The organism is Pseudovibrio sp. POLY-S9 (genome assembly GCF_001431305.1).
Taxonomy (GTDB): Bacteria; Pseudomonadota; Alphaproteobacteria; order Rhizobiales; family Stappiaceae; genus Pseudovibrio.
Map to the genome: position 1 here is coordinate 42837 of NZ_LCWX01000200.1, position 43235 is coordinate 86071.

Below are 43235 nucleotides of genomic sequence, written 5' to 3' on the forward strand. Positions count from 1 at the left end.
AGTTGCTTCGTCAGCAGTTGAAGCGGTTCGCGACGTTCAGGCTGTTGTTACCATGCTGCCAGCAGGGAAGCATGTTCGTGCCGTGTATACGGGCGAAGATGGAATTCTTGCGCATGCACCAAAGGGCACGCTGTTTATCGATAGCTCGACTATTGATGTGGACAGCAGTCGCGATGTTGCAAAAGCAGCAAGCGAAGCTGGCATGGGCATGGTCGATGCTCCGGTTTCCGGAGGTATTGTGGGTGCTGCGAACGGCACATTGACCTTTATGGTTGGTGGGCCTGATTCTGCATTTGAACGGGCTAAGCCGCTCCTGGATATTATGGGAGCCTCGATTGTTCATGCCGGTGATGCTGGCGCTGGGCAGGCAGCAAAGATCTGTAACAACATGTTGCTTGGTATTTCGATGATCGGTACCTGCGAGGCGTTTGTTTTGGCTGAAAAGTTGGGTCTGGACCCACAGAAGCTTTACGACATCTCCTCCAAGTCCTCCGGTCAGTGTTGGTCTTTGACCTCCTACTGCCCGATTCCCGGACCGGTTCCGACGTCGCCAGCCAACAATGAATATAAGCCCGGCTTTGCAGCGCCAATGATGCTGAAAGACTTGCTACTGGCGGAAGAGGCAGCAGATTCGAGCGGAGCCAACACACCAATGGGTGAAAAGGCAGCTCGGCTCTATGAGGAATACTGTAACAATGGCGGGGAAAACGTCGACTTCTCCGGCATCATCCACTTGCTTCGGAAGTCAGGGTAAACAGAGGGTTAACGGAAAGGTCTACACGCTTGCTAGTGATTAAGAAATAATTCATCGTGTCTCTTAAGCGGTTCTTAGAAGCGGTCGCGTAAATTTGCTTCAAGTGCTGATAAAAATACGAACGCACGAAAAATATGGACATGAGGCGCAACCAGATGATCAATACAAACAGGGCCGTTGAGGTCTTGGCGCAAGAAGAAGAAACGGTAGGGCTGAAGCCTGCATACCTCGAGGCACTGACGCTCATCGAGCGTCTGCATCGTCGTCTTCTTGACGTCATTAAAGATGAGTTTGACCGGATGGGTCGTTCCGATGTGAACAGCGTTCAGGCGCTGCTTCTTTTCAACATTGGCGACGCCGAGCTGACTGCAGGCGAGCTTCGTACTCGCGGTTATTATCTTGGTTCCAACGTTTCTTATAATCTGAAGAAACTCGTTGAAACCGGATACATCAATCACGAACGTTCCCAGATGGATCGCCGCTCTGTGCGGGTGAGCCTGACGGAAAAAGGGCGCGAGATTGCTCAGATTGTTGATGACCTTTACAGTCGTCATATTCTTTCTGTTGAGCAGGTTGGTGAGCTCTCAACCGAGAACTTTGAAGAGCTGAACCGGTCCCTGCGTCGTCTGGAACGCTTCTGGACAGATCAAATCCTCTATCGTCTTTAATTTTCGGCGATATCAGGGCTTTCAAAAAACACCGCTTCCATGCACCGGGGGCGGTGTTTTTGCGTGTTACGAGGGCCGGTTTGCGGCAAAGCTTGTATGGGAACGCTGCGGGTGGCGGGCCAGCTCCAGATAAGGCATCTGTGAGTAAGTTGGGCTGATTGTTGCTTTCTTGCACTAGGTGCAAACCAACGCTCGCTGCGTAACCACCTTTTTCCCACTTGGAGTAATTAGCCATTAAACGGTCACATTGAGTGGGGAATACACGCTCTCACTTTTCGGGCTGAAAAAGTGCTGTTGGCATTGTAAATTTAGAAGCTGTCAACTCTGATTTGTTCAGGGGATCGATCACTTTCTTTAATTCACCAACAGATGTTCCTCCCCGATTTTTGGCTGAAGTCTTGCGAGTTTGCTAAGATAATGCCATGTAGATTTGCCATGTTAAGTCTCTGTTTACCAAGTTACATGGAATCTTACAGAATGACTGATTGCTAGGAGAAACTATTCGTGTTGGCACCTCTTTTAAACCGCAGCAAGTTTGCTCTGGCTCTCGTTGTGAGTACGGGCCTTTCTGCAGGTATGATGTCTGCACAGGCACAGGTGAAGGTTCCAGACCTGCTTTCCTATAATGGCAGCATTCAGCAAGCTGTCAGTCAGCCGGCACCGGTTGCTCCTACACAGCCTATCGTTGGTCAGGGCACGGAATGGGAAGACACCTTTGATGAGGGGGTTTCTTCTTTGGAGCAGATTGATTTTGTGGCTCCGATTATCTCCAAGCAGACCAGCCAGTACATGATTGATGCGATTCTCGATTATGAACGTATCGCTCTCAATGGCGGTTGGCCTGAGGTCTCCACCAAGAAAGTTTTGCGCATTGGTATGCGCGCACCAGCAATTGCAGCTTTGCGACAGCGCCTGATTGTTTCAGGCGACATGGCGCAGCATGCGGGTGTCTCTGAGGTTTTTGACAGCTACGTTGATTCAGCTGTTCGCCGCTTTCAGTTGCGCCATGGCCTGACACCAGATGGTGTTGTGGGTCGGGCAACCGTGATTGCGATGAATGTGCCTGTTGAGGTGCGTTTGCAGCAGTTGCGGACCAATCTGGAGCGCGTTTCTGCCTTGGCTGAGAATGTGACAGATACCTATGTAAACGTGAACATTCCGGCAGCTCGCATTGAGGTTGTTGAGAATGGCCGTGTTCGCTCCCGCCACACCGCTGTTGTTGGCAAGCAGGATCGCCAGTCTCCGATCCTCAGCTCTGCGATTTATGAAGTGAACTTCAACCCGTACTGGACTGTTCCTGTCAGCATTATCCGGAAAGATCTTATTCCGAAGATGCAGAAGGATCCACAGTATCTGGCGAAGAACAACATCCATATCTATGACTGGTATGGCAAAGAAAAGCAGTGGCAGGAGATTGACTGGAATACGGATGAAGCGACCCAGTATCGCTTTACGCAGGACCCGGGTGAGGGCAACTCCATGGGTAGTATCCGGATCAACTTCAACAACACCCATCAAGTGTACCTGCACGATACGCCAGAGCAGTCTTTGTTCGGTGAGGGCTATCGCTTCCATTCCTCCGGCTGTGTGCGTGTGCAGAACGTGCGTGAGCTGGTGACATGGTTGCTTGGGTCGACAACACCAGACTGGACCCGCAGCCGCGTGGATGCAGCCATCAATTCAGGTGAGCGTACGGATGTGAAGATGAAGAGCCGTATTCCGCTCCATATGTCCTACGTGACTGCGTGGGCTCTAAGCGACGGCATGGTTCACTTCCGGGATGACATCTACGACAAGGATGGGCTTTACGCCGCGAGTGCTGATCCGATGGCGCAGGCCTCTGCTCAGTAAGGTTTTGCAAGAGTTTCAAGTTTGAAGGGCCGTCTCTGCCAGATGCAGAGCGGCCCTTTTCTTTTGGGGATGTGGGGGCGGGTATGCCTGTGCTGCGCTGTTTTACCTGCTAAAACGGCAGGCAACTTACGAATCTGAGAGAAGCAAGGCGAGGGGCCATATGTCTAAGCTGGGGCAGGTCTATTTTGAGACACGTGTGGTTGGGAATGCTGTTCGCATGACAGCAATTTGTGCTCAGAGCGGTGTTGAGGTGTTTGTTGTGGGGCCTCGTAATGCGAGCGAGTCGCATCTGAAACAGCTGGCACTTCGTAAGCTGGAACGCAAATTACAACCTCAAGATGCGTAATTCATAAATTTTGGGTGATGGCAGCAATAGTATTGCGCAATTCCTATGAACAACGCTTGGTTCGTTACCCCCTATATGTTAATGGGCTAGGACCCGAAGCTACAACTTGTCGGGATGGGAATGCGAAACGATATTGGGACGTTTCGTCAGTTTGTTGCTCCAACCTTGTCATGAGGTCCACCTATGTCCGTATCGGATAATCCAATTACGACGCCGCTCTACCCAGAGTTTTTTACAGGTAGCCTGGCTTCTGGTGACCCAGAGCTTCTCGAGGCAATCAATAAAGAACTTACTCGTCAGCAGAACGAGATTGAGCTTATCGCTTCGGAAAATATTGTATCTCGCGCTGTGCTTGAGGCGCAGGGTTCCGTCCTGACCAACAAATACGCCGAGGGTTATCCTGGTCGCCGTTACTACGGTGGTTGTGAATACGTCGATATCGTTGAGCGTCTTGCAATCGACCGCGTAAAAGAGCTGTTCGGCTGTGATTTTGCTAACGTGCAGGCGAATTCCGGCTCTCAGGCCAACCAGTCCGTTTTGCTTGCATTGGCGAAACCAGGCGACACTCTGCTCGGCATGAGCCTTGATGCAGGTGGTCACCTGACACACGGCGCTCGCCCGAACTTGTCCGGCAAGTGGTTCAACGCTGTTCAGTACGGCCTGAACACTGAAACTGGCCACATCAACATGGATGAGGTGCGTGAGCTTGCTAAAGAACACCAGCCAAAGATCATCATTGCTGGCGGTTCTGCTTACTCCCGTGAGATCGATTTTGCTGCGTTCCGCGCAATCGCTGACGAAGTAGGCGCTTACCTTTGGGTCGACATGGCGCACTTTGCAGGTCTTGTTGCTGGTGGTCAGCATCCAAGCCCGTTCCCGCATGCGCATGTTGCAACATCCACCACCCATAAGACCCTGCGCGGTCCTCGTGGTGGTCTGGTTGTGACCAACGACGCTGACATTGCGAAAAAGATCAACTCCGCGATCTTCCCAGGTCTGCAGGGTGGTCCTTTGATGCATGTGATCGCTGGTAAGGCTGTTGCCTTCGGTGAAGCGCTGCGTCCTGAGTTCAAGACCTACGCGAAAGACGTTGTCGAAAACGCACAGGTTCTGGCTGCGACACTGGTTGAAGGTGGTCTGGATATCGTTTCTGGCGGTACCGACACACACCTTATGCTGGTTGACCTGCGTCCAATGGAACTGACTGGCAAAAACGCAGAGATTTCTCTGGGCCGTGCGAACATCACCTGTAACAAGAACGGTGTTCCGCTTGATCCTCAGAAACCGACCATCACCTCCGGTATCCGCCTTGGTACACCTGCTGGGACTTCCCGTGGGTTTGGTAAGGAAGAATTCCGTGAAATCGGTAAGCTGATTACCGAGGTTCTGGAAGGTCTGCGCAAAGCAAATTCCGTTGACGACAACGAAGCTGTGGAAGCACGGGTCAAAGAGAAGGTACTGGCCCTTACTGCCCGGTTCCCAATCTACAAAAACTAATTTAAACGAGAAGAACCGCCGGACACCCTTCGGCGGTTCTTTAGTGTTTAAGTAAGGAGGCAGGCGAGATGCGTTGTCCATATTGCGGGGGTGATGACACCCAGGTGAAGGATTCGCGCCCGACCGAGGATAATACAGCTATCCGTCGGCGCAGGGTCTGCCAGACTTGTGGTGGTCGTTTTACCACCTTTGAGCGTGTTCAGCTGCGCGAGCTGACCGTTATCAAGCGTAACGGGCGCCGAGTTCCTTTTGATCGCGAAAAACTGATGCGCTCTGTTCTGATCGCAACCCGCAAGCGTCCTGTTGAGCCTGAGCGTATAGAGCGTATGGTGAGCGGGCTTGTCCGGCAGTTGGAAAGCTCCGGTGAAAGTGATGTTGTGGCGGAAGATATTGGTCATTTGGTCATGGAAGGGCTGAAAACCCTTGACGATGTGGCTTATGTGCGGTTCGCTTCTGTTTATAAGAATTTCCGCGAGGCCAAAGACTTCGAGGCTCTGCTGGATGAGCTTTCCGATGCGGATGTTGATCCGCTGATGATGCCGCCACGGACTTAATCTCTGGCTTTTTGCAGTGTTGTGTTGCGTAATTTCTCCGAGGATCGGGCTTTTCTTTTAGGGAATACGCTGTAGTGCTGGCAGGGGGATGGCTTTGTCTGGTTACAAAGCATTAGATGCAAAGGAACGAGTTGAGCACGAGCGCTTTATGGCGGCGGCGATCAGCTATGGCATTCGTGCAAAGGGCCGGACGTGGCCCAATCCTCCTGTTGGAGCAATCCTGACAAAAGATTTTGGTGATGGGCCTGTGATTGTGGGGCAGGGTGCAACTCTGCCTCCCGGTGGCTCTCACGCTGAAGTGCTGGCCATCAAAGATGCCGGTGAACATGCCCAAGGTTCGACAGCTTACGTGACCCTTGAGCCTTGTGCGCATTATGGCCGGACTGGCCCATGTGCGCGGGCGCTTGTGGCGGCTGGTGTGGCGCGCGTTGTTTATGGCACCGCTGATCCCAACCCTGCTGTGGCTGGTCGCGGTAAAAAGATCCTTGAAGAGGGCGGTGTTGACGTCCTAATCGGTATTTTAGAGAAGGACTGCCGACAGGCCGTTCGCGGGCATATCTCCCGTATCCTTAATGAGCGTCCTTTTGTTCAGCTCAAGATGGCTGTGTCGAAAGATGGTTATATCGGCAAGCGTGGTGCCGGACAGGTGACGATCTCCAGTCCGTTGTCGCGGCAGCTGGTGCATGCGATGCGGGCGCAGATGGATGCCATTGTTGTGGGCATCGGCACGGTTTTGGAAGACGATCCTGAGCTTTCCGTCCGCTTGCCGGGCATGGCGCACTGCTCACCGCAGCCGGTGGTGTTTGACAGTCAGGCCCGCATTCCGCTTTCCTCCAAACTGGTGCAAAACGCAGAGATCAATTCCCTGTGGGTCGTGATTGGTGAACATGGGCCAGATCATCGCGTCAGTGCGCTTGAGCGGGAAGGTGTGACAGTTATCGTCAATGACTGCCTCAGAAATGGCAAGGTATGTCTTGATAAGGCTCTGGATGCGCTTTACATGCATGGTCTCTCCCAGATTATGGTTGAGGGCGGCGCAGAGCTTGCGCACGGCCTGCTTCAGCAAGATCTGGTGGATGAGCTTTTGATTTTCCAGGGAGCCAGCCTGATTGGTTCCGATGGAATTCAGCCTTTCGGATTTGAAGGGCTGGAGAGTTTGCGAGACGGTTATAACAAGCAGATGCTGCGTCCTGTGGGCGAAGATCTGTTGTGGCGGTATACGCCAAAAGAGAGGTTCTAGGTGTTTACGGGCATCGTTAGTGACGTTGGAACAATCCTTGAGCTGGAGCAGATTGCTGCAGGTCAGCGGACGAAAATTGGTACTGTTTACGATCCTGACGGGATCGATATTGGTGCTTCCATAGCCTGTTCCGGCGTTTGCCACACTGTTGTCGCGAAAGGTCGTGATGGCGAGCAGAACTGGTTTACCGTTGAATCGGCTGCCGAAACGCTGGCACTGACAACTGTTGCCGACTGGAAAGTGGGCAAGCGGGTCAATCTGGAGCGTTCCCTTTCCATGGGCGCTGAGCTGGGTGGTCACCTGGTTCTGGGCCATGTGGATGGCAAGGCAACCATCGTTGAGCGGACCGAACACCCTGAAAGCGTTTATCTGAAATTTGAGTGTGCACCTGAGTTTGCACGGTCCATCCCGAAGAAGGGATCCGTGGGGTTGGATGGCACCTCTTTGACGGTGAACGAGGCTGAAGGAAATACGTTTTCTGTCTTCCTTATTCCACACACTCTGGAGGTGACCACATGGTCCGACAGAGCGCAGGGGGATGAGGTAAACTTGGAAGTTGACATGATGGCACGGTACGTTGCGCGTCTTGCTGAGTTTCCAAGCCTTGCAGAAATTGCAAAATAGCCTTATAGCCAAAATCTTCCGCAGGAAATAACTGGACATTTCGCTTGGGGCGTGGTTCCTGAGCGCACATACGTGGGTACTGTCCGTACCCGTGGCCTTAACCCATCTTTGCTGATTTCTCAGCGAAAAGATGAGGTTGGCATTAGGAGAAATTAAATGAGCGCCGTTCCGCACATTCTTGTTATTGAAGCACGGTTTTACGAAGATCTGGCTGATGCCCTTTATGAAGGTGCTTCAGATGTGCTGGACCGTGAAGGAGCGAAAATCTCTCGACTGGCTGTGCCAGGTGTGCTCGAAATTCCTGCTGCGCTTTCCATGGCGTTAACCGCAATGGAAAATGGCGACGCAGATTATGACGGTTTTGTATTGCTCGGTGTTGTAATTCGCGGTGAAACAACCCATTACGACATCGTTTCTAACGAGTCGGCTCGTGCGATCATGGATCTTTCTGTGGATGCAAACGTTGCAGTTGGTAACGGCATCCAGACAGTTGAGAATGATGATCAGGCATGGGCGCGCGCAAGCGTTTCTAAAAAGAACAAGGGCGGCGGTGCTGCTGAAGCTTGTCTTGCTATGATTGACGTGCGCGACCGGTTCGGTGTGTAAGGTTTAGGATGACAACGGAAAACAACAAGAAAAACGCCGAAGTGAAACCCGCGAATAAGCGCGGGGTTGCTCGATTGGCTGCTGTTCAGGCTGTGTATCAGATGGAAATCACTGGTGCGCGTTTGAATGATGTGCTGAATGAGTATGAAGCTTACCGGCTTGGTCAGGAAGTGGATGGCGACCAGTACCGTGATGCGGATCCGGCATGGTTCCGTGATCTGGTGCAGGCAGTGTTTGAGGATCAGCTGCGTATTGATCCTCGCATTCACACAGCGCTTTCTGAAGATTGGCCACTAAAGCGTATCGACACCACTTTGCGTGCGATCCTTCGTGTTGGCTGTGCTGAGTTTTTGCGTAAAAAAGACGTTCCGGCCCGCGTTATCATCAATGAATACATTGATGTGACGAAGTCCTTCTATGATGGAGATGAGGCACGTCTGGTCAACGGTATTATGAACCGTCTGGCTCGCGAGCTGCGTCAGTCTGAATTCGAAGACTAAAAAATGAGCGAGAGAGCTGCCAGTTCCAGACCGGGAGAGTTCTCGCTTATTGAGCGCTATTTTGCGCCGCTCGCCACCAGCGCGGGTGCTGTGCATCTGCAAGATGATGCTGCTGTATTTGCCCCTGACACCGGATGTGATTTGGTTGTAACCAAAGACATGCTGATGGCAGGGGTTCATTTTTTTGAAAACGACCCTCCCTTTGAAATCGCGCAAAAAGCGCTTGGTGTGAACCTTTCGGATCTGGCGGCAAAAGGGGCTGAGCCTAAGGGGTATCTGCTGGGTCTTGGTCTTTCCAAAGACATCAGTGAAGAGTGGGTTGCCGAGTTTTGCCGCGGTTTGAAACTGGTTCAGGATCAGTTCCAGATTGACCTTCTTGGCGGGGATACGATTTCCTGCCCGCAAGGCCCGCTGCTTTCCATCACCGCGTTTGGTCAGGTTCCAACGGGGCAGGTGGTTCGGCGCAATGAGGCTGTTGCTGGTGCATTGCTCTATGTGACTGGCACCATTGGTGATGCTGCACTTGGCTTGCAGCTGCGGTTGGATGAAGAACTCGCAGATAAGCTTGAGCTCTCTGCTGAGCAGCATGATTTCCTCTTAAACCGTTATTTGCTGCCTCAGCCTCGTGTTGGTGCTGCTCAAGCGCTTCGTGATTATGCTGTTGCGGCGATGGATGTGTCTGACGGCTTGGTGGCTGATCTAGGCCACATGTGCCGGACGTCGCAAGTACAGGCATCTGTGAAGCTGGAAAGTGTTCCACTATCTGACGCTGCTTCTGCAATGATTGCGAAAGATGCTGCCTTCCTTGAAACAGTGATTACGGGAGGGGATGATTATGAGATTCTTGCTGCCGTGATGCCTGAGAATACAGGGGCTTTTGAGAAGGCTCTTCGGGAAACCGGTTTGTGCTGTGCTCAGATTGGTGTGCTGGGTGCTGCTGATGTTTCCAAGAAAGAGATTGCTTTGAGCCTGAATGGCAAGACCTATGCGCTTCACCGGGCTGACGGGTTCAAGCATTTTTGATTAGTGGTCTCGACCTGAGCCTTATTTTTGCTAAGGTACTCAGATGGAGTCGGCTATCTATTTTATAACATTCGTTATTTCATTGCTTTACTTGGTTGTTAAGTTGCGGAAAGTTCCCGCTGCAACGACGTTAAAACGCCAAAGACGGACCAGAAGTCGTTTGATTTCCTACCACATAGGAAAATCACTGCTTTTGTGGTGGGGCCTGATGTTCGTTGCAGGGATTGCAAGACGCATTGTGTTGGGTTTGCCGTTATAATCGACAATAGCTGCCTTGCATGACGTATTCTCATCGAGTTGTGCGTATATCTCCCGAAGTTACAGATGATCTGGTGAGCTCTGTGGTTGCTCATTACGTGGAATTGATTAGGCTGTCGGTTCCTTCCTGATTTCTTTGAAAGTTTACATTATGGCAAATACTCTGGCGGCTCCGTTGATTGATGACGGATTGGCAAAGCGCAATGCGCTGCTTTTGGCGCTTGCCCAGTCGTTTGCTGGTGGTGTTCCCCCTATCATTTTTGCAACCACATCTATTCTCGCCTCTGTTTTGTTGGTTGATGACAAGTCTCTGGCAACACTGCCTGTTACTGCTTTTGTGCTTGGAACCGCCATCGGGACGTTGCCTGCTGGCATGATCATGCGCAGTTTTGGACGTCGGGCCGGGCTTGTTGGTGCGCTGCTGTTTGGTGTGCTGTTTGCCTTGGTTGCTGCCTACGCTGCCTACCTTGGAAGTTTTACGCTGCTTTGTGCTTCTACACTCGGCAGTGGTTTTGTTATGGCTTTTACCCAACAGGCGCGTTTTGCTGCTGCTGATACCGCCAGCCCTGCCTTCAAGCCCAAAGCAATTTCATGGGTTTTGACCGGTGGTATTCTTGCCGGTGTGGTTGGTCCGCAGACCGTAATTCTGACACAGGGCATGTTTGAGCCCTTCCTTTTTGTCGGAACCTACCTTGCACAAGCGGTCTTGATGCTTATCGGTTTGTTTTTTGTGGCGTTTTTGGAAATACCTTTGCCACCGAAGATGGAAAAGCATGAACGCGGACGGCCTCTTTTAGAGATTCTGAAGCAACAAAAGTTCTTTGTGGCTGTTGGTTGTGGAATGATCAGTTACGCGATCATGAATCTGATCATGACCTCTGCACCGCTCGCCATGGTTGCTTGCGGGTTGACGAACTCAGATGCGGCTCTTGGCATCCAGTGGCACGTGATTGCCATGTTTGCACCTAGTTTTATTACGGGTAGTTTGATCAGCCGATTCGGTCACGGGGCTGTAATTGGCACCGGATTCTTGCTTTATGCGGTGTGCGCGCTGGTTGGCCTTACGGGACTAGAGCGTTGGATTTTCTGGAGTTCCCTGATTTTACTTGGTCTTGGCTGGAACTTATCTTTCGTCGGAGCGTCTGCGTTGCTGACACAAACTTACCGACCAGAAGAACAAAACAGAGTCCAGTCCATAAACGACTTCTTCGTCTTTGGTTTAGTCGCAACTGCCTCGTTTTCCTCAGGGAAATTGTTAAACGTGTTTGGTTGGGAAACTGTCATCCTAATGGTGTTCCCGTTCGTTATCTTATGTCTATTTCTTGTTGTCTCACTGATGTTTACTGAAAAACGGGAAGTTAAAGTTTGAATAATTCCAAGTAGTTTCTCTCCTTTCAACATACGTGTTTCCTTCCACTACCACGCAAAAGCAACTTGACGGATAGTGACAGGTATATACCGTCACTGTGTTCGTTAAATTACACAATTGCAGTGCGGATTTTGCTACGAACACACACATAAGTAGCAGGGTACCCTTAGGGGAGGAAATATGACTGAACTTATCGTTACCATTGCGTGCGGTTTGCTCTCTGTCGTTTACGGCATCTGGGCAATTCGCAGCGTGATGGCTGCTGACACCGGGTCTGCGAAAATGCAGGAAATCGCTGGTGCCATTCAAGAGGGTGCGCAAGCATACCTCACTCGTCAGTACACCAGTGTTGCAATTGTTGGCGTGGTTATCTTCGCCATCGTCGCTTACTTGCTGTCTATCACCGTAGCTATTGGATTTGTTATCGGTGCCGTTCTTTCCGGCGCCGCAGGATTTATTGGAATGCTCGTCTCCGTACGGGCAAACGTTCGCACTGCACAAGCTGCAAGCCAGAGCCTTGGGGCAGGGCTCTCAATTGCATTCCGTTCCGGCGCCATTACCGGGATGTTCGTTGCTGGTCTCGCTCTTTTAGGCGTTGCCGTTTACTACTTGATCCTCACCGGACCTATGGGCATTGATCCAACATCACGCACTGTGATTGATGCGCTTGTGGCTCTTGGGTTTGGTGCGTCTCTGATTTCCATCTTCGCCCGTCTTGGCGGTGGCATCTTTACAAAAGGTGCGGATGTTGGTGGTGACCTTGTTGGTAAGGTTGAGGCTGGCATTCCTGAGGATGATCCACGTAACCCGGCAACAATCGCAGATAACGTTGGCGACAACGTTGGTGATTGTGCAGGTATGGCTGCTGACTTGTTTGAGACCTACGCTGTGACGCTTGTTGCGACGATGGTTCTTGCAGCGATCTACTTTGCCGGTACGGCTGATTTGCAGTCTGCAATGCTGTATCCGATGCTGATCTGTGGTGTTTGCTCTGTGGCATCCATCATCGGTACGTTCTTCGTGCGCCTTGGTGCGTCCAACTCCATTATGGGTGCGCTCTATAAGGGTTTCATCGCCACTGCAATTGTTTCGCTGATCATCCTGTATCCGCTGACCTACTGGGTCTTCGGCGGTATGGATACAGTGTTGACGCAGAGCAATGGCGTTAGCTTTACGCCGCTGGATCTGTTCTTCTGCGGTGTTTCCGGTCTTGTGGTGACAGGTCTGATCATCTGGATCACTGAATATTACACCGGTACAAACTTCCGTCCTGTGCAGGCGATTGCCCGAGCATCTGAAACGGGTCACGGTACCAACGTTATTCAGGGTCTTGCGGTCTCCATGGAATCCACTGCGCTTCCTGCATTGGTGATCATTGCCGGTATTATCGTGACTTTCCAGCTGGCTGGTCTGTTCGGTATTGCCATTGCAGTGACAACCATGCTGGCGCTGGCTGGTATGGTTGTGGCGTTGGATGCGTTTGGTCCAGTCACGGACAACGCTGGTGGTATTGCTGAAATGGCAGACCTGCCTGCGGAAGTGCGCGACACGACTGATGCGCTGGATGCTGTTGGTAACACCACAAAGGCAGTGACCAAAGGCTACGCGATTGGGTCTGCTGGCCTGGGTGCGCTGGTGCTGTTTACGGCTTACACGGAGGATCTGAAGTTCTTCGTGGCGAACTCTGAGCAGTTTCCTTACTTCAAGGGAATGACTGAGGCGTCCATCGATTTCTCACTGTCTAACCCATATGTGGTTGTCGGCCTGTTCTTTGGTGGTCTGCTCCCATTCCTGTTTGGCGGTATGGCCATGACAGCGGTTGGCCGCGCAGCGGGTGCTGTGGTTGAAGAAGTTAGGCGTCAGTTTAAAGAGCAGCCAGGCATCATGAAGGGTGAAGTTCGCCCTGATTATGGCCGTGCTGTTGATATGCTGACCAAGGCTGCAATCAAGGAAATGATCATTCCGAGCATGCTGCCTGTGCTGTCTCCAATCGTCATTTACTTCCTGATTGAAGCAATTGCTGGCAAAGCAAATGCCTTCGCATCCCTGGGCGCTATGCTGCTTGGTGTGATTGTGACAGGTCTGTTTGTTGCGCTTTCCATGACCGCTGGTGGCGGTGCGTGGGACAACGCCAAGAAGTACATTGAAGACGGTCATTACGGTGGTAAGGGCTCTGAAGCTCATAAAGCTGCGGTTACAGGTGATACTGTTGGTGATCCTTACAAGGATACTGCTGGTCCAGCTGTGAACCCAATGATCAAGATCACAAACATTGTGGCTCTTCTGCTTCTGGCAGTGCTGGCGCACTAGTTGCTCTGATCTTATTTGAAACTAAAAAGCCCGGTCTGGGAGATGGCCGGGCTTTTTGCTGTTCTGATGTCGGGGGCTTAAGCGGAGGTCAGAATTTCACTGAGAACTCGGTGCCAAAGACCCAGGCGTCCGGGATGTCGTCGTTTCCGGCGGGATTGACCACGTATTGAAAGTCCAGTGAGAGATAGGACCAGTCGGCGAACTGGTAGCGATGGGTGGCTTCGAATACGAGCTCATAGGACTGGCCGGGCAGGTGGTCACTGAAATAACCAAGAATGAAGGCTCCGGCAGTAACATCATTGTCTCTGTTGGGGATCAGGCCTTGGTAGAACAAGCCGCCGCTGATGCCGAGAGGTTGGGTGTTGATGGCTTGTTGTGGCGCGATTGTAACAAGGCCCCAAAGACTCAGACCTTGCAGGTCCTTTTCCTGATAGATCATCTGCCGTGCGATGGCATAGGCACCCCAGTTGCCTTCACGGGTTTGCGTGGTGGTTGTGCCCAGAACATCTACTCTGTCAGTGTTGTAGAAGGCGCCCAGCTGATAGTGGCCGGGGAGATACTTGCTTGTGTCATCTTTCCCCGGATTAACGCCGACTTGCCCGACCAGCAGCACGCTGCCTTTGGGCGCAAAGCGGAAGTTGAAGCCGTTTTCGGCGTTGTTCAGATCATCCACGGACGCGTCATAGACGCCGAGGCTGACGTATTGATTGCCGGGGAAGGTATAGTTGCCTGCCAGACCCCATATGTTGAAGGGGTAGGTGGTGAAAGTGGGTTGGTTGATGAGCAGCTGACCAGGGGTGCTGTTGAGGGCTCCGTTGAGGTAGTACGCGAAGGTATCGTCTCTTGCGAAGATGTCGCCTACAGCGAGGCGACCGGCGGAGAGGTACAGCTGATCATTGAGCAGGTTTTGCTCCAGACTGAAGTTGGCGATGGCGAGGATGTCGCTTGAGAAAATCTGGGTGACGCCAAAGTCGTTGCCAATGACCTCCTGTGACAGGCCCTGTCCCAGGCCTTGATACATGATGTAGTGCAGGCTGCTGCCTTTGATGCCGAAGATCTTCTCAAAGTCCAGCATGGCCATGCCTTCCAGCCGCGCGCCATAAGTTGCGCTCTGGTTCAGGCCGCCAACGGGGTTTGCGGCAACGTCCTGGGTGTAGAGCACACCTAGATCAAGACCCTCGTCAGAAAGGTTGGTGCGAATACCGCCCCAATCGCGGGTTTCGTTGTGCCATTGCGCCCAGGCTAATGGCCAGTTGCCCACTTGCGCGCGAAGTTCCGTGCTGGCTGTCAGCGCTATGCCGACAACCGCTAGAAACTGTAGAACTGGCGATATGCGTTTTTTTATCGCAGGTACCTTAAGCGCTCGCAAAAGCTGGTTCCCCTAGACTGACTCAGGCAAACAGAGAAACTCAGGATTATGCAGCGTGCACTCTTGTTTACGCCGCATGCTCCAACACTTTGATGGAACCCATCCTTTTGCGAAAAACGCCCGCACTCAATCAAGAATTTGCCCGCATCAATCTGGTATGCAGCAGTGCTGCATGTCCTACTCAGATTCACTTACAGGATTACTATAGTCTGTTGTTCTTGCGGCGGCTCCTATCTGAAACCTGCTAAGTAATTTTGAGGTGCCTGATCAGGCTGCTGGCTCCGGCAACAGTGCCTCATAGCGTTCTCTTGTATGCGCGGGGAAAGGGCAGGATTTTCGAGCATCGCGATCCATATGGACGCCGACGGCCTGCATGGTGGCAACGGGTGTGTCCGTGATTGAGTCAAACATAGTGTGTTTGAAGAGGATGATCTTGTCGCGCATTTCTTTAATTTCAGAGCGCACAACGAGCAAGTCACCTGCGGAGACCTCCGCCAGATACTTGTATGTGATCTCCAGTGCAGCCATGCCGTTGTTGCTCTCGCGGATATAGGCTGGGGTGATGCCAATGTGGGCGAGCATGTGCCAGGTGGCTTCATCAAATTTGGAGGTGTACCAGGCCACATTCATATGGCCCATGTGATCTTCCTGCTGCGGGTAAACAATCCCGCGATATGTCTCAAACATCTTTGTTTCCAATACAATCGCAATCCTGACCAGCCTATTGGGAAGAGTGCTGCAGGTCATTACGACTGTCGGATATCTTCAGGTGAGCATGAAAAAACCGGTGCTCCTTATAGAACACCGGCTTTTCTCTTATTGCTGTCTATGTGCTGCTTAGTAATTGCGCCAAAGGATGACGGCGGCAGCAAGCAGGAACTGGTCTTTCAGCACGAAGATGCCTGTACGGTTGAGGAGAGGGAAGAATGAAACCGCATCCCAGCCCGGTACAGAGAACATGAAGGTGAGGGTGCCGAGTGCTGTAGCGGCGATGCCGAGGACACCCAGACCGCCAAGGAAGCGGTTGAATGGCAGGCAGAGCAGCAGTAGCAGGAAGACCCACTCTACGATACCGATGAAGTTGGAAGCGCCCTGAACATCCCAGACCTGATAGGTCCAGCTGAAGAGGATGTTGGACTGCATCAGGCGGACAATGCCTTGTGCCTCAAACTCATAAAACTTCATGGCGCCGATCCAGCCCATGACCAGTGCGATACCAGCGAAGCTTGCGAACACGGCCAGCTTTTTGAGAGAGCCTGCGGTCTGCTCCTTGCCAGCTGTGTGCATGTGATGCCCGAGGATGTACGCCGGGATTGCAAACATGGAGAGGTACTTCAGGAGGTTTTGGCCGGAGCCGATAATCGGGAAACCTCCGAGAGCATCCATCCACACAGGGTTTGTGAACAGGTAAAGGAAGTTCAGGGCGAAGATCAGCATGGCCATCAGGCAGCCAAGAATGCCAAGGCGGCGATCTTTCAGGCCAAGCAGAACCAGAATGCCTGCCGGGACTTCAAAAAGGGCCATCAGAACGCCGGTGAGAGGCACGCCGAGTGCTTGAACCACTCCACTGAAAATCGGGCTATTGCCGAGCCAGAACTCGATTTGCTGATGTTCCGGACCTGTCAGCTTTAGCAGGCCAACCCAGATCAGGTAGGTTGCTGTGACGAGTGTGAGATAGATAAAAAGAGCGTGATCTGAGGGGCGCAGATCTGTAATTTTTTTGAGGGCAGTAGAGGAGTGCGTCATGATTTTACTTCGCGTTTGTCGTTAGAGCACGTCGCATTAATTTGCATTCACGCATCGCGATCTAACATCCTTGGTGGAGCGAATTCTTGTCGTTTGATTGTTTCCAATCAAAAGGAACGCGCTCTAATGCCTTGAAGAAACCACGGAAGAAGACGGCCAGAATGCGTATAACTCCTCAATACAGGATCACATGTAGCAAACCTCCAATAACACCAGCGTGATTTTAAGTGTGAAGCTTAGGATTTGGCAGCATTCGCGATATGAATGGGATAGAGCAGCCTGGCCTGTTGGCTTTAAGCACAAAAAAACGGCGCCTGAAAAACAGACGCCGTTTTTTAAACTCGTGATGGGCGGGTCTTAGAGACCGATTGATGGATTTGCAGCTCCACGCAGGATCTGCGTCAGGAGACCATAATCAGCACCGCCGGTGCGTGTTTTTCTGCCGAGGTAATCAAAGACTTTTCCGTCTTCAATGCCGTAATCAGCAACGGACTTCACATAACCATCTTTATCAAAGTAAACAGCGACAACACGTTGGTCGACGATTGACGGAGACCAGAATGCCACTGTTTCGCTCTTTTGCGAGATATAATAGTAAGCTTCACCGTCCAGATTAGATGTGGTGGACGGGCTACCAAGGAGAAGTTCTACCTGCTCACGGCTGGAACCGACTTGAACATCTTGAATTGAATCAGGTGAAACAACCTGGCCATGTGTCAGTGTCTGGGTGAAGCAGCCGGCAAGTGGCAGGCTCAAAAAAGCGAGGAACACAGTACGGCGTGCGAATGCAATCATTCCAAACATCCTGTTGGCTTGCAAATTGCAGCAAAATGCAGCAAGCAAGCGGTTTAGATTCAGACTTGTGCTTATGCCATCCTCGTGGCAGTCACACAAGTAACTCGACAAGCGCAAGAGAGGTGCCATGATCTTCGGTTTTTTCCGTCGACGTAAAGACACATCCGTCAGAACAACTTACGAGCGGATCGTCGCGCAGGCACGACTACCAGTGTTTTATCAGCACTATGGTATACCTGATACGAGCGAAGGTCGCTTCGAGATGATTGTTTTGCACGCTTTTTGTGTCTTTCACCGGTTAGGAGGCGAAGATAAGGCGTCCCGGAAATTTGCACAGGCTGTATTCGATTATTTTTTTCAGGATATGGACCAGAGCATGCGAGAGATCGGTATTGGCGACGAAGGTGTGCGTAAACGGGTTCGAATTATGGTCGAATCGTTTTACGGACGCACAGCCAGCTATATGCAGGCTCTGGAAAACAAGGACAATTCCGCTCTATTTGAGGCCTTTGTAAGAAACATTTATGGCGAGAGCGGTGAAGCTGTTGCGATAAGAGCGCTGGTTCATTACATGCATGAAGCGGTGGAAGGCCTTGCTGCTCTTCCAACCCATGAAATTCTTGCGGGCGACGTCAAATTTGTGGCTCCAAAGATCGAACTTATAAGGGAAAGCGCCAGCGATGGCTGAAACTGAATACCCGTGGGCCTATTTATTCGATGCGGTGCGTCTTGGTAAGAAAACCAAACAGCTAAAGCTTGTCCTCAATGGGAATGAGCGGACGCAGATCGCCAAGGCCTATGATTTGATAGAGCTGCCTGAGTTCGAAGCCGACCTTGAAGTGCGTCCGTGGCGCCGTGATGGACTGGCGGTGCGCGGTCACATTCGCGCCAAAGCTATTCAACAATGCGTTGTCACGCTTGACCGAGTTGAGTGCCTGGTGGACGAAGAATTCGACCGCACATTTTTGCCGGATCAAGATTCCCGGGGGCGTCGTCGAAGTGATGATGATACCTTGGAAGTAGATCTGGATATTGATGAGAGCGATCCGCCGGATTATTTCGAAGGCTCACAGGTGGATTTCGGAGCTGTTGTTTGTGAGCACTTTGCGTTGGGACTGGATCCATTTCCTCGGGCTAAAGGGGTTGAAATGGATGACAAATATGCTCCGGACCCAGAGGAAGAACTGAAACAGGATGAAGAGCAGAAGCCTTCTCCTTTTGCTGCACTAGAAGCCCTTAAAGGCAAAAAATAATCTTAGATTGCTGCAAAGGTTTTTTAGAGGTGGGTGTTGCGAGACGTTTATAATCGAGTATCTTCGCGACGCGCATTTCCACTGAACTTAGGGAAAATGCTCTTAACTATTCCGAGGTCTGCCGATACAAGGGCAGACTTTGTTGGGACAAGGCAAGAAATTGGAAATGTCTGAAAAAATACGTATTTCTCTTGATGCTATGGGGGGGGATTACGGTGTTGAGGTGGTGCTGCCTGGTGCTGATCAGGTGCTGCAACGCTGCCCGAATATCGAATTTCTACTTTTCGGTGACAGTAAAGTCATCGAGCCAATGCTCGAGGAATACCCTCGTCTGAAGCAGGCATCCGTTGTTCATCATACCGATGTGTCGATTGGCATGGACGAAAAACCGAGTCAGGCCTTGCGCAAGGGCCGCGGTAAATCTTCCATGTGGAATGCGATCGCTGCGGTTAAAAATTCTGAAGCAGATGTTGCTGTTTCCGCAGGCAATACGGGCGCGCTGATGGCGATGTCCAAGTTTTGCCTGCGCACCATGTCTGGTATTGAGCGTCCTGCGATTGCGGCAATGTGGCCGACACTTCGCGGTGAATCCATTGTGCTTGATGTGGGTGCTACGATCGGCGCGGATGCACAGCAGCTGATCGACTTTGCTATTTTGGGCGGCGCTATGTGTCGTTCTGTTCATGGTGTTAAGCAGCCGACTGTTGGTCTCCTTAATATTGGTGTTGAAGAGGTGAAGGGTGTTGAGGAAGTGCGTACAGCAGGCAAAATGCTGCGCGAACTGTCTCCTCCAAACCTTGTTTACTCCGGCTTTGTCGAGGGTGATGACATTGGTAAAGGCACCGTTGATGTTGTTGTGACCGAAGGGTTTGCCGGCAATATTGCACTCAAAACAGCCGAGGGAACCGCAAAACAGTTTGCTGGCTACCTACGGGCTGCTATGAAACGTACGCTTATGGCGAAAATCGGTTACTTTTTTGCACGAGGTGCTTTCGAGCGGCTTCGGGCGAAAATGGATCCGCGTAAAGTCAATGGCGGGGTCTTTCTTGGGCTTAATGGGATTGTTATCAAAAGCCATGGCGGAACAGACGCTGAAGGCTTTGGTGCTGCCATTGAACTTGCCTATGATATGGCCAAGAATGAATTGATTAAAAAGATCTCCGAGGATCTGGCAAACTACCATCGTGGTCGTTTCTCAGAGGCTGAAGAAAACTGAAGGGTTTAAAGTGAAGGCACTTCGCTCTGTATTTTTGGGCTGTGGCAGCTATCTGCCTGAAAAAGCACTTACTAACCAGCAGCTTACCGAGATTGTTGACACTTCTGATGAGTGGATCGTTCAGCGTACCGGGATCAAGAACCGTCATATAGCGGCAGAAGGTGAGTTTACGTCTCACCTTGCAGTGAATGCTGCCAAGGCTGCGCTGGAAAATGCCGGTGTTGATGCGCAGGACATTGATCTGATCATTCTGGCAACCTCAACACCTGACAATACGTTCCCGGCAACGGCTGTTGCTGTGCAGGCAGAACTTGGTATCAACCACGGTTTTGCGTTCGACGTTCAGGCTGTTTGCTCTGGTTTTGTTTATGCAGTTACCACTGCCGACGCATACCTGCGCGGTGGTCTGGCTAAGCGTGCGCTTGTAATTGGCGCTGAAACATTCTCCCGCATTCTGGATTGGGAAGACCGTACGACCTGTGTTCTGTTTGGTGATGGCGCTGGCGCTGTTGTCATGGAAGCGCAGGAAGGCGAGGCTTCTGCTGAGACCAGCGGTGTGTTGACCTGTCATTTGCGTTCTGATGGACGTCACAAAGAAAAGCTCTTTGTGGACGGTGGTCCTTCCACCACGCAGACAGCTGGTCATCTGCGCATGCAGGGCCGTGAAGTGTTCAAACACGCGGTTGGCATGGTCACTGATGTGATTGAAGCTGCCTTTGATGCCACTGGCACAACTGCGGAAGATCTGGATTGGTTTGTGCCGCACCAGGCGAACCAACGCATCATTGATGCTTCTGCTAAGAAACTTGGCATCGCTCCTGAAAAGGTAGTGAAAACAGTTTCCGAGCACGGCAACACTTCAGCTGCATCGATTCCTTTGGCACTGGACAGCATTGTTAAAGCTGGCAAGGTCAAAAAGGGCGATCTGATCATGCTGGAAGCAATGGGCGGCGGCTTTACCTGGGGTTCCGTACTCCTTAAGTGGTAAAAAGCGGCAAAAAACCCCAGAGGGTTGCATTTCTTAGCAAATGAGCTGTTGACCCTGACGCCGGTTGGCCATACCGTAACTTGTTGAAAGCAAGCTTTATTCTTACGGATCATGGCTTTACCGGAGGAGGGTGGAATGGGTAGTCACACTGTAACCCGCGCTGATTTATGTGAAGCGGTTTACCAGAAAGTCGGCCTATCTCGGACTGAATCTGCCGAACTCGTTGAGCAGGTACTTGCAGAAATTTCTGCCAGCCTGGAAGGCGGCGAGTCTGTCAAATTGTCTAGCTTTGGCTCTTTTGTTGTTCGCTCGAAAGGTGAACGCATTGGCCGTAACCCAAAAACAGGTGAGGAAGTTCCGATCTCTCCACGCCGGGTTATGGTATTCAAGCCAAGCAATGTTCTTAAGCAGCGCATTAATGATGCTCTGGTTGAGGGCGCCAGCTAATTTGCTGCCCCGATAATAGTAAGGTTTAGAGGGTCTGCATCGTGGAGAAGAGCGCCGACGCGTTCCGAACAATTAGTGAAGTAGCGAGTGAACTGGATCTGCCGCAGCACGTTCTGCGGTTCTGGGAAACACGATTTACCCAGATCAGGCCTCTGAAAAGAGGCGGTGGACGGCGCTACTACAGACCTGACGACCTTGAGCTTTTGCGCGGTATTCGCCATTTGCTCTATGGGGAAGGCTATACGATTAAAGGCGTGCAACGTATTTTGCGAGAGCAAGGCGTGCGCGTCGTTATGGACGTTTGGAAAGAGGGTGGTGGCGTTGTCATCCCAACCTCATCCAGCGCCAATACGCCTGTGGGCGTAGCACCTGATCCATCCCAAGTTTCTGAGGGTTCAGTGCGCAGTGCGGCGGAAGCTGCAGTTGCACAGGCTATCATGTCGTCTCCAGAAGAGATGTATGAGCCGCAGGAAGACTGGGTTGCTGAACGGTCTGTTGAAGAACAGGCGGTTCTTCCGCTTGAGAGCGAGCCTGAGCCGCAGATGCCATTGCCGTCCGGTCTGTTGCCGGATGACGAGCCGGATCAGCATGGCAAAGGCGGGCATGGAGCGTTTGGCTTCATGGATCGCTTGATGGGCTCTGAAAAGGAAGAGGCAACAGGGTCTGCTGGACTTTCCAAGGACAATGTTGACCGGTTGCAATCCACGCTTTTTGAGCTGTTGGAGTGTAAGCGTATGCTGGATCAGGCGCGATAATCTGCAAAAATTGATAGGGTCTTGGATTGGTGGAACGCTGACCTGAACGTTGGTTTAAGGGCGTCAGATCCTGCTTTATTGCAGCCGGCGCCCTTTGCTGTTTCAGGTGCGTTGAAGCTCATCCCGCAAAATGACTGTGGTTGTCAGATCCTTCACACCGTCAGTGGATGCGATGGCGTCTCTGACGTTGTTGAGCATCTCCATTGAGGAGGCAACGACTTCGACCACAAGGTCGAGCTCTCCACTTACCGAACTCACACGTTTAATCTCTGGAAACGCCGCCAGTATGTCGAGGATTTCACGCATTGGCGTGCGTGATAGGCGGATGAACAGGAAGGCGGAGATGTGCGTGGGATCGAGGCCACCGATGTCTGCCCTGTAGCCGCGAATTGTGCCGTTGTTCTCCAGCCGTGTGATGCGTTCGCTGGTGGCACTGCGAGACAGGTTTATGCGGGCTGCCAGTGTTTTGATCGGGATACGGGCTTCTTTGGAAAGGATCGCGATAATCTCGCGGTCGGTGGCGTCGAGCATTGAAGTTCCTCTGAGCGGACTATCAGGAAGAGTGCCGTTAAAATACTTATTAATCGCGACATAGTGGCGGTGCAACTGACATAAAGTCGGTGTTCTGAAATATCAGTGTGCGTTATATTTCGGGCAACTGGAGAGATTTATGACTGATATTAGCCATCCCGCCCCAAATTTTGACCGCGATACCATTGCAGCCCTTCTGCTGGAGCATTGGAACCTGAAAGGTGATTTGTCTCCATTGGAGAGTGAGCGCGACCAGAACCATCGCCTTGATGCGGAGGATGGCACGCGCTGGACGGTCAAGGTCGTCAATGCCAGTGAACCGGAAACTGAGACAGGCTTTCAGTCAGCGATGTTGAAGCACCTTGCCGTGTCCTCGCTCGATTTGCCTATGCCGCGCCTGCGTCTGTCAAAGGACGGTGGTGCCACGCAAAGTGTTGTCGGACCAGATGGCGCTGCGCATGCCATGCGTGTGGTTTCCTGGGTTCCGGGTGTGCCGTTGGCTGAAACTCAGCGTGAGGATGGTGTTGTTGCCAGTTTGGGGACGCTGCTTGGCAAGATGGACAAAGCGCTGCGTGGTTTTGTGCATCCCGGTGCTTTGCGCAGCTTTGAATGGGATTTACGTGCGGCTGGCGATGCGCGCGCGCGTCTGAGTGCCATTGGTGATCCTGATCAGCGGCGCGTGGTTGAGTACTTCCTTGATCGGTTTGACCGGATTGTTGCTCCGCAGCTTGCCGGCTTGAGAGCTGCTGTCATTCACAATGATGCCAATGACTGGAATGTGCTGGTTGATCCAGAAGATCATTCCCGCGTCTGTGGTCTTATTGATTTTGGTGACAGCCTGCATACGCCCGTTATTGCAGAAGTTGCAATTGCGGCGGCCTATACGATTATGGAGGTGCCTGATCCGATTGGCGCCGCTGCTGATCTGGCTGCTGCCTACCATGCTGAGTATCCGTTGGAAGAAGGGGAGGTTGATCTTCTCTTTGATCTGATTGCGATGCGGTTGGTGACAAGCGTGAGTTTGTCTGCTCTGCGGAAAGAGGAGACTGACGACAATCCATACCTTGCTGTCAGTGAAGCGCCAGCCTGGAACCTGCTTTACAAACTTTATGGCATGAAGCCATCGTTTGCGACTGCAAACCTGCGCAAGGCCTGTGGCTTTGATGCGGTGCCAGGTGCTTGGAAGGTGGCGGCGTTTTGTGCAAAAAACCGGAACTCATTTGCCCCGTTGTTTGCGCGTCATCCCAAGCTCATGTCCAAGGCGCTGGTGCCTTATGCTGATCCTGAGAATGAGATGACCGTAACGTCTCGTGACCGTCAGCCAGAAGCTGCACAGGAATGGTGGGAAGAGTACTGCGAGGTTCATGGCGTTGAACTTGGCATTGGGCCATGGGGTGAAAGCCGTAGTGTTTATTCCTCCGACTTCTTTGAGAGCCGTTTCATTGAGGGAGAGCGTCGCCGGAACCATCTGGGGTTTGATTTGTTCCTGCCGTCAGGAACCCGTGTCTGTGCGCCTATGGATGGCAAAGTGCGGTCTGTGGTGATTGAGACGGATCCACTTGGCTATGGCTGCATGATTGCTCTGGATCATGAAACGGATTGCGGTCAGCCGTTTGTGAGTCTTTGGGGGCACATGGCGCATGAGGCTGCGAGCCGACTGAGCGTGGGTGATGTGATCAAGGCTGGTGAGACAGTTGGGTATCTGGGTGCAGAAGATGAAAATGGTGGCTGGGCTCCCCATCTTCACCTGCAGCTATGTGCAGATGTTTCTTTGAGTGCCGAAGAAATCCTTGGTGTTGGTGAAGAGAAGTATCTTGATGTGTGGGCAGATTTATTCCCGTCCGCCATCGATTTTGCCGGGCTCCCGCAAGAAACACTGGGCAGTACTGGACGATCAGTCAGCGATATCGTTTCATCGCGCCGTCAAAATCTGTTGCCGAACCTTTCCATCTCCTACAGCAAACCAATCAAGTTTGTGCGTGGCGAGGGGGCTTACCTTATCGACCATCGCGGGCGGGCTTATCTGGACTGCTTTAACAATGTCTGCCATCTGGGTCATGCGCATCCAGATGTGGTTGAGGCCTTGTCTCATCAGGCGGGTTTGCTCAACACCAATACACGGTATTTGCACGACAACATTGTTGAGTACTCTGAACGCCTGACAGCGACACTGCCGGATGATCTGGCGGTTGCTTCGTTTGTGTGTACGGGCAGTGAGGCGAACAGCCTGATGCTTCGCATGGCAGAGGCGCATACCGGGCGTCGTGATGCAGTTGTTCTGGATTGGGCTTATCATGGCACAACACCTGAGCTGATTGCGCTGAGCCCTTACAAATACAAGCGCAACGGTGGCAAAGGGCGGCCTGATCATGTGTTTGAGGCAGCTATTCCAGATGCCTATCGTGCACCGGCTGACTGGACACCTGAGGAGATTACTGCACGTTATGTGCAAAGTGTTGCTGAGCAGCTGGACTTGATGAAAAAACAAGGCCGTGCCCCAGCATTCTTCATTGCTGAATCAATTCCAAGTGTGGCTGGTCAGGTGTTCATGCCTTATGGGTATCTGGAGGAGGTCTACAAGCTGATCCGCACGGAGGGTGGCCTGTGCGTTGCTGATGAAGTGCAGGTTGGGTTTGGCCGTGTCGGATCGCATTGGTGGGCTTTTGAAACACAAGGTGTGACGCCGGATGTGGTGACTATGGGCAAGCCGATTGGCAACGGTCATCCTATGGCCGCGCTTGTGACCACTCGTGAGGTTGCTGCCAGCTTTAACAATGGCATGGAATACTTCAACACCTTTGGCGGTAATCCGGTCTCCTGTGCTGTCGGGCTTTCTGTGCTGAACGTGATTGAGCGGGATGGATTGCGCGAGAATGCACGTGTTGTTGGTGATTACATCCTGACGGGCTTCCGAAAGATGATGGAAAAGTATGAGTTTATTGGTGATGTGCGCGGGATGGGACTATTCCTTGGCATCGAGCTGGTGAAAGATCGCCGTACCAAAGAGCCAGCAACAGAATTGGCGAAACGTATTGCCAACCGCGCAAAAGACCTTGGTATCCTGATGGGAACCGAGGGGCCTTATGACAATGTGTTGAAGATGCGGCCACCGATGATTTTTTCTAAGGAAAATGCGGATTACCTGCTGGATGTCCTTGATCAGGCCATGAATGAGTCTGTTTCAGCTCTGGAAACCATGTAAACTATCAAAAAAGGGCCAAAGTCTGGCCTTTTTTACCTGAAGAATAGGCGGGGACAGGAAGTTGTCTCCGCTTTTTCTTTGTCCTGAGGGCTAACGGGATGAAGGTAAGGGTGAGTTCAATTCATGTTCAAAATCCGGAGGCGTCGCTCTTGATCGCAACGTCCTGAGCGCTCCGGCTTGTTGTTTTGGGTTTGTTTTAGAACAGGTTGGCTTGCCATCCTTTAAAGAACAGGCCCCAGAGTTTGAAGGTGGGCGAACATGGTAACCATTGAAAGCAGCGCAAGCATTACGGCCTGGGGTGAGCGAACCTTTGGGCAAGTGGCTGATCTGAATGCGTTGATTGCGCGGGCAAAAGAAGAGCTTGCCGCTCTGCAGCTGGCTGTCGAAAGCGGCGAGAGTTCACGCGATGTCGCTGAGGATGCCGCGGAGATTGCGATCCTGCTGCATCGTCTTGTTGGTTTGCATGGCGCTGAGCTTTCATTTGCCGTTGACGAGAAAATGGCTCGCAACCGCACGCGTATCTGGTCTCTGGCTGGTGATGGTACTGGTCGCCACGTTGCCTAAGCTTTTGATTACTGTTACGGGCTGATCTGCCTGCGGCTCTGATCTCAACTTATCCACCTTGTTGCGCTGGATGGTACGCTTTTGCGTAGGCTAGGCGATCTATGGGGATCATGATGAGTGAGACGACATCGCATCTTAAACTGCCATTTCTGGCAGCTGCTCAAGCGCAAAAGCATGTCACGCACAACGAGGCTTTGGCACTTGTTGATCTGGTTGTGCAGCTTTGCGTTGTTTCCAACAGTGTGAGTGCACCACCTGCAGACCCCGCAGAAGGGGAGCGTTATATCGTTCCTGCAGCTGCGACAGGTGCTTTTGCAGGGCAGGAGAGTAAGATCGCGGCCTTTGATGGCGGCATCTGGCGATTTTTAGCTCCAGTTGAAGGTTGGGCGGCCTGGGTGCAAAGCCTTGGCGCGATGCAGGTTTTCTCAGGTGGTAAATGGACTGGGTTTTCTTCTGTCGCTGGATTGGGCGTTGATGACGTTACCGGCGGTGCGGCCTTTCAGCAGGAAAAGACTGTGCTGAGCGAGAGCGCTCATGGTGCGCAGAGCCAGTTTGTGACCGCAGATGAGCTGGTTACCGTTTCTGGTAGTTTTGTTGAGAGCTCGTTGGTTATTCCATCTCGTGCAATTGTATTTTGTGTTTCCACCCGCGTGGTTGAGGCTGTCACGGGTGCAAGTTCCTACGACTGTGGAATTGCTGGTGAGACTAGCAAGTTTGGTGGCTCCCTGGGCATTGCCGTTGGTTCTGGTAATGCGGGGGTGATTGGGCCGACGGCGTATTATGCTGACACGCCATTGCGGATGACCGCGAATACTGGTGACTTCACCGGAGGCAAGGTTCGATTGTCCTTGCACTACTTCCTACCAGTGGTGCCACTGAACTGATCTTTACTGTTTGAATTTTATGGGCCGCATCTGCGGCCTTTTTTGTGTTTGCACGGGGCTTTGGCTCCCGTTTTTTATTAGGGGACTGAGAGATGCAGGATACCTTCCAATTGATCGTTTCGGACTTGCTTGAGAGTGAAGGAGGATTTGCCCATCGAAGCCGTAAGGCTGATCCGGGCGGTCCAACAAACTTTGGCATTACTCAGCGGACTTTGAGTGCGTGGCGGGGACACTCTGTCAGCATTCAGGAGGTGCAGTCTATGGATCAGACTGAGGCTGTCGATATCTTTCGGACGCAGTATTGGGATGCTGTGAAGGGAGATAAAATGCCTTCAGGGTTGGATTATGCGCTTTTTGATTTTGCTGTGAACTCGGGGCCTGCGCGTGCGGTTAAAACGCTTCAAGCTATCCTAGGCGTTGTTGTTGATGGCTTGGCTGGTGTTGAAACGTTTGGAGCACTTGAAAAGCGTAATGTGCGTGATCTGGTCGGTAAGCTTTTGGCTGAGCGTCTGCGTTTTATGAAGCGGCTTAAGAACTGGCCTTACAACAAAAATGGATGGACGCGCCGGGTAAAGGATGTGCAGCAGCGTTCTTTTGAGTTGATCAAGTCGCCAGCATCTGCGGTTGAAACACTGCCTGTCCGTGATGGAGTTATGCCAGATGGTGCAGCCAAAGCGCGGGGCGAGGAGACATCTGCAATGAGCACTTGGTTGACGCCAGAAGGGATAAGCAAGGCCGGGGTGCTGATTTCCGGCATATCCGGCATGCTTGCAGGTTCCGGGCCGTTGCAGTGGGCGTTCGCGTTTGCGCTTGTTGTTGCAGCAGGCATTGGTGGCTATCTGATGCTCCAGAAAGAGCGAATGGCATAGATTTGAGCGGCACTGCGACTGGAAGGGAGCTTACGCAGCGGTGCCGTAAAGCTCCCCAGTGATTTTGGAGCATCGGGCAATCTGTAATGGGAACTACCAATGACGTTCTGCTAAGGACGTTTTAGTGTGCTTGCAGGTTCTCCCATTACAACCGGGCACCCAAATTCTGAACTGCTGGAAAGGCATTGCAGGTTCCATGAAAAAACTTAGCTTCGTTTCTCTTCTTCTTGGTTTTACCGCTCTTACACATGCGCATGCGGGTGAGGCGGTCGATCTGCTGATCACCAATGCGCACGTTCTGACCATGGATGCACAAAAAAACGTTTATGACCGTGGGCTTGTGGCAATCAAGGGCAACAAGATTGTTGCGGTGTCTGATGGGTCTGACAGTGCTGATTATAGTGCCGACAAAACCGTCGATGCGGATGGCGATATTGTTATGCCCGGCATGATCAATGCGCACACCCACGTTTCTATGACTGTGTTCCGCTCACTGGCTGATGATGTTCCTGATCGCCTGCACCGGTATATCTTCCCGTTGGAAGGAGCGCTCGTCTCGCGTGATATGGTTCGTATTGGTGCAAACCTTGGTAATGTGGAGATGCTGAAGGGCGGCGTCACCACCTATGCTGATATGTATTACTTTGAGGATGAAGTTGCGAAGACGGTCGACCAGATCGGTATGCGCGCTGTGCTTGGTGAGACTGTGATCAAGTTTCCGGTGGCAGACGCGAAAAATGCTGAAGAAGGCATCAACTATGCTTTGAACTTTATCGAGGAATACAAAGACCATCCGCGGATCACACCAGCATTTGCACCTCATGCGCCGTATACAAACACAACAGAGGTGCTTGTGAAGGTGAATGAGCTGGCGCAGGAAAAGGATGCTCCGGTTCTGATCCATCTGTCTGAATCATCTCGTGAAAGTGAGAAGATTGAAAAGCGGATGCCCGGCAAAACGCCAATCGGTTACATGGCGGAAATCGGAGCACTGTCAAAACATTGGGTAGCAGCGCATGCCATCACAGCAAATGATGATGATATCCAGATTTTGAAGGATCATGATGTTGGCGTCTCTCACAATATGAGTGCCAACATCAAATCTGCGAAGGGTGTTGCACCTGCTTTGAAGATGTTTGATCAGGGGCTTCGTATCGGCCTTGGGACTGATGGCCCGATGTCTGGCAACACGCTTTCCATCATTGATGAGCTGGGGCAGGTGGCGAAGGTTCACAAACTGGCCAACAAAGACCGGGCTGCGATGCCTCCGGTCAAAGTGGTTGAAATGGCAACCATTGGTGCTGCACGTGCGCTGCATATGGAAGATAAGATCGGATCATTGGAAGTTGGGAAACTGGCTGATGTGATCATCATCGACACCAAAGCGCCCAACATGGTGCCAATCTTTAACCCGTACTCTGCGCTGGTTTACTCTGCTTACGCCACCAATGTCAGCACCTCGATTGTTGATGGCCGTATCCTGATGGACAAGCGTGACGTGCTGACCGTGGATGAAGATCAAATCCGAAAGGAAGAGCAGGAATTTGCTGAGGTTGTCCGCAAAACAGTCATCGATAAAGGTGAAGTTGTTCAATAGGTCTTATTGAGAATTACATTTACGAGGGGACTGGCTTGGTCAGTCCCCTTTTTTTGTGCAAGCAAGCGCACATTATCCGGTGCGGCAGGTTAGGTTGACCCAACCCGCAAAAATATTGGTTTTGTGAGAAAAATGGTCGGGTAGGCCGGATTTGAACCGACGACCCCTTCACCCCCAGTTATCTAAAGAGCAGCTAAGTTGTTGATGTTTAGCGAAAAGAGCACTGTTTAATGGTGTTCAAAATGGCTGTTTTCGGTGTTTAGCAAAGCTACCCTTGAACAACTGTTCAGGGGCACACTTCACTTGATCTGACCAAAAGTCAAAGCGTCTGCTGCTGTTGCTAGGTACTCGGGGGAATACTTGGCGTAAACATCTCGTGTTGTCTTCGGTGAAGAGTGTCCGAGATACTGCGCAATTTCTTCCATCGCAATTCCAGCCTCAGCCATCCAAACGGCGGCAGTGTGTCTCAAGACGTGTGGAGTTACATCTTTGAGCCCGGCTTTATCAGCGGCATTATGGAAGCCTTTGCGCACTGACTTAACAGGTTCGCCAGCCCATTCGACGACATATCTGCAAGTGCGGTTATCGTAGGCCGTTTGCAGAATGGCTCTCAGGCTGTTGTTCATCGGAACAATGGCACGGCCTTTCTGTCGCCTGCTGGTGAAAGGATCTTGGAGCCTGATCTTTGAGCGTTCAAAGTCAACGCGATCCCATGTCAGTTCCAAGATTGCTTCAATCCGTCCAGCAGTCGCGATCATCAGGGCCATAGCTACTTTTATGTGATGGGCCTGAGCTGCTTCGAACAGCAGGTTGAACTCCTCTTTCGTCAAATAACGATCTTTCGGAGTTGGTTCAGGGGGCACCTCAATGAACGGTGCAGCGGGTATCAACCCATGCTTTACACCCCAGTTCAGAGAGAGCCTCAGGTGTTTTAGCTCCGTGATGTAGGTAGCTGGCTTCTTGCCTTGGTTTGAGCGATCAGCGCAGTACTTGCGGCAATCTTGCGGGGTGATGGAAGCTGGCAATTTCTCGCCAAAACTTCCTTCAAGAGCCTTCCAGTGGAAAGGCATGTTCTTTGCGATCACCTGACCTTGCTCCTCCTTGTCCTTGACGCATGCCTCCCAAATGTCAGCAACCGTTTTGACAGACTTGCTTTCAAGGCTTTTGACGATCTGAGGGGCTACCCCCTCAGCTATGTTGCGGTCAGGCGTGCCAGTCGAAATTCGACGTGATTTCCCTCCGCCTTGGAAATAGACGCACCATTTCCCTCTATACATGACGAGCTTGTATTCTCGTTTTGGCATTCTTCCAGCTCCTCAATAGATTTTATAGGAATGCGGTAGGCGCGGCCTGCCAGCCGAAAAGCGGGTATTTTACCCTCTTTAATCATGGCGCGAATGGTGTTTGAGGTACAGCCCCAGCGCTCAGCAACCTCCTGAGGAGTGTACATGGTTCGTTCAATCATCCCCTTTTCCCCCTAAGTTGAATAGTTTCAGGACTTGCTCAGTCTCGTAATCTTGGCAAGCATCTTTTGCTTCTGTTTCACTACCTGTGAAGGCTAGATGTGCCCACTCTTGCTCTTCGGGTTCCATAGATGCGCAAGCCCAAGATTTGTCATACCGGTAAATCTGATATTCAGTACCGCTCGCAGCCTGCGCAGCATTATCATTCCATTCCAGCGGCTTCACACTCTGCTCTATGATTGAACGTAGAGCTGAAGGGTGGGAAAGATAGGCTTCGATAGGGTCAATGAGCTCCTCTCGCTCAAGTTCAACCATTACTTCACCTCCCCATGCTTTAAAATCAGGAGTGGTATGAGGGTAGGCGGCTTTCCTCGCGGCTTCCCAAGCCTCTTCATTTAGTTTGATCTGTTCCATTGGTTTACCTCAATGCCTATTGGGACTGTTCAAACCGTGCGATAATTTTCGCCTGCATCGTTTCTGGATCTGGGCAGTTGCGTCCTTCGGGATCATCACCCAAAATTGCGACGTATTCACCATCTCCACCAGTTGCCTTATCAATGTCTTGCACGGCCTGCTCATAGCCGTCGCGCTTACCAAGCTCGTAGCTCTCGTCATCAGTCTGGCGTGCCTTTTGAGCCTTGGCACCAATGCGGAAAGCCATCTCAGTTGCATCATACACAAGCTTATCAATGAAGTGGTTTAGGTCGTGGATCTGGCGTGTGGTTGTTCTGTCAGGCAAGTTTTTTACAGCCCAAACCGCCGTATCATCCCGCTGACGGGAGAGAAATTTATCAAGAAACTCGACGTATTCACCATTCGTCATCATGCTTCACCTACCGGCCTTAAATGGATTGTTTCGAAACGAACTGCTTGCAGCTCGTGTTTTTGAATGGAAATGAACGCAGGTTTTCAATCCCCTTGCGTGCATGACACTCAAACCATTCTGCTGTGATGTAATGGTCTTCAGAGTCATACTCGTAGCTACAATGCTTGCAGTCCTCGCAACGGTTGGCCATGCTCATATTCCCATTCCTCTCTCGATTGCGGTGGCCCGTGCCTGAGACGGCACAGGCCTAAATGTGTTTCGTTGAAGCTATGCGTCTTCCATCACTGGTCCAGCCATGCCGAGAGCGTGGAGATAGAGGTCAAGAATTGCCTCTTCTTCTTCCCGCTCATGCGGTTTGCGTTTGCGCAGTGAAACGAGTTTGCGCATCACCTTCACGTCAAATCCATTCCCTTTGGATTCGGCGTAAACGTCCTTGATATCGTCTGCGATGACCTTCTTCTCTTCTTCCAAACGCTCAATGCGTTCGATGAAAGCTCTAAGTTGGTCGGCTGCAACTCCACCTGCATTTGCCATGGTGTTTTCTCCTATGCTGCTTTTCTAGTGTGTCGTGCGTGCTTGATAATCACGCGAGCTTTGTCGGTGTTGGGGTAGGCCATGCGCAAGGCACAGCAAAGCGCGTGCGGATCTATCCCGCGCAGTGACCAATAATCCTCTTCATTCATGGAGTGCTGGTGCTGCATGTGCTCAACGTGCCAAAGGGGCAGGCACCAATAGTCATCTGGCTTTTGTTGCCCGCCTGATTGCGGCTTGCCATATGCAAGGTTTCCGGCGCGCAGATGTGCGGCATGAATGCCTTCACCTTCGCGGCCTGTAACCACACATGGCAACTCGTGAAGCCATGCCAGGTATTTCTTATCCTTGCGTGGAGCTTCGAAGCATTCGGCGTATTCGCTCTGCTGTGAGATGATGCGAAAACTCATATTGCCTCCTTCTTCATTCCCTTGATGTTGCCGTAGTGGCCTTGGGCCTGCTTGAGTTGGGTGCGGGCGCGTTTCAAACGCTGCTCAGCATCTGCCAGCAGATCGGCGTGAGCTTCTTCCCATGTGTCGTAAAAGGACATGTGGTGACTATTCTTCATGAAGCGTCGACCATCAATAAACACGCATTTCTCAGTTTCTTTCGTGATGTTCACGCGCTCAATGCTGCCCCAATTGACTTGGTACTTGATAGGCATCACGCAGCCTCAGACCTGTCTGCGTTGAGTAGGGCGTCAAAGCGTGCTTTGTCCAAGATGATTACTTGTGTCCAGTTGGGGTAAAACGAACGGCATGTTTGCTTTGAGTTCCACTGCTTGACAAACTTATGAACCTCATCTGCGTCGACTACTTCCTCGTGCGCGTCTTCGTGCATATCGGAGGTAGCGTTTTCGAGGATATTTTCAGCGTCCAGCCGGAGCGGTTGCTCATGGCAGGTGAATACATAAGCAGGCTCTATCTCGTCGTGACCGTGGCAGTGTTCTTTCACTATACTTAGCTCAGAGAAGTAACCTTCGCCCCAATCACCAGAATTGGAGTCGGAGTAGACGGAGCCGTTATAATCATCCGGTGCAATGTTTTGAGCCTTCTGCACTCGGTTCTTTTCTCGGCATTTCTCGCAGGCCGTATAGCCAGCGTTAACCGGAAGCTCAACGCCGCAGACACATACTTTGGGTTTGCAGCACTCCCCCGCAAAACGCTGAGCCTCTGCGTGGGCTAAGTCGCTCCGGCATGCAAAAATGCCGGGAGAATGCACGCGCCCACACTTGCCGCAGGCATAAAGCTGTACTTCGTTGCTGCCCTTGAAAGTTAACTCTCTCACGTCCATTACGCTGCCTCCACTTGAAACTGAGGAGATGCAGTAGGTTCTTTGTTGATGTACGATGCCATTGCATCAACAATCGCGTTGAACACTTCCTCAGCGTTCGCGAGGTAGGATGAGCTATTGTATTGGTCTATGTATTCCGTTTGGATATCTGCAACGTCGTATCCAGTATCGTCAAAGTCGCCAGCCTCCTGTTTGATCACTTCCAGAACAGCCCGCGCCTTCTCAAGGGATATTTGGCGGCGGTGTGTGGTGAATTCAGAAGGCAGACCCCATATTGTTGGATCTATAGCTGCAGCAATGTTTTCAAGTGGTGTAAGGTTTGGGCTGCTCATGTTGCTTCCTTTGCTGTATTCTTGGCGAATTCAATAAACATCTTATGCGCCGCTTCTTTTGTCTCCGGTTTTTCAATGGTGGCGCATTTTTGACGTAACGCACCAACAGCCTCAGGCTCTGGATTGCTGTCTAGAACGGCTCGTACATGGTCAAGAATGCAGCCTTCTGCTTCAGCAGCCTGTCCGTTACTGCTGTCGCCCTCCCGAGCTGGCTCTTCTTCCACATTTGATCCTTCTTCAGGTAGCGCCTGTGTCCCCTCCGAATTTGAATGTGTCTGCGCTTCACAAGCCGATTCATCCGCTTCTCGCCCTTCAACTTGCTGCTGATGTGCATCGCTTTCACTCTCCTGCTTCAAGGCCTCAATGTCGCCTGCCATGGTTTCCTGAGCTGAAGTGAAGCCTTCGGCTTTTTCGTCGGCATTATCTGCCCTGTTTGCGATGCGTTCGCGGAAGGTGCTTTTGCTCTCTTTCTGCTGCACCTGATTGATGCGCTCAATTTCATCTGGGTCATAGATACCGGAGAGGCTGAAGGCATAGCGGCCAGCTTGAATCATGGCCTTGTGGCGCAACCTACGGCGCGGCCATTTCTGCCATGTTTCAGAAGCGTCTTGGCACTCTTCCAGATATTCAGTGACTTCAACCGGGTGATTTCGATCTTTCCTGTACATGATGCAGGTGATCGATATCAGCTCGCCATTGTCGCCTAAATGGTCTTTAAAGCTCATGCCATCGAAGGCAGGGTTGGAGTTGATTAGGGTAGCCCAGCCATCAACTGTAACCGTTGGTTGAATGCCATTAGGTGTGTTTTGCGCATAAATCTCTCTGGTGAGAGGGTTTAGCTGGTACTCGCTCGCCACCACCAAAAAAGCTTCAAGCTGTTCAATGTTTACATGGCAATCAGGCATGCAGGTTTTTAAGACAACGGCCTTAAATGCATCCGGTGCCATTCCATAGCGAGCAGCCATCGCATCAAGTACTGATTGCGGCTTTGCTGTTGCTGCTTCGTGTGTCAACTCGATCTCCATTTTCAACCGTCCATCAAAACGCTTCGTGAAGCGCTTAGAGGGGCGTCCCCGGCTTAGGGTCTGGCGCCGGGGAATATTTGCCCTTGCTGTTACATGGTTGCCTCCATGGTTGGACCTGATCTTCGGTCTGGGGCTTGTGCTTATTGATTGAGAAGAGTGGTTATTGGGCTTCTTGGATTAGCTCTGCATCCTCAGCTTCAATGCTGTCCTCATCATCGAAATCCTTGGTTGCCGCTTCCTCTGCCTTCTCCATGGCTTCTTCAGCGCTATGTGCAGAGACTTCATAGGTGCGCGTCTCCTCGACATAACCGGTAACGGAAACCTGCCACTTCCGAGCATCGCCGCCTCGCAACTCATCCCAGAAACCAAGGCGCATAAGCTCGGTTTGTGCTACGCCAGCTACCGGCATGTCTGCCAGATCTTGAAGGTTAGGTTGCTGCATGTTCGCCCCTAAGCCGCTATCTTCAGCTCATCGCCCATTCTCATCGCTCGGCTGGCTTTGATCTCGTCGGCCACGCGGGCAGCAGACCAATCATTCAAGCGCGCATGAGATGAGCCAGCATTGAATGGCTCAACACCCGGCCAAACTCCGGTATCTAAGCCAGAGCGGACCATGTGAAGGCCTTCAATGGTTGCCTGATAGCCCAGTTCGATGTGCTCCGGTTCAATCTCAACCACAACTGAATCCGGGATCTCACTCTTGAGTACGAAGGTGCACACAAAGCCCACAAAATCGATGCCAAGCAGTTCGCATAACAGCTTAAATTGGCCCGCTTGAAGGTAAATGCCGGTGTCAAAGATCTGGCGCCGAAGGAAAGCCTCTTCAAGGCTGGCTGTGGTTTTCAGATCATTTGTTAAACCTGGGGTGACAAGAACGTCAGGCCGGGAGCGAACACCAATCCCGGTTTCTTTGTGAACGGCATACATCGTGCGTTCTGTGCGACCATCCAAGGAGCCAAGCTGTGCAACATCTGGGTTCTGAGCCAGTTCTTTCGACATGATAATAATGATATCCATGTCTTCTGGGGTAATGGGACTGCGACCTTCTTTAAGAACGGCATCTCTCCATTCTTTTGCGTCTTTCTTCCGGTAGTCAGTCCAGCACTCAGGGCGTAACGCAAAGTTCTGGGTGAACTCTTCTCCAGTCACATCACCCAACAGTAGCGCATGTGCCGCCTTACCAAACTCAAGCGGTGCAGTACTGTCTTTCTTTTTGCTCTGCGGATTGTGTATCCAGCGCCCCCAAAACTCTTTAGGGCTTCCGCCATGAGGCCGGTAGATTGGTTTTAAGCTGGATTTTGATACTGTCTTGGTTCCAAAGAGCAGAGTGTTTGTGTGGTAGTCGTTGATAGGCACTCCAGCATATACGCCGGGAGCTGTGATCTGGCCTTGCTTGTATTGAACTTCCTGCATGGTGCACCTCAGTAGTTGATGATTACATTTGGGATGGAGCCGCGAGCGATTGCTTCAACGGCGGTTTTGGCGTCTGCTTCGGACAGACCGACAGCAACAAAGGCTTCAAGAGCGGTATTGTTAAGCTTTGCTTGGCGGCGCTTGTTGCGTGCGCGACGTTCGACTTTCTGCTGTTCTTGGAGCTTCCGCTCTTCTTCTGCTTTGCGATCAGCCTCTTGTTTTGCGATGAGAGCTTGTTTCTCTTTCTCAGCTTTTTCTGCTGCTTCTTTTTGTTGCTGGATTACTTTAAGGCGCTCACGTTCGGCAGCTTCAGCGGCTTCCTTGCGTGCTTGCTCTGCAGCGTTTTCAGCAGCCTCCTTTAAATCCTTCTGACGCTTGGCCTCTTCTTCGGCAGTTTTGCGTTTAGCCTCTTGTTCTGCCTTCTCTGCTTCGCGTTCAGCTTCTGCTTTACGCAAGCGCTCAAGCTCAGCCTCACGCTCTTCATTAGCCTTGACGGCTTTTAGGGAGATATCTAGGACGGCCTTGGAAGCCTGTGCGAGTTGGCGAGATTGAGGGCCAAACTCGTTTAGTTCTGCATCGCTGGTGTCAATTTTGGACAGCTCATCAAGTCGCTTTTGAATGTCGCCAGAGCATTCGTTAAACTCTGGCTTTCCAAGTTCCTCGATGCGTGCCAGCACTGCCTTGTGAGAGGCAACGCGCTGCGCTTCCTGTTGCTCCCAGTCGGTAAGGGGCTTCTTGCGTGCGTCTCGCGCTGCATCGAGGTATTCTTTCACGTCTGTGCGACGATTATTGATGATCTCAAGCTGCTTGCGCAGGTTGTCGCCTTTGTCCTTGCCTGCGCCGTCAATCGCCGTTTTTAAAGTGGCGCACTTGTGGGCAAAGCTCTTGATTGCCTTGCGACCTTTGTCGGTCGACATGTCATATTTGAATGTCGCGGTTTCAGCTTCGATTACAGCCTTTAGTGCTTCAAGGTTGGCGGTTTCAGTATCTTCAAAGTAAGATGCGGGATTAGCGCGAAGCTCTTCTAGGTCTAAGGCTTGTACAGCCTTGGTTTCAGTAATGGCGTTCATGTTAAGCAACCTCCTTTTGTTCAAAGCTGTCGAAGCTGTCGGCCTTCGCCTGCCAGTAAGCGGCAAGTTCTTTTGCCTCTACTATTTGGTCTTGAAAGTCTTTGCGTGGGTCGTCTTTCATTGCCTGCTGTAGACCCGCGCACAAATCCCTGTATTTGTTTGCCTTCTGTTGGGCATAGGGACGAGTAATTGCTATGGTCATTCTCGTACTCCTGATGTTCATCAAAACGCACTTGTCGTGCGCTTAGAAAAACGGGGCCGAAGCTCCTAGTTGGTCGCCTTGGTCTGGGAGGCGACTGGGGAGGGATTGGGTTATGCTGGCACTGTGAAAATGAAGCCTGCGGCTACCGCTAACGCTGGTAGAGAAAGGGTGAGGGTGATTTGCTCAACCACCCTGAGCCAGTGGGGCATTAAGCTGCCCGCTGGTACTCATTTGCTTCTGCCTCTTCTTTAGCTCCCGTAAACTGCCGGCCAAACTCAAGGTCGGCTTCAATAGCGGTGCGAAGCTTCTCATACAGATTGAGGTAGTCCTTTTGCTCCGCAGTCAGCTGGTCATAAGAAACCAGACGATTGCTTTCCATCACCAGTGCATCGCTGTCATAGTCTTCAATGGTGATCTGAAGGACTTCAAAGCCAAGAGATGCCGGAAGGCGATCACCTGCGAGAACCTTGCAGTCAAAATCAGCGATGTGATGCCCTGCAATGCGAAGCTCTACCGTGTGTTCAAGTTCAATTTGGAATTCCATTTTGCACCTCTCTGCGGCTGTCTGTGTTGTTGTCGTTGATGGATATGTACTAAATGTACGACAGTACGTCAATTGAAAATCGTACAAAAAATATAGACGTCGCTCAAAATGTACGATAAACGGAATTTAATTCAGGAATACTGGGGGGCTTTTGGGCGCCTCAAGATGAGGAGTGGGAAGGTTTTTTATGTCTTCTGGCTGGGTGAGGATTGATCGTGCGATGTTCGGTCACGGTGCTTTTAGAGGGCCTGCTGATTGGGGCGCGTGGATGTGGCTAATCAGTGAAGCTAGATGGCGCGAGGCGGAAGTTATGATTTCCGGAGAGATGTTAACTCTTCAGCGAGGGCAGCTTTCCCACTCGGTTCGCTATATGGCTCAGGCGCTCGGATTGAGCAAAAACGGAGTGCAAGGCTTGCTTAAAAGGTTCGAGAAATGGGGGCTCGTTGAAACATCAACGGGGACAGGGCAAACCATTATAACTATCTGTAATTACGATAAATATCAGGACATGGGGACGACGCAGGGACAAGGCGAGGACTGTGCGGGGACTCTGGAGGGACGGCGCGAGGACGGTGCGGGGACAAAGAAGAACAAGAAAACAAATAAACAAGGAAACAATAAACAAGAATCTCTTTCCTGTGCTTCTTCTGGTGGGGCTGTTGCTTCTGGGCAGTTTGAGTTGGTGCCGGTCACTGTTGAGCGTGATGAAGTGCGTGAGGCGTACGAGCAGTTCTGTGCTTTTGTGGGTGAGTACAACTCAAGATGGAGGAATGAGCAGGCTCCTAAGCTGTCGGTGCCGTCTGCTTTGACCGAAAAGCGGCGAGTTGGGCTTAGGAAGGTGCTTGGGGCGCTTGAGGCTGCTGGTAAGAGCTTTGAGGATATTCTTCGGGAAATCTTAGATGGACCGCATCTGCTTGGCTTCAATGATAGGGGCTGGACGGTTGCGATTGATTTTGTCTGTACCGAAACTAAAGCGCGTAAGATCTGGGAAGGTGTGTACCGCGGCAAGGTTCCGAGGCCGCGGAGGAGCACTTTTGAGGCGATGAATGAACTGATGGAGCGAAGAAATGGAAGTTCAAGTTATCAACCGCTCTGACGCTGTGCGGGTTGCCGGTGCAGAGGATGCTCGTGAGTTTGTGCGGTTGCGAGAGGAGTTTTCAGGGTTCTCGAAAGAGGATGCACGAGATCCAGATGCGGCGCACAAGCGTAGACCGAAATTGCGGCAAATGCTTGACCAAACGAGGAGAATTGCTCGCCCGTGTGAGGCGCATGAGGCGCGTTTTTTTGCTACTCGGATCTATGCAAAGTGGGTTACGGAGCGCTCGGAGTTATGCCAGCTTGAGATTGATGATATCGAGCAAACCTGCGCGAGTCATGGTGTGAATTATCACGTCTTAAAAATGGTGATGGATAAGGTCAGGGCAGGGGATGTTGAGTTTAGGTTCTTCCCATCGTGTGGTGATGTGATGAGGCATGTGCTTAAGGAGCAGCGACGTTCTGAGGCATTTATTGGGAGCTTGGAGATGCGCCTTAACTCGGAGTTTTGGATTGCACACGAAACCAAGAATGGTGCCAGGGGTCTATTAGAGGCTTAGGCTGTGAAAATATGCCCGCTGGGGCTTGGGTTCTCAGCGGGCATAGATCGGTCTACACGTACGATACTGCAACAATGCGGTGCATTGCTACCACGTCCGACTCGTGGAATTTGATTTGCTCGGGTGGGTTGAGTTGAGCGAGTAGTCGATATCCGGCCTCCCTGCCTTCATAGCGCTTAACATAGCAGCGAACTGCTTCTTCATCCCTAATCTGTATAACGACATAATCTCCCACTTTTGCGGGTTTGCGGGGGTTCACAAACACCGCTTCTCCCTCTTCCATGCGTGGTGACATAGTGTCACCTGATACGTATACGGCATATGCCTCCGGTACATGCATAAGTTGTGATGGAGCTGGAATAGTATCTAATGGTTGTTCTAAAATAAAACCGTCAGTATCCCCTGATGTAGTCCCGTACACTGGCAGAACTCCTGAAATAATGCTTATTGGTCTTGGTTGACTTGCATTACTTCTAATATTTTCATCAGCTTGACTATGGGGAGCTTCCCTAAAAGTCGTTTCTTGGTTCTTTTGGGGTTTATGCTTACTCTGCGTAGGTTGGTCTTTTTCAGTTCCGAAAAGCAGCCAGCTTGGTGAAACGTTAAACGCAGAAGCGTAGGTTTCAGCCTTCTTTTGAGTGATGGAACGGTTGCCGTTTTCGTTGCTGGTATAAGAATCCCTCGGCCAGCCAAACGCCTTGGCTGCGTCTGTTGCTGTTGAGTAGCCAGCCTGTATCCTGGCCTGCCTCAGGCGGTCTGACGGTTTCATAAGCTTGCAATCCCTGTGAGAAGTGATTTTTGGCTTTTAGCACTAAAGAACGTACATTTACGCTTGACCTATTATCGTACAATAAGTACAAGACATACATGAAGTACGATACGATAAATCAAATCTTCGAAATCTGGGAAAGTGTCCCGAAAATGGCGAAAGAAACCGGCATTATTCAGGACACTCTCTATGGGATGAAACGGCGTAACTCCATTGCTCATTGGCATTGGGAGACAATCATTCAAGCTGCTGAAAAACGCGGTGTTACCGATTTAAGTAAAGAAGTTTTCAGCCGATTGGTTCTCAAGGAACGCGCCGAGAGACTAGCGGCTTAGGCGCTCGCGCCTAGGCTCTCCAGTGGGGGGCAGGTAGCCTTCCAATTTTGCCGTACGAGGTGGCCGACCCTCGCGAACAATCATTGGGATTTGAACTCCTCTTAATCGTTCGATTTGCTCGGTGTTGAGAATGGACAGGAGGCGAATAGTCACGGCGGTAAGCTCGTCCACCTGTTCTTGGAGAGTGCGAGGTTCTTTGGTGCTCTCCGGCGTAACTGTCATGGCGTTTTTTCCTTTTAGTCATGGCTTGCGGGGTCTGGTGCTGCAACATCATTCCCCGCCTCTGTTTCAACAATACCTAATGTACACCTGTGGTTGATGATGTGCATGTGGGGAAACTTAGGGTTTTATGAGCATGAACGGAGCAGGAACATCTGAAAGCATTCAGAAGCGACTTTGCCGCTTTTCCAGTGCGACAGTTGAGGCTCTTGGCGGTGACGAGGCTGTATCTGCAATCCTTGGGAGTAAGGGCGCAAGCCTTGTTAATCGCTGCTACAAACTGCACGAGAAGCATCGTTTTACATCTGCTGATGTAGTGAAGCTGAACGCCTATCAGGTTTCAGTTGGTGAGTTGCCTGAATTCCTGGCACTCGAAGCTCGATCTCTCGGTTACGAGCTAAGGCAGATCCACTTCAAAAAGAGTGATGAAGACCCTGTAGATACAGTGCTTAAGGCTGCGCAAGAGGCCACAGCTTTAACGATGACCTGCATCAATGCTGCGTCCGATCACAAAATAACTGCTGATGAGTTGGAGAAGATTATAGCTGCTGGCGATGCGCTTCGTGAGGCGCAACGCGCGATTGATGCGCTCCAGATGCAGGCATCTGAAAACAAGCTTTCTGTTGTTGGGAGTGCGGCATGAAATCTTGGAAAAGAATGTCTGAGCTAGATCGAATTGCAGCAATTAAGCATTGTGCATCAAGATGCTTATCTTCGGCAGAATGTGCTGAGGAGCTTGGTATTAATCGGAGGACGCTTGCGCGTTTTCTTGAGAGTCGGCAGTGCACTTGGAGTGAGGTCGTCGGGCTGAAATCACTACTGCCTGAAGATGTTTTGATTTTTGTATCTCAACTAATTCCATGGAGTGAGCTGGAAGATGATGAGCGATTGAAAGTCCTTAGAGTTGCGCGCTCATTTGACTTTACGCCTATAAAAATAGCGCCTTTTCTCTCCTGTAACCCGTCAAGCATAAATAACTGGATGGCTAGGAGGGAGCTGAACTGGAGCTTGATTGAGACTTGCAGTTTAGAAGAGCTGATGGATGAAGAAACGTCGCTTGATGGCGCCCTTGTCCATTCAAAGAGCTACCGCTTTCAGGACGTGGAAGGGTGCAGTGAGGAGCTGAGAGCGCTTGTCGGAGGACACAAGCAAATAGCATTTCAGGTGCTTAAGGCCGCTCACGTCTTGCAGCCATTGGACCCTATCAAACCATTCAATATCGCAAACTATCACGCCTCACTTTCTGGAGAGTGGAGCGCTGAAGATTACCGCGCCGTCGCTCAGTTAGACCAAGCTAAGCGTTTGGCCCGCCAGTCTCCTGTGCAGTTGGCTGCATGACATGGCTGAAACTACTGGATTTAAGAGGGTAGAGATTGGCGATGCCACGCTCTACCACGGGAACTGCTTAGACATTCTCCCGTCACTCGAAGCGGCGTCTCACGTGATTAAAGATCCTCCGTATGAGGATCACATGCACAACACCAAGAAGGGTGCGAGGGGTATCCGAAAGGATGGCGGCAAAGAGCTTCAGGGGCTCGATTTCGCATCAATCAACGACATACGAGACGACATTGCCAAGCTCTGTGTTTCTCTTTGTGATGGCTGGTTGATTGCATTTGCTACACCTGAAGGGGTTGCGCCTTGGCGTGATGCGCTTGAGGCAGCGGGTGCAAGATACAAGCGCGCTTGCGTTTGGGTGAAGCCTGATGCGGCGCCTCAGTTTAACGGTCAAGGGCCTGCTATGGGCGCTGAGATGATTGTTACGGCTTGGTGCGGTTCTGGCGTTAGTCGCTGGAATGGAG

General features: G+C 51.4%; 50 protein-coding genes. 30 read left to right on the forward strand and 20 right to left on the reverse strand.

Going from position 1 to position 43235, the window contains the following annotated elements; translation table 11 throughout:
- The 13 genes from mmsB to PPL9_RS19800 all read left to right on the forward strand — a co-directional run.
- A partial coding sequence (gene mmsB / locus PPL9_RS19740) for a 3-hydroxyisobutyrate dehydrogenase (RefSeq protein ID WP_082597009.1) occupies positions 1 to 754 on the forward strand: 754 nt, incomplete at its 5' end.
- 155 nt (positions 755 to 909) lie between these two features.
- Positions 910 to 1422, forward strand: a complete 513-nt coding sequence (locus tag PPL9_RS19745; RefSeq protein WP_057464291.1) for a winged helix DNA-binding protein — start codon at positions 910 to 912, stop codon at positions 1420 to 1422.
- A 504-nt stretch (positions 1423 to 1926) separates the two neighbouring features.
- Positions 1927 to 3273 (forward strand): L,D-transpeptidase family protein, encoded by a 1347-nt coding sequence (locus tag PPL9_RS19750; protein ID WP_057464292.1) that lies wholly within the window; start codon positions 1927 to 1929, stop codon positions 3271 to 3273.
- 160 nt (positions 3274 to 3433) lie between these two features.
- On the forward strand, positions 3434 to 3619 hold the full coding sequence (locus tag PPL9_RS19755) for a hypothetical protein (protein WP_057464293.1): 186 nt from the start codon (positions 3434 to 3436) through the stop codon (positions 3617 to 3619).
- A gap of 183 nt (positions 3620 to 3802) precedes the next feature.
- Positions 3803 to 5116, forward strand: a complete 1314-nt coding sequence (gene glyA, locus PPL9_RS19760; RefSeq protein ID WP_057464294.1) for a serine hydroxymethyltransferase — start codon at positions 3803 to 3805, stop codon at positions 5114 to 5116.
- A gap of 68 nt (positions 5117 to 5184) precedes the next feature.
- On the forward strand, positions 5185 to 5670 hold the full coding sequence (gene nrdR, locus PPL9_RS19765) for a transcriptional regulator NrdR (protein ID WP_057464295.1): 486 nt from the start codon (positions 5185 to 5187) through the stop codon (positions 5668 to 5670).
- Positions 5671 to 5758: 88 nt separating this feature from the next.
- Positions 5759 to 6910, forward strand: coding sequence for a bifunctional diaminohydroxyphosphoribosylaminopyrimidine deaminase/5-amino-6-(5-phosphoribosylamino)uracil reductase RibD (ribD, locus tag PPL9_RS19770; RefSeq protein WP_244273429.1), 1152 nt, complete (start codon positions 5759 to 5761; stop codon positions 6908 to 6910).
- The gene (locus PPL9_RS19775) at positions 6911 to 7534 is read left to right on the forward strand and encodes a riboflavin synthase (RefSeq protein ID WP_057464296.1); all 624 of its coding nucleotides are present in this window, start codon (positions 6911 to 6913) and stop codon (positions 7532 to 7534) included. It abuts the gene before it with no gap.
- 156 nt (positions 7535 to 7690) lie between these two features.
- Complete coding sequence (gene ribH, locus PPL9_RS19780) at positions 7691 to 8140, forward strand: 6,7-dimethyl-8-ribityllumazine synthase (protein ID WP_057464297.1); 450 nt, start codon at positions 7691 to 7693, stop codon at positions 8138 to 8140.
- Between the two features lie 8 nt (positions 8141 to 8148).
- Positions 8149 to 8640 (forward strand): transcription antitermination factor NusB, encoded by a 492-nt coding sequence (gene nusB, locus PPL9_RS19785; RefSeq protein ID WP_057464298.1) that lies wholly within the window; start codon positions 8149 to 8151, stop codon positions 8638 to 8640.
- Positions 8641 to 8643: 3 nt separating this feature from the next.
- Positions 8644 to 9663, forward strand: a complete 1020-nt coding sequence (gene thiL, locus PPL9_RS19790) for a thiamine-phosphate kinase (RefSeq protein ID WP_057464299.1) — start codon at positions 8644 to 8646, stop codon at positions 9661 to 9663.
- A gap of 409 nt (positions 9664 to 10072) precedes the next feature.
- The gene (locus PPL9_RS19795) at positions 10073 to 11290 is read left to right on the forward strand and encodes an MFS transporter (protein WP_057464300.1); all 1218 of its coding nucleotides are present in this window, start codon (positions 10073 to 10075) and stop codon (positions 11288 to 11290) included.
- Between the two features lie 180 nt (positions 11291 to 11470).
- Positions 11471 to 13600 carry a sodium-translocating pyrophosphatase gene (locus PPL9_RS19800; protein WP_057464301.1) on the forward strand — a complete coding sequence of 710 codons (2130 nt, stop codon included), beginning with the start codon at positions 11471 to 11473 and terminating at the stop codon, positions 13598 to 13600.
- A gap of 88 nt (positions 13601 to 13688) precedes the next feature.
- Here PPL9_RS19800 and PPL9_RS19805 read toward each other — a convergent pair whose 3' ends face one another.
- The 4 genes from PPL9_RS19805 to PPL9_RS19820 form a co-directional block, all read right to left on the reverse strand.
- Entirely contained in the window at positions 13689 to 14969 is a 1281-nt protein-coding gene (locus PPL9_RS19805) for a carbohydrate porin (RefSeq protein ID WP_208989502.1), read from the reverse strand.
- Positions 14970 to 15236: 267 nt separating this feature from the next.
- Positions 15237 to 15656 (reverse strand): thioesterase family protein, encoded by a 420-nt coding sequence (locus PPL9_RS19810; RefSeq protein ID WP_057464445.1) that lies wholly within the window; start codon positions 15654 to 15656, stop codon positions 15237 to 15239.
- A 150-nt stretch (positions 15657 to 15806) separates the two neighbouring features.
- Positions 15807 to 16715, reverse strand: a complete 909-nt coding sequence (locus PPL9_RS19815) for a DUF417 family protein (RefSeq protein ID WP_057464302.1) — start codon at positions 16713 to 16715, stop codon at positions 15807 to 15809.
- A 357-nt stretch (positions 16716 to 17072) separates the two neighbouring features.
- Positions 17073 to 17510: an outer membrane protein assembly factor BamE gene (locus PPL9_RS19820; protein ID WP_057464446.1), complete on the reverse strand. Its 438-nt coding sequence runs from the start codon at positions 17508 to 17510 to the stop codon at positions 17073 to 17075.
- A gap of 127 nt (positions 17511 to 17637) precedes the next feature.
- On the opposite strand from PPL9_RS19820, the gene PPL9_RS19825 reads away from it, so the two are divergent.
- The 6 genes from PPL9_RS19825 to PPL9_RS19850 all read left to right on the forward strand — a co-directional run bounded on the left by PPL9_RS19825 (position 17638) and on the right by PPL9_RS19850 (position 22169).
- The gene (locus PPL9_RS19825; RefSeq protein WP_208987852.1) at positions 17638 to 18198 is read left to right on the forward strand and encodes a ubiquinol-cytochrome C chaperone family protein; all 561 of its coding nucleotides are present in this window, start codon (positions 17638 to 17640) and stop codon (positions 18196 to 18198) included.
- Positions 18191 to 18763, forward strand: a complete 573-nt coding sequence (locus tag PPL9_RS19830; RefSeq protein WP_057464303.1) for a DUF177 domain-containing protein — start codon at positions 18191 to 18193, stop codon at positions 18761 to 18763. The genes PPL9_RS19825 and PPL9_RS19830 overlap by 8 nt, the downstream gene beginning before the upstream one ends.
- A 166-nt stretch (positions 18764 to 18929) precedes the next feature.
- Positions 18930 to 19979: a phosphate acyltransferase PlsX gene (gene plsX, locus PPL9_RS19835; protein ID WP_057464304.1), complete on the forward strand. Its 1050-nt coding sequence runs from the start codon at positions 18930 to 18932 to the stop codon at positions 19977 to 19979.
- A 10-nt stretch (positions 19980 to 19989) separates the two neighbouring features.
- Positions 19990 to 20967, forward strand: coding sequence for a beta-ketoacyl-ACP synthase III (locus tag PPL9_RS19840; protein WP_057464305.1), 978 nt, complete (start codon positions 19990 to 19992; stop codon positions 20965 to 20967).
- 135 nt (positions 20968 to 21102) lie between these two features.
- Positions 21103 to 21414, forward strand: a complete 312-nt coding sequence (locus PPL9_RS19845) for an integration host factor subunit alpha (protein ID WP_057464306.1) — start codon at positions 21103 to 21105, stop codon at positions 21412 to 21414.
- 41 nt (positions 21415 to 21455) lie between these two features.
- The gene (locus PPL9_RS19850) at positions 21456 to 22169 is read left to right on the forward strand and encodes a MerR family transcriptional regulator (protein ID WP_057464307.1); all 714 of its coding nucleotides are present in this window, start codon (positions 21456 to 21458) and stop codon (positions 22167 to 22169) included.
- Positions 22170 to 22271: 102 nt separating this feature from the next.
- Here the strand turns inward: PPL9_RS19850 and PPL9_RS19855 are convergent, their stop codons facing one another.
- Positions 22272 to 22700, reverse strand: a complete 429-nt coding sequence (locus tag PPL9_RS19855; protein ID WP_057464308.1) for an Lrp/AsnC family transcriptional regulator — start codon at positions 22698 to 22700, stop codon at positions 22272 to 22274.
- A gap of 139 nt (positions 22701 to 22839) precedes the next feature.
- Here PPL9_RS19855 and PPL9_RS19860 point away from each other — a divergent pair, with 139 nt between their 5' ends.
- The 5 genes from PPL9_RS19860 to PPL9_RS19880 all read left to right on the forward strand — a co-directional run bounded on the left by PPL9_RS19860 (position 22840) and on the right by PPL9_RS19880 (position 29816).
- The gene (locus tag PPL9_RS19860) at positions 22840 to 25902 is read left to right on the forward strand and encodes an aminotransferase class III-fold pyridoxal phosphate-dependent enzyme (protein WP_057464309.1); all 3063 of its coding nucleotides are present in this window, start codon (positions 22840 to 22842) and stop codon (positions 25900 to 25902) included.
- A gap of 258 nt (positions 25903 to 26160) precedes the next feature.
- A complete protein-coding gene (locus PPL9_RS19865) occupies positions 26161 to 26466 on the forward strand; it encodes a hypothetical protein (protein WP_057464310.1) in 306 nt (101 codons plus the stop codon).
- A gap of 113 nt (positions 26467 to 26579) precedes the next feature.
- Positions 26580 to 27350, forward strand: coding sequence for a DUF2793 domain-containing protein (locus PPL9_RS19870; protein WP_057464311.1), 771 nt, complete (start codon positions 26580 to 26582; stop codon positions 27348 to 27350).
- A 92-nt stretch (positions 27351 to 27442) separates the two neighbouring features.
- Positions 27443 to 28219 (forward strand): glycoside hydrolase family 108 protein, encoded by a 777-nt coding sequence (locus tag PPL9_RS19875; protein WP_057464312.1) that lies wholly within the window; start codon positions 27443 to 27445, stop codon positions 28217 to 28219.
- A 196-nt stretch (positions 28220 to 28415) separates the two neighbouring features.
- Positions 28416 to 29816 carry an amidohydrolase gene (locus PPL9_RS19880; protein WP_057464448.1) on the forward strand — a complete coding sequence of 467 codons (1401 nt, stop codon included), beginning with the start codon at positions 28416 to 28418 and terminating at the stop codon, positions 29814 to 29816.
- A gap of 299 nt (positions 29817 to 30115) precedes the next feature.
- On the opposite strand, the gene PPL9_RS19885 is transcribed toward PPL9_RS19880, so the two are convergent.
- The 14 genes from PPL9_RS19885 to PPL9_RS19955 form a co-directional block, all read right to left on the reverse strand.
- A complete protein-coding gene (locus tag PPL9_RS19885; RefSeq protein ID WP_057464313.1) occupies positions 30116 to 31120 on the reverse strand; it encodes a site-specific integrase in 1005 nt (334 codons plus the stop codon).
- 153 nt (positions 31121 to 31273) lie between these two features.
- Positions 31274 to 31693 carry a hypothetical protein gene (locus PPL9_RS19890; protein WP_057464314.1) on the reverse strand — a complete coding sequence of 140 codons (420 nt, stop codon included), beginning with the start codon at positions 31691 to 31693 and terminating at the stop codon, positions 31274 to 31276.
- Between the two features lie 16 nt (positions 31694 to 31709).
- The gene (locus PPL9_RS19895; RefSeq protein ID WP_057464315.1) at positions 31710 to 32102 is read right to left on the reverse strand and encodes a hypothetical protein; all 393 of its coding nucleotides are present in this window, start codon (positions 32100 to 32102) and stop codon (positions 31710 to 31712) included.
- A gap of 270 nt (positions 32103 to 32372) precedes the next feature.
- Positions 32373 to 32639, reverse strand: coding sequence for a DUF2312 domain-containing protein (locus PPL9_RS19905; RefSeq protein ID WP_057464317.1), 267 nt, complete (start codon positions 32637 to 32639; stop codon positions 32373 to 32375).
- 11 nt (positions 32640 to 32650) lie between these two features.
- Entirely contained in the window at positions 32651 to 33046 is a 396-nt protein-coding gene (locus PPL9_RS19910) for a hypothetical protein (protein WP_057464318.1), read from the reverse strand.
- A complete protein-coding gene (locus PPL9_RS19915; protein WP_057464319.1) occupies positions 33043 to 33300 on the reverse strand; it encodes a hypothetical protein in 258 nt (85 codons plus the stop codon). Before PPL9_RS19915 ends, PPL9_RS19910 begins: the two co-directional genes overlap by 4 nt.
- On the reverse strand, positions 33300 to 33929 hold the full coding sequence (locus tag PPL9_RS19920) for a hypothetical protein (protein WP_057464320.1): 630 nt from the start codon (positions 33927 to 33929) through the stop codon (positions 33300 to 33302). The genes PPL9_RS19915 and PPL9_RS19920 overlap by 1 nt, the downstream gene beginning before the upstream one ends.
- A complete protein-coding gene (locus tag PPL9_RS19925) occupies positions 33929 to 34261 on the reverse strand; it encodes a hypothetical protein (protein ID WP_057464321.1) in 333 nt (110 codons plus the stop codon). Before PPL9_RS19925 ends, PPL9_RS19920 begins: the two co-directional genes overlap by 1 nt.
- Positions 34258 to 35274: a recombinase RecT gene (locus tag PPL9_RS19930; protein ID WP_161831374.1), complete on the reverse strand. Its 1017-nt coding sequence runs from the start codon at positions 35272 to 35274 to the stop codon at positions 34258 to 34260. The genes PPL9_RS19925 and PPL9_RS19930 overlap by 4 nt, the downstream gene beginning before the upstream one ends.
- 172 nt (positions 35275 to 35446) lie before the next feature.
- On the reverse strand, positions 35447 to 35728 hold the full coding sequence (locus PPL9_RS19935) for a hypothetical protein (protein WP_057464323.1): 282 nt from the start codon (positions 35726 to 35728) through the stop codon (positions 35447 to 35449).
- 8 nt (positions 35729 to 35736) lie between these two features.
- Positions 35737 to 36699: a PD-(D/E)XK nuclease-like domain-containing protein gene (locus tag PPL9_RS19940; protein WP_057464324.1), complete on the reverse strand. Its 963-nt coding sequence runs from the start codon at positions 36697 to 36699 to the stop codon at positions 35737 to 35739.
- A gap of 8 nt (positions 36700 to 36707) precedes the next feature.
- Positions 36708 to 37769, reverse strand: a complete 1062-nt coding sequence (locus PPL9_RS19945) for a hypothetical protein (RefSeq protein WP_057464325.1) — start codon at positions 37767 to 37769, stop codon at positions 36708 to 36710.
- Position 37770: 1 nt separating this feature from the next.
- Positions 37771 to 37971, reverse strand: a complete 201-nt coding sequence (locus PPL9_RS19950) for a hypothetical protein (RefSeq protein WP_057464326.1) — start codon at positions 37969 to 37971, stop codon at positions 37771 to 37773.
- A 208-nt stretch (positions 37972 to 38179) separates the two neighbouring features.
- The gene (locus PPL9_RS19955; RefSeq protein WP_057464327.1) at positions 38180 to 38515 is read right to left on the reverse strand and encodes a hypothetical protein; all 336 of its coding nucleotides are present in this window, start codon (positions 38513 to 38515) and stop codon (positions 38180 to 38182) included.
- A 187-nt stretch (positions 38516 to 38702) separates the two neighbouring features.
- Between PPL9_RS19955 and PPL9_RS19960 the strand changes: the two genes are divergently transcribed.
- Both PPL9_RS19960 and PPL9_RS19965 read left to right on the forward strand, forming a co-directional pair.
- Positions 38703 to 39611: a helix-turn-helix domain-containing protein gene (locus PPL9_RS19960; RefSeq protein WP_161831376.1), complete on the forward strand. Its 909-nt coding sequence runs from the start codon at positions 38703 to 38705 to the stop codon at positions 39609 to 39611.
- Positions 39583 to 40110, forward strand: a complete 528-nt coding sequence (locus tag PPL9_RS19965) for a hypothetical protein (RefSeq protein WP_057464329.1) — start codon at positions 39583 to 39585, stop codon at positions 40108 to 40110. Before PPL9_RS19960 ends, PPL9_RS19965 begins: the two co-directional genes overlap by 29 nt.
- A 52-nt stretch (positions 40111 to 40162) precedes the next feature.
- On the opposite strand, the gene PPL9_RS19970 is transcribed toward PPL9_RS19965, so the two are convergent.
- Positions 40163 to 40879: an XRE family transcriptional regulator gene (locus PPL9_RS19970; protein WP_057464330.1), complete on the reverse strand. Its 717-nt coding sequence runs from the start codon at positions 40877 to 40879 to the stop codon at positions 40163 to 40165.
- Positions 40880 to 40977: 98 nt separating this feature from the next.
- On the opposite strand from PPL9_RS19970, the gene PPL9_RS19975 reads away from it, so the two are divergent.
- From PPL9_RS19975 to PPL9_RS32475, 4 genes are all read left to right on the forward strand, one after another.
- Positions 40978 to 41214: a hypothetical protein gene (locus tag PPL9_RS19975; protein ID WP_152986770.1), complete on the forward strand. Its 237-nt coding sequence runs from the start codon at positions 40978 to 40980 to the stop codon at positions 41212 to 41214.
- Between the two features lie 349 nt (positions 41215 to 41563).
- Positions 41564 to 42076, forward strand: a complete 513-nt coding sequence (locus PPL9_RS19985) for a hypothetical protein (RefSeq protein ID WP_057464333.1) — start codon at positions 41564 to 41566, stop codon at positions 42074 to 42076.
- Positions 42073 to 42771: a hypothetical protein gene (locus PPL9_RS19990; protein ID WP_057464334.1), complete on the forward strand. Its 699-nt coding sequence runs from the start codon at positions 42073 to 42075 to the stop codon at positions 42769 to 42771. The genes PPL9_RS19985 and PPL9_RS19990 overlap by 4 nt, the downstream gene beginning before the upstream one ends.
- A gap of 1 nt (position 42772) precedes the next feature.
- Positions 42773 to 43235: site-specific DNA-methyltransferase (locus tag PPL9_RS32475; protein WP_161831378.1), on the forward strand; the 463-nt coding region annotated here is incomplete at its 3' end.

Bases quoted from the DNA above. Each gene is read 5' to 3' on its own strand.
- PPL9_RS19745 (WP_057464291.1), top strand. From the start codon at position 910: ATGATCAATACAAACAGGGCCGTTGAGGTCTTGGCGCAAGAAGAAGAA.
- PPL9_RS19755 (WP_057464293.1), top strand. From the start codon at position 3,434: ATGTCTAAGCTGGGGCAGGTCTATTTTGAGACACGTGTGGTTGGGAAT.
- glyA (WP_057464294.1), top strand. From the start codon at position 3,803: ATGTCCGTATCGGATAATCCAATTACGACGCCGCTCTACCCAGAGTTT.
- nrdR (WP_057464295.1), top strand. From the start codon at position 5,185: ATGCGTTGTCCATATTGCGGGGGTGATGACACCCAGGTGAAGGATTCG.
- ribD (WP_244273429.1), top strand. From the start codon at position 5,759: ATGGCTTTGTCTGGTTACAAAGCATTAGATGCAAAGGAACGAGTTGAG.
- ribH (WP_057464297.1), top strand. From the start codon at position 7,691: ATGAGCGCCGTTCCGCACATTCTTGTTATTGAAGCACGGTTTTACGAA.
- nusB (WP_057464298.1), top strand. From the start codon at position 8,149: ATGACAACGGAAAACAACAAGAAAAACGCCGAAGTGAAACCCGCGAAT.
- thiL (WP_057464299.1), top strand. From the start codon at position 8,644: ATGAGCGAGAGAGCTGCCAGTTCCAGACCGGGAGAGTTCTCGCTTATT.
- PPL9_RS19795 (WP_057464300.1), top strand. From the start codon at position 10,073: ATGGCAAATACTCTGGCGGCTCCGTTGATTGATGACGGATTGGCAAAG.
- PPL9_RS19800 (WP_057464301.1), top strand. From the start codon at position 11,471: ATGACTGAACTTATCGTTACCATTGCGTGCGGTTTGCTCTCTGTCGTT.
- PPL9_RS19810 (WP_057464445.1), bottom strand. From the start codon at position 15,656: ATGTTTGAGACATATCGCGGGATTGTTTACCCGCAGCAGGAAGATCAC.
- PPL9_RS19815 (WP_057464302.1), bottom strand. From the start codon at position 16,715: ATGACGCACTCCTCTACTGCCCTCAAAAAAATTACAGATCTGCGCCCC.
- PPL9_RS19820 (WP_057464446.1), bottom strand. From the start codon at position 17,510: ATGATTGCATTCGCACGCCGTACTGTGTTCCTCGCTTTTTTGAGCCTG.
- PPL9_RS19825 (WP_208987852.1), top strand. From the start codon at position 17,638: ATGATCTTCGGTTTTTTCCGTCGACGTAAAGACACATCCGTCAGAACA.
- PPL9_RS19830 (WP_057464303.1), top strand. From the start codon at position 18,191: ATGGCTGAAACTGAATACCCGTGGGCCTATTTATTCGATGCGGTGCGT.
- plsX (WP_057464304.1), top strand. From the start codon at position 18,930: ATGTCTGAAAAAATACGTATTTCTCTTGATGCTATGGGGGGGGATTAC.
- PPL9_RS19845 (WP_057464306.1), top strand. From the start codon at position 21,103: ATGGGTAGTCACACTGTAACCCGCGCTGATTTATGTGAAGCGGTTTAC.
- PPL9_RS19855 (WP_057464308.1), bottom strand. From the start codon at position 22,700: ATGCTCGACGCCACCGACCGCGAGATTATCGCGATCCTTTCCAAAGAA.
- PPL9_RS19860 (WP_057464309.1), top strand. From the start codon at position 22,840: ATGACTGATATTAGCCATCCCGCCCCAAATTTTGACCGCGATACCATT.
- PPL9_RS19865 (WP_057464310.1), top strand. From the start codon at position 26,161: ATGGTAACCATTGAAAGCAGCGCAAGCATTACGGCCTGGGGTGAGCGA.
- PPL9_RS19870 (WP_057464311.1), top strand. From the start codon at position 26,580: ATGAGTGAGACGACATCGCATCTTAAACTGCCATTTCTGGCAGCTGCT.
- PPL9_RS19875 (WP_057464312.1), top strand. From the start codon at position 27,443: ATGCAGGATACCTTCCAATTGATCGTTTCGGACTTGCTTGAGAGTGAA.
- PPL9_RS19880 (WP_057464448.1), top strand. From the start codon at position 28,416: ATGAAAAAACTTAGCTTCGTTTCTCTTCTTCTTGGTTTTACCGCTCTT.
- PPL9_RS19885 (WP_057464313.1), bottom strand. From the start codon at position 31,120: ATGCCAAAACGAGAATACAAGCTCGTCATGTATAGAGGGAAATGGTGC.
- PPL9_RS19890 (WP_057464314.1), bottom strand. From the start codon at position 31,693: ATGGAACAGATCAAACTAAATGAAGAGGCTTGGGAAGCCGCGAGGAAA.
- PPL9_RS19895 (WP_057464315.1), bottom strand. From the start codon at position 32,102: ATGACGAATGGTGAATACGTCGAGTTTCTTGATAAATTTCTCTCCCGT.
- PPL9_RS19905 (WP_057464317.1), bottom strand. From the start codon at position 32,639: ATGGCAAATGCAGGTGGAGTTGCAGCCGACCAACTTAGAGCTTTCATC.
- PPL9_RS19910 (WP_057464318.1), bottom strand. From the start codon at position 33,046: ATGAGTTTTCGCATCATCTCACAGCAGAGCGAATACGCCGAATGCTTC.
- PPL9_RS19915 (WP_057464319.1), bottom strand. From the start codon at position 33,300: ATGCCTATCAAGTACCAAGTCAATTGGGGCAGCATTGAGCGCGTGAAC.
- PPL9_RS19920 (WP_057464320.1), bottom strand. From the start codon at position 33,929: ATGGACGTGAGAGAGTTAACTTTCAAGGGCAGCAACGAAGTACAGCTT.
- PPL9_RS19925 (WP_057464321.1), bottom strand. From the start codon at position 34,261: ATGAGCAGCCCAAACCTTACACCACTTGAAAACATTGCTGCAGCTATA.
- PPL9_RS19935 (WP_057464323.1), bottom strand. From the start codon at position 35,728: ATGCAGCAACCTAACCTTCAAGATCTGGCAGACATGCCGGTAGCTGGC.
- PPL9_RS19940 (WP_057464324.1), bottom strand. From the start codon at position 36,699: ATGCAGGAAGTTCAATACAAGCAAGGCCAGATCACAGCTCCCGGCGTA.
- PPL9_RS19945 (WP_057464325.1), bottom strand. From the start codon at position 37,769: ATGAACGCCATTACTGAAACCAAGGCTGTACAAGCCTTAGACCTAGAA.
- PPL9_RS19950 (WP_057464326.1), bottom strand. From the start codon at position 37,971: ATGACCATAGCAATTACTCGTCCCTATGCCCAACAGAAGGCAAACAAA.
- PPL9_RS19955 (WP_057464327.1), bottom strand. From the start codon at position 38,515: ATGGAATTCCAAATTGAACTTGAACACACGGTAGAGCTTCGCATTGCA.
- PPL9_RS19960 (WP_161831376.1), top strand. From the start codon at position 38,703: ATGTCTTCTGGCTGGGTGAGGATTGATCGTGCGATGTTCGGTCACGGT.
- PPL9_RS19965 (WP_057464329.1), top strand. From the start codon at position 39,583: ATGGAAGTTCAAGTTATCAACCGCTCTGACGCTGTGCGGGTTGCCGGT.
- PPL9_RS19970 (WP_057464330.1), bottom strand. From the start codon at position 40,879: ATGAAACCGTCAGACCGCCTGAGGCAGGCCAGGATACAGGCTGGCTAC.
- PPL9_RS19975 (WP_152986770.1), top strand. From the start codon at position 40,978: ATGAAGTACGATACGATAAATCAAATCTTCGAAATCTGGGAAAGTGTC.
- PPL9_RS19985 (WP_057464333.1), top strand. From the start codon at position 41,564: ATGAGCATGAACGGAGCAGGAACATCTGAAAGCATTCAGAAGCGACTT.
- PPL9_RS19990 (WP_057464334.1), top strand. From the start codon at position 42,073: ATGAAATCTTGGAAAAGAATGTCTGAGCTAGATCGAATTGCAGCAATT.